Origin of the sequence: Guptibacillus hwajinpoensis (assembly GCF_001039475.1) — a bacterium.
Classification (GTDB): domain Bacteria; phylum Bacillota; class Bacilli; order Bacillales; family Guptibacillaceae; genus Guptibacillus; species Guptibacillus hwajinpoensis.
In genome coordinates this window covers 1,611,169-1,668,839 of the sequence record NZ_LELK01000001.1, presented here as the reverse complement: position 1 = coordinate 1,668,839, position 57,671 = coordinate 1,611,169, and the positions used below count along the sequence as shown (strand labels likewise).

52 protein-coding genes (1 of these 52 running past the window's edge) are annotated in these 57,671 nt (G+C 41.1%); 37 read left to right on the top strand and 15 right to left on the bottom strand.

What is annotated here, in order from left to right:
* The 5 genes from AB986_RS08345 to AB986_RS08330 all read left to right on the top strand — a co-directional run.
* On the top strand, positions 1–959 hold the 3' portion of the coding sequence (locus tag AB986_RS08345; RefSeq protein ID WP_048310393.1) for a Tle-like phospholipase domain-containing protein. The gene continues 445 nt to the left of window position 1, outside the view; the window shows 959 of its 1,404 coding nt (coding positions 446–1,404); its start codon lies off the left edge, out of view; it ends in the stop codon at positions 957–959.
* Positions 960–977: 18 nt separating this feature from the next.
* Positions 978–1,280 (top strand): hypothetical protein, encoded by a 303-nt coding sequence (locus AB986_RS08340; RefSeq protein WP_048310392.1) that lies wholly within the window; start codon positions 978–980, stop codon positions 1,278–1,280.
* Positions 1,281–1,753: 473 nt separating this feature from the next.
* Positions 1,754–1,996 (top strand): hypothetical protein, encoded by a 243-nt coding sequence (locus AB986_RS22690; protein WP_053216088.1) that lies wholly within the window; start codon positions 1,754–1,756, stop codon positions 1,994–1,996.
* A 126-nt stretch (positions 1,997–2,122) separates the two neighbouring features.
* Complete coding sequence (locus AB986_RS22685; RefSeq protein ID WP_236690325.1) at positions 2,123–2,269, top strand: hypothetical protein; 147 nt, start codon at positions 2,123–2,125, stop codon at positions 2,267–2,269.
* Between the two features lie 392 nt (positions 2,270–2,661).
* Positions 2,662–5,832 carry a DUF3427 domain-containing protein gene (locus tag AB986_RS08330; RefSeq protein ID WP_048310391.1) on the top strand — a complete coding sequence of 1,057 codons (3,171 nt, stop codon included), beginning with the start codon at positions 2,662–2,664 and terminating at the stop codon, positions 5,830–5,832.
* Here AB986_RS08330 and mutT read toward each other — a convergent pair.
* Positions 5,821–6,213 (bottom strand): 8-oxo-dGTP diphosphatase MutT, encoded by a 393-nt coding sequence (mutT, locus tag AB986_RS08325; protein WP_048310390.1) that lies wholly within the window; start codon positions 6,211–6,213, stop codon positions 5,821–5,823. The two genes, AB986_RS08330 and mutT, sit on opposite strands and share 12 nt — an antisense overlap.
* 78 nt (positions 6,214–6,291) lie before the next feature.
* On the opposite strand from mutT, the gene AB986_RS08320 reads away from it, so the two are divergent.
* Both AB986_RS08320 and AB986_RS08315 read left to right on the top strand, forming a co-directional pair.
* Positions 6,292–6,615, top strand: a complete 324-nt coding sequence (locus tag AB986_RS08320; RefSeq protein ID WP_048310389.1) for a nucleoside triphosphate pyrophosphohydrolase — start codon at positions 6,292–6,294, stop codon at positions 6,613–6,615.
* Positions 6,616–6,700: 85 nt separating this feature from the next.
* Positions 6,701–7,579, top strand: a complete 879-nt coding sequence (locus AB986_RS08315) for a phosphorothioated DNA-binding restriction endonuclease (protein WP_048310388.1) — start codon at positions 6,701–6,703, stop codon at positions 7,577–7,579.
* Positions 7,580–7,751: 172 nt separating this feature from the next.
* On the opposite strand, the gene AB986_RS08310 is transcribed toward AB986_RS08315, so the two are convergent.
* Positions 7,752–9,596, bottom strand: a complete 1,845-nt coding sequence (locus AB986_RS08310) for a PDDEXK-like family protein (protein ID WP_048310387.1) — start codon at positions 9,594–9,596, stop codon at positions 7,752–7,754.
* A gap of 218 nt (positions 9,597–9,814) precedes the next feature.
* On the opposite strand from AB986_RS08310, the gene AB986_RS08305 reads away from it, so the two are divergent.
* The 18 genes from AB986_RS08305 to AB986_RS08225 all read left to right on the top strand — a co-directional run bounded on the left by AB986_RS08305 (position 9,815) and on the right by AB986_RS08225 (position 31,112).
* Positions 9,815–10,432: a nuclease-related domain-containing protein gene (locus AB986_RS08305; RefSeq protein ID WP_053216087.1), complete on the top strand. Its 618-nt coding sequence runs from the start codon at positions 9,815–9,817 to the stop codon at positions 10,430–10,432.
* 31 nt (positions 10,433–10,463) lie between these two features.
* Complete coding sequence (locus tag AB986_RS21560) at positions 10,464–10,580, top strand: topoisomerase DNA-binding C4 zinc finger domain-containing protein (protein WP_084006460.1); 117 nt, start codon at positions 10,464–10,466, stop codon at positions 10,578–10,580.
* Positions 10,581–10,651: 71 nt separating this feature from the next.
* Entirely contained in the window at positions 10,652–11,197 is a 546-nt protein-coding gene (locus tag AB986_RS08300) for a hypothetical protein (RefSeq protein ID WP_048310386.1), read from the top strand.
* Between the two features lie 208 nt (positions 11,198–11,405).
* Positions 11,406–12,629, top strand: coding sequence for an ROK family protein (locus tag AB986_RS08295; RefSeq protein WP_048310385.1), 1,224 nt, complete (start codon positions 11,406–11,408; stop codon positions 12,627–12,629).
* Positions 12,630–12,648: 19 nt separating this feature from the next.
* A complete protein-coding gene (locus tag AB986_RS08290) occupies positions 12,649–13,533 on the top strand; it encodes a carbohydrate ABC transporter permease (RefSeq protein WP_048310384.1) in 885 nt (294 codons plus the stop codon).
* 106 nt (positions 13,534–13,639) lie between these two features.
* On the top strand, positions 13,640–14,401 hold the full coding sequence (locus AB986_RS08285) for a carbohydrate ABC transporter permease (protein ID WP_236690362.1): 762 nt from the start codon (positions 13,640–13,642) through the stop codon (positions 14,399–14,401).
* Positions 14,402–14,516: 115 nt separating this feature from the next.
* A complete protein-coding gene (locus tag AB986_RS08280) occupies positions 14,517–15,794 on the top strand; it encodes an ABC transporter substrate-binding protein (protein ID WP_048310382.1) in 1,278 nt (425 codons plus the stop codon).
* 70 nt (positions 15,795–15,864) lie between these two features.
* Positions 15,865–17,712, top strand: coding sequence for a glycoside hydrolase family 125 protein (locus AB986_RS08275; RefSeq protein ID WP_048310381.1), 1,848 nt, complete (start codon positions 15,865–15,867; stop codon positions 17,710–17,712).
* Between the two features lie 39 nt (positions 17,713–17,751).
* Positions 17,752–21,156, top strand: a complete 3,405-nt coding sequence (locus AB986_RS08270; RefSeq protein ID WP_048310380.1) for a TIM-barrel domain-containing protein — start codon at positions 17,752–17,754, stop codon at positions 21,154–21,156.
* 382 nt (positions 21,157–21,538) lie between these two features.
* On the top strand, positions 21,539–22,345 hold the full coding sequence (locus tag AB986_RS08265; protein WP_048310379.1) for a nicotianamine synthase family protein: 807 nt from the start codon (positions 21,539–21,541) through the stop codon (positions 22,343–22,345).
* Positions 22,342–23,586 (top strand): opine metallophore biosynthesis dehydrogenase, encoded by a 1,245-nt coding sequence (locus AB986_RS08260; protein ID WP_048310378.1) that lies wholly within the window; start codon positions 22,342–22,344, stop codon positions 23,584–23,586. Before AB986_RS08265 ends, AB986_RS08260 begins: the two co-directional genes overlap by 4 nt.
* Positions 23,583–24,461, top strand: coding sequence for a DMT family transporter (locus AB986_RS08255; protein WP_048310377.1), 879 nt, complete (start codon positions 23,583–23,585; stop codon positions 24,459–24,461). The genes AB986_RS08260 and AB986_RS08255 overlap by 4 nt, the downstream gene beginning before the upstream one ends.
* A 205-nt stretch (positions 24,462–24,666) precedes the next feature.
* Positions 24,667–26,208: a nickel ABC transporter substrate-binding protein gene (gene nikA, locus AB986_RS08250; protein ID WP_048310376.1), complete on the top strand. Its 1,542-nt coding sequence runs from the start codon at positions 24,667–24,669 to the stop codon at positions 26,206–26,208.
* Between the two features lie 76 nt (positions 26,209–26,284).
* A complete protein-coding gene (gene nikB, locus AB986_RS08245; RefSeq protein WP_048310375.1) occupies positions 26,285–27,235 on the top strand; it encodes a nickel ABC transporter permease in 951 nt (316 codons plus the stop codon).
* Positions 27,235–28,083: a nickel transporter permease gene (gene nikC / locus AB986_RS08240; RefSeq protein WP_048310374.1), complete on the top strand. Its 849-nt coding sequence runs from the start codon at positions 27,235–27,237 to the stop codon at positions 28,081–28,083. The genes nikB and nikC overlap by 1 nt, the downstream gene beginning before the upstream one ends.
* Positions 28,080–28,898, top strand: coding sequence for an ATP-binding cassette domain-containing protein (locus AB986_RS08235; protein ID WP_048310373.1), 819 nt, complete (start codon positions 28,080–28,082; stop codon positions 28,896–28,898). Before nikC ends, AB986_RS08235 begins: the two co-directional genes overlap by 4 nt.
* On the top strand, positions 28,895–29,668 hold the full coding sequence (locus tag AB986_RS08230) for an ABC transporter ATP-binding protein (RefSeq protein WP_048310372.1): 774 nt from the start codon (positions 28,895–28,897) through the stop codon (positions 29,666–29,668). The genes AB986_RS08235 and AB986_RS08230 overlap by 4 nt, the downstream gene beginning before the upstream one ends.
* Positions 29,669–29,732: 64 nt before the next feature.
* Positions 29,733–31,112 carry an MATE family efflux transporter gene (locus AB986_RS08225; protein WP_048310371.1) on the top strand — a complete coding sequence of 460 codons (1,380 nt, stop codon included), beginning with the start codon at positions 29,733–29,735 and terminating at the stop codon, positions 31,110–31,112.
* Between the two features lie 67 nt (positions 31,113–31,179).
* Here the strand turns inward: AB986_RS08225 and AB986_RS08220 are convergent, their stop codons facing one another.
* A complete protein-coding gene (locus AB986_RS08220) occupies positions 31,180–31,611 on the bottom strand; it encodes a MarR family winged helix-turn-helix transcriptional regulator (RefSeq protein WP_048310370.1) in 432 nt (143 codons plus the stop codon).
* A 117-nt stretch (positions 31,612–31,728) separates the two neighbouring features.
* Between AB986_RS08220 and AB986_RS08215 the strand changes: the two genes are divergently transcribed.
* The 3 genes from AB986_RS08215 (at position 31,729) to AB986_RS08205 (ending at position 34,259) form a co-directional block, all read left to right on the top strand.
* Complete coding sequence (locus tag AB986_RS08215) at positions 31,729–32,886, top strand: MFS transporter (RefSeq protein WP_048310369.1); 1,158 nt, start codon at positions 31,729–31,731, stop codon at positions 32,884–32,886.
* A gap of 367 nt (positions 32,887–33,253) precedes the next feature.
* Positions 33,254–33,682 carry a DUF4181 domain-containing protein gene (locus AB986_RS08210; protein WP_048310368.1) on the top strand — a complete coding sequence of 143 codons (429 nt, stop codon included), beginning with the start codon at positions 33,254–33,256 and terminating at the stop codon, positions 33,680–33,682.
* Between the two features lie 58 nt (positions 33,683–33,740).
* Positions 33,741–34,259, top strand: coding sequence for a hypothetical protein (locus AB986_RS08205; RefSeq protein ID WP_048310367.1), 519 nt, complete (start codon positions 33,741–33,743; stop codon positions 34,257–34,259).
* Between the two features lie 184 nt (positions 34,260–34,443).
* On the opposite strand, the gene AB986_RS08200 is transcribed toward AB986_RS08205, so the two are convergent.
* The 5 genes from AB986_RS08200 to AB986_RS08180 form a co-directional block, all read right to left on the bottom strand.
* Complete coding sequence (locus AB986_RS08200; protein ID WP_048310366.1) at positions 34,444–34,704, bottom strand: GlsB/YeaQ/YmgE family stress response membrane protein; 261 nt, start codon at positions 34,702–34,704, stop codon at positions 34,444–34,446.
* Positions 34,705–34,904: 200 nt separating this feature from the next.
* Positions 34,905–37,580: a pyruvate, phosphate dikinase gene (ppdK, locus tag AB986_RS08195; RefSeq protein ID WP_048310365.1), complete on the bottom strand. Its 2,676-nt coding sequence runs from the start codon at positions 37,578–37,580 to the stop codon at positions 34,905–34,907.
* Positions 37,580–38,398, bottom strand: coding sequence for a pyruvate, water dikinase regulatory protein (locus AB986_RS08190; RefSeq protein WP_048310364.1), 819 nt, complete (start codon positions 38,396–38,398; stop codon positions 37,580–37,582). The genes ppdK and AB986_RS08190 overlap by 1 nt, the downstream gene beginning before the upstream one ends.
* 383 nt (positions 38,399–38,781) lie before the next feature.
* Positions 38,782–39,153 carry a hypothetical protein gene (locus tag AB986_RS08185; protein WP_048310363.1) on the bottom strand — a complete coding sequence of 124 codons (372 nt, stop codon included), beginning with the start codon at positions 39,151–39,153 and terminating at the stop codon, positions 38,782–38,784.
* A 184-nt stretch (positions 39,154–39,337) separates the two neighbouring features.
* On the bottom strand, positions 39,338–40,117 hold the full coding sequence (locus AB986_RS08180; protein WP_084006458.1) for a potassium channel family protein: 780 nt from the start codon (positions 40,115–40,117) through the stop codon (positions 39,338–39,340).
* A gap of 209 nt (positions 40,118–40,326) precedes the next feature.
* Here AB986_RS08180 and AB986_RS08175 point away from each other — a divergent pair, with 209 nt between their 5' ends.
* Positions 40,327–40,581 (top strand): hypothetical protein, encoded by a 255-nt coding sequence (locus AB986_RS08175; protein WP_236690323.1) that lies wholly within the window; start codon positions 40,327–40,329, stop codon positions 40,579–40,581.
* Between the two features lie 282 nt (positions 40,582–40,863).
* On the top strand, positions 40,864–41,649 hold the full coding sequence (locus tag AB986_RS08170) for an SDR family oxidoreductase (protein WP_048310361.1): 786 nt from the start codon (positions 40,864–40,866) through the stop codon (positions 41,647–41,649).
* A 114-nt stretch (positions 41,650–41,763) separates the two neighbouring features.
* Here AB986_RS08170 and AB986_RS08165 read toward each other — a convergent pair whose 3' ends face one another.
* Entirely contained in the window at positions 41,764–42,114 is a 351-nt protein-coding gene (locus AB986_RS08165) for a winged helix-turn-helix transcriptional regulator (protein WP_048310360.1), read from the bottom strand.
* A 129-nt stretch (positions 42,115–42,243) separates the two neighbouring features.
* Between AB986_RS08165 and AB986_RS08160 the strand changes: the two genes are divergently transcribed.
* Positions 42,244–42,792: an NADPH-dependent FMN reductase gene (locus tag AB986_RS08160; protein ID WP_048310359.1), complete on the top strand. Its 549-nt coding sequence runs from the start codon at positions 42,244–42,246 to the stop codon at positions 42,790–42,792.
* Positions 42,793–42,819: 27 nt separating this feature from the next.
* The gene (locus AB986_RS08155) at positions 42,820–43,173 is read left to right on the top strand and encodes a DoxX family protein (RefSeq protein ID WP_048310358.1); all 354 of its coding nucleotides are present in this window, start codon (positions 42,820–42,822) and stop codon (positions 43,171–43,173) included.
* Between the two features lie 331 nt (positions 43,174–43,504).
* Here AB986_RS08155 and AB986_RS08150 read toward each other — a convergent pair whose 3' ends face one another.
* The 3 genes from AB986_RS08150 to AB986_RS08140 are packed head-to-tail and all read right to left on the bottom strand — an operon-like array spanning position 43,505 to position 46,971.
* Positions 43,505–43,912, bottom strand: a complete 408-nt coding sequence (locus AB986_RS08150; protein ID WP_048310357.1) for a GtrA family protein — start codon at positions 43,910–43,912, stop codon at positions 43,505–43,507.
* On the bottom strand, positions 43,890–44,873 hold the full coding sequence (locus tag AB986_RS08145; protein WP_048310356.1) for a glycosyltransferase family 2 protein: 984 nt from the start codon (positions 44,871–44,873) through the stop codon (positions 43,890–43,892). Before AB986_RS08145 ends, AB986_RS08150 begins: the two co-directional genes overlap by 23 nt.
* Positions 44,863–46,971: a glycosyltransferase family 39 protein gene (locus AB986_RS08140; protein WP_048310355.1), complete on the bottom strand. Its 2,109-nt coding sequence runs from the start codon at positions 46,969–46,971 to the stop codon at positions 44,863–44,865. The genes AB986_RS08145 and AB986_RS08140 overlap by 11 nt, the downstream gene beginning before the upstream one ends.
* 163 nt (positions 46,972–47,134) lie before the next feature.
* Between AB986_RS08140 and AB986_RS08135 the strand changes: the two genes are divergently transcribed.
* The 4 genes from AB986_RS08135 (at position 47,135) to AB986_RS08120 (ending at position 52,191) form a co-directional block, all read left to right on the top strand.
* The gene (locus tag AB986_RS08135; protein WP_048310354.1) at positions 47,135–47,818 is read left to right on the top strand and encodes a response regulator transcription factor; all 684 of its coding nucleotides are present in this window, start codon (positions 47,135–47,137) and stop codon (positions 47,816–47,818) included.
* On the top strand, positions 47,815–49,260 hold the full coding sequence (locus AB986_RS08130) for a sensor histidine kinase (protein WP_048310353.1): 1,446 nt from the start codon (positions 47,815–47,817) through the stop codon (positions 49,258–49,260). Before AB986_RS08135 ends, AB986_RS08130 begins: the two co-directional genes overlap by 4 nt.
* Before the next feature lie 769 nt (positions 49,261–50,029).
* Positions 50,030–51,118, top strand: coding sequence for an N-acetyltransferase DgcN family protein (locus AB986_RS08125; RefSeq protein WP_048310352.1), 1,089 nt, complete (start codon positions 50,030–50,032; stop codon positions 51,116–51,118).
* Positions 51,115–52,191, top strand: coding sequence for an alanine/ornithine racemase family PLP-dependent enzyme (locus AB986_RS08120; protein ID WP_084006456.1), 1,077 nt, complete (start codon positions 51,115–51,117; stop codon positions 52,189–52,191). The genes AB986_RS08125 and AB986_RS08120 overlap by 4 nt, the downstream gene beginning before the upstream one ends.
* Before the next feature lie 302 nt (positions 52,192–52,493).
* On the opposite strand, the gene mprF is transcribed toward AB986_RS08120, so the two are convergent.
* The 3 genes from mprF to AB986_RS08105 all read right to left on the bottom strand — a co-directional run bounded on the left by mprF (position 52,494) and on the right by AB986_RS08105 (position 57,197).
* The gene (mprF, locus tag AB986_RS08115; protein WP_048310351.1) at positions 52,494–55,040 is read right to left on the bottom strand and encodes a bifunctional lysylphosphatidylglycerol flippase/synthetase MprF; all 2,547 of its coding nucleotides are present in this window, start codon (positions 55,038–55,040) and stop codon (positions 52,494–52,496) included.
* Positions 55,041–55,232: 192 nt separating this feature from the next.
* On the bottom strand, positions 55,233–56,417 hold the full coding sequence (locus AB986_RS08110) for a DUF3179 domain-containing protein (protein ID WP_048310350.1): 1,185 nt from the start codon (positions 56,415–56,417) through the stop codon (positions 55,233–55,235).
* Between the two features lie 207 nt (positions 56,418–56,624).
* Entirely contained in the window at positions 56,625–57,197 is a 573-nt protein-coding gene (locus AB986_RS08105; RefSeq protein WP_053216085.1) for a CGNR zinc finger domain-containing protein, read from the bottom strand.
* Between the two features lie 114 nt (positions 57,198–57,311).
* On the opposite strand from AB986_RS08105, the gene trxA reads away from it, so the two are divergent.
* Complete coding sequence (trxA, locus tag AB986_RS08100) at positions 57,312–57,626, top strand: thioredoxin (RefSeq protein ID WP_048310348.1); 315 nt, start codon at positions 57,312–57,314, stop codon at positions 57,624–57,626.
* Positions 57,627–57,671 lie beyond the last annotated feature (45 nt).

Genomic DNA, 57,671 nt, shown 5'->3' with positions numbered 1-57,671 from the left:
TAGGAACTCCTTCCCAGGATGCAAGTCTAGCAAGTGGTCGAGCTGAACTTGATTCAAAAGCTGGCACCATATCGTATGTTCACAAAAATCAGTTTACCGAAGCGAAAGAAAAAGTAGATCATTATGTGGAGAAATTTGGCGCAAAAAACATTACGTTTGTCGGTCATTCACTTGGTGGTGGATTAGCGCAGTATTTTGCTGTAACCAACGATTCCAATGCCATAACGTTTGCATCTGCAGACATATATTCACTTTTAACGCCCGAGCAACAGCATAATGCTATTAATGGTGAGTACAAGGATAACGTAATCACCTATACATACCCAGATGATGTGGTAGGTACTTATTATGAGAAATCTGTTGGTTCCGTTTATTATATGAATGATCCTAGTCAAGCCGAAATGGTCGGGGTTTCCATGCACGGGATTAAAAATTACTTAGATTCAAGTTTATATGACGATGAAGGTTACTTTGTGCCACAAGTGCTTTTTGACGAAAAACTCCAAAGTCAACTATCCCTATCCCCACTTGCCCTTAAAAACAGTGGTGTCTCTGACTTCCATATCCAAATCCAAGAAAGCTTAATGGAAATGTATGTGCAAGAAATGAAGCAGAGCGAGGAGCAAATTGAAGCAACGAAACAGGCGTTGCTAGATTTCCTTAATGTGTACATGAACTCAATGCGCGATATGAAAAGCAAATACATGAATGCAGTAGGAAGCGGGCAATTCGATAAATTAAATGCGTCAGACGTAGAGGGTTACTTTCACGAGTTTACGAAAGCACCAGTAGACGGTGTGCCGATGTTATTTGATATCCAGATGTTCGATAGCTTAATGGCATCACTTGGTGATACGCATCAAGACACAGCGGATATTGCTTACAATATGGAGCGAATGAGTACTGACTTGATGCAAGCTGATCAATTTCTTGCGCAATGGCTACGGTACGGATCTTAAAGATAAGAAGGTGAAGAAATGGACTTTGATTTTGACTGGTGGAACGATTACTGGGAAAGGCAGCGACAAAAGGATGCCTTAAGGGCCCAGATCAAAAGTGATCTTGAATCGGAAGCAAATCTCTTAACCTACCATCTCGAACATTGTTACGCGGTCGGTTTGCTTAGTGAACGCCATAAAGCGATCCTTAACCAGATTGAGCATAACTTTGATGGTCAGGCGAATAAGGCGCTGGTGCAGCGGTTCAAAGAAAATGAATTGAAGTTAATTAAGATGAAGATGATGTATGAAATGTTGCATGACAGTATTAAGGTAAGGTGAGGGACGTCTCTGTGTAGGGGATGTCTTTTTATTTTTGTGTTTAATAGGGTGTATGTTAATTAGGCGAAAGTTTTTTCTAGATGAAAATGAGTCGACTTAGTTCGACTTAAACCGGGTGGTGACAGGCACTCATAACTATAACTTCTACTCAAATGAAGTAAAGCGATAGAAGGTGAAGTAATTAGGAGGAGTGAGATGCTTTATTATGAGACCATTTATAAAGTAAGGTTTTCCTCTTCGATAAATGAAACAATAGTACAATGAAAACAAGATCATACAATAAATGGAAGCGGTGATTTGATGAATCAAAATGTGTTAACCATCCCTGCAAGTGGAACCATTAAGATCATAATAGAAATAGTACATTTAGATATATTGGAGGGATTATAGTGGCCATCGTTACCTATTAAAAATTTACTAGTTTTAAAGAATCAATTCATTCCCTAACAAATCCTGTTGATCAGGAAGAGCTAATGAACAAAACTTTCTTACTTGAACGAGACGAGAAAAAGAACTTGGAAATGTATTATGCTCCGTTCGAACATGTGAATGAACATGCGAAAATCGTAATTGTCGGAATTACTCCTGGACTTCATCAGATGAAGAAATCATTTGAAATAGTTTGGAATAATGGCGATGAAGTAATTGGAGATGAAGAGGTTTTAGAAAAGGTAAAGAATCATTCCGGTTTCGAAGGTCCGATGAGGAAAACTTGATTACGATGTTAGATGAATTGAATCTACATACATTCTTAAACCTGCCGTCTACTAGTGAACTGTTTGGTCCCGCCAGTCATCTCGTCCAAACCACTTCTGGTGCCTTAAGGTGTCAATGTAACGAAAGTGCTGATGCATTTAGCTGAAAATAACTTGATTTCAGCTAACTCCATCGTAAACGGATTTCCACATCCTTCAGGCGAAAATGGTCATCGTCAATTTGAGGTAAATAAAGAAAGAATGAAAGAAACAATCGAACGGTACTTTAGCTAAAGATAGGGTTCTTTTTATGATTGGCAGTTTTAGCACAAATACCAGTGCATGAAACGGTGGTTACTTCTAGTGAAAAAGGAATGTACGCACCGTAACAGGATTTCTTACAGAGTAAGTCGTTAGAAATCGGTATAGTGAACTTAACATTTAAGAAGATATAAAGCATACTCGGTTTTCTATTACCGAAGTCAGCATCTACCCACTCAGCTTCGGGCAAAGTGTTCCTTAGACTTTATAAAAAGTAGTCTATTTTGAAAATGTAAATCTGTTAAACTATGGATGGAGAAAGAGTAATTAACATCTAATTTGTTTAGAAATCAATAATTTTGCACTCGTTATCATATTACTAAAATCAAAATATAGATTTGAAATTTGCTCTAAGGAAGGTAACTATGACCGAGAAACCAGGTACATATGAAGAACTCAAACAAACCAACAAACACTACCCAACCAACCAGAAACAATCCATATTACTACCAACCGAATATAGAGAGGCTTTAATCCATAAGAGTGCATTTGCAATCGGTCAGAAATACAAGGGATTGCTAGAGGAGGGAAACGTAGATGAGGCGATAGCCTTTACTCACAAAGTTCTTCAGCTTGTTGGGCAAGAAAATAAAAATCTTTTCTTACCTTTATCAAACGTACTCTATCGTTACGATGATCAAGAAATCCCTGAGCTAGAAAACCAACACTTATCTTCAATAGAACTGATCTCAAACGAAAAGCTGAAGATGAAAAACCTGTTTAAATCATTGAAATTTGAGATGCTATCAGCGGATTCGGTCTCCTTTATGGTGAGTTTCATTCGAATGTCTGGCTTACAGCTACTGATTCGGCCATTAACTGAATTGCATCAACGTGGGATAAAGGTGAGGATTTTAACCTCATTTTATATGAACGTGACGGAAGCAAAGGCACTACAAAAGCTGCTCGAGTTTTCAAATGTGGAAGTGCGTATATTCGATTCTGGAAGAGAGTCGTTTCATACGAAGGGTTACCTGTTTGAACGTGCGTCTGGATTGCATACAGGGATAATCGGTTCATCGAATTTGTCACATGCTGCCTTGATCAACGGGCATGAATGGAATGTGAAAGTTCCGGATTCTAGTTATCTACCAATCTACAAACAGGCTATGGAAAAGTTTCAGAAGGCTTGGAATGATGAACAATCACATGTTTTAACAGAGGAGTTGCTTAATCGATATCAACGCCATTTAAATGGTAAGGAAACGAAGCCTGTCATCCGCCCTTCTTTCCAAATTTCACAAGTGGCAGAAAGTAAAGTTTCATACTCACGGCACCCTGACATTGAACCTAATGATATGCAGAAGAAAGCCTTACAAGCACTGAAGCATATGCGTGAGAATGGCAATTGTAAAGGAGTAGTGATTGCAGCAACAGGAACGGGAAAAACCTATTTGTCAGCCTTTGATGTATTTAAAGTGAAGCCTAAGCGCATGCTTTTTCTCGCACATCGGGAGGAATTGCTGGACAACGCAAAGGGAACTTTTGAAAAGGTGTTTAACAACAGTCATTTATGTGGGAAGTTAACTGGAAAAGAAAAAGACATCCATCAACCGTTTTTATTTAGTACCGTTCAGTCGCTACACTCTGATCAGGCGCTTCATCAGTTTCATTCGAATGAATTTGATTACATTATTGTAGATGAATTTCATCATGCGGAGGCTCCTTCGTATACGAAGATCTTAAACTATTTTGAACCAACTTTTTTGCTAGGGTTAACGGCAACTCCTGAACGAATGGATGGACGTGATGTGCTTGCACTATGTGATTACAATGTAGTGTATGAGATACGACTACGTGATGCACTTGAAACGGAATTAATAGCGCCTTTTCATTACTTTGGATTAGCGGATGATACAGTTGATTACAATGAAATTGGTTTACGAAATGGCTTATTAAATGAACGTCAACTTGTAAAAGCGTTGAAGACAAATGAACGTGTTGACTATGTGCATCAAATGATTAATCGTTATGGATTTGATGGAGAGCAGCTTATTGGATTAGGTTTTTGTGCAACGATTGAGCATGCAACATTCATGAGCGAATCATTTAACCGTTTAGGGTATGTGACGACGGTGCTCACAGGAAATGATTCTCCTGAATATAGAAGACAGGTCATTCAGCAGCTTGAAGATAACGAAGATTCACTACAGATGATTTTCTCGGTTAATATTTTTAACGAGGGGATAGATATTCCTCGACTCAATCTTATCTTATTTCTAAGACCAACAGAATCTTCAACGGTATTCATCCAGCAGCTAGGACGAGGTTTACGAAAGGTCGAAGGGAAAGAGTTTGTTACCATTCTTGACTTTATCGGGAACTATCAAAAGTCGTTTATCGTGCCATTGGCACTTGCTGGAGAGACCAATTCACGTGCTTTTGATAAGGATACGCTTCGTATTGCTGTTCAGCATGAGTTTGCCGATCTACCAGGCGCTTCTTATGTTGATCTTGATCAAGTCTCTCAAAAGCGTATTTTAGAAAAGATCGATAGCATCCGTATGGATTTGCTTGCGATGCTAACAAGTCTCTATGCGCAGTTTAAGCGAGAGCTTGGAAGATCGCCAGAGGTGATTGACTTTCTTTATTCTGAAAGTGCCCCAAATCTGCATTTCTTTGTTAATCGCTTAGGGTCTTGGGTGAAAACGAAGAAAAAAATGAAGGATCTTTCTATTGTAGATGAAGTTATTTTAGAGAATGAACAGGTAAATGAGCTGTTTGAGCGAATGGAGAATATGTATCCGTTAAAGTGGCCATATGAGTTCGCTATTTTGGAAGCAGCTACAGAAGTTTCTGTAGTTCAACTTTCACATGTGCTTCAAGTTATTCAGCGTCGGTTTGGTATCCCGCCGGATGATGTAAAACATGGAAGCTTAATTCATGATGCGATGGTCAAATTAACTAAGGGGTATAAAAAGCACAAGCATGTTATCGGCACTATTGAAGAGAATGGATTCATGATAGATAGAAGCTTACATGAAGCTTTATCAAGTGAAAATATTCGTGAAAGATTCATGGAACGGATCGAGTATGGAATTGTGGAGTTTCGTCGAACCTTTAAAGCAGATCGTTTTCTAGGGGAAGGCGAGCGTGTAATTCGCTATCAAAACTATTCGCGTAATGATCTGATCTTCTTATTTCAAGCGGGTGTCCAGGAGGGGACTTGGCGTGAAGGTGTAAGTCGAGCCCGGAACCACTATCTTCTATTCATAAACTTAAATAAAGACGCAGCGGTCTCGGACCATCTTCACTATAAAGATTATTTTATAGATCAGCGTCATTTCCATTGGCAAAGTCAGAACCAAACGTCTCACAATTCATCTGTTGGACAAGCTTATGTTCATCATAAGGAAAATAACATTCACATTCATTTATTTGTTCGTAAGTTTGATAGTATGCACGGAATGACGCTTCCATTTACGTACTTAGGAGAAGTCGATTATGTTTCAAGTCATGGAGACAAACCGATGAACATTAAATGGAAAATTCATCATCCCGTGCCAGAGGATTTGTTTATTGATTTAATTCGATAAAAGCTTATCAATTGTTGGAATATCAGCAGGAGCCCATTCAAGTGAACGTAGGTCACGCTTCGGAACCCATTGTAACTTAGCATGTTCTTTTGCTTTCGGTTCTCCGCTAATAATAGTTGATTCATATGTAAGAAGATTAACAATAACATTCGGGTATTCATGAACGACTTCTTCAACCTTTTCATAAACCTGAATTTCACAGTCTAGCTCTTCTTCAATTTCGCGAACTAACGTTTGTTCAGGTGTTTCGCCTTCCTCAATCTTCCCGCCTGGAAACTCCCATAAGTTTGGTAGAGACATGGTCGGAGAGCGAAGGGCACAAAGGAATTCATCTTGTTCGTTACGGATGATGGCACCGACTACTTTTACTTTTTTCATGATTAATTTGCAACTCCTTTTCCAATTCAGCTAGTCTTATATTATCATTTAAATAACCTACAAGCGAAGGAGAGAAGGGAAATGCCTACCTACAATAAGCTAGTTAGAGACCGCATTCCAGAAATCATTCGTACAAACGGAAACAAGTTCAATACTAGGATTCTCGATGAATCTGAGTACAAAGAAGAGCTGCAGCTGAAGCTAAAAGAAGAACTTCAAGAGTACCTTGAGGCAAAGGAAGATAGTCATGCCGTTGAAGAGTTGGCAGATATGCTGGAGCTGATCTATTCATTAGTTGAGGTTCATCATTCTTCTTTTGATGAGTTGGAAGAAGTACGTAGGGATAAAAGGCAAGCACGCGGTGGATTTGATGATCGGGTTTATTTAATAGATGTGAAGGACTGAAATTGTAGATAGTCTCCTGTTTAAAAGAAAATTGAATTTAGAAAAATACAGCTACTAAGTGCACAAGTACAAGGAGCACGAATCAATGAAGGAAACCACTTTGAAAGAAAACATTAACTCACTAAGTATCTGGAAAAAAGGCAATCAGCGTGCCCCTCATAAACCACTTCTCCTCCTTTATACACTTGCCAGATTGCAAAGTGATCAGTCACAGTTCATTCCATATAAAGAAGTGAAAGAAAAATTAACCAGTCTATTAATCGAGTTTGGTCCTAAGCGAAAGTCCTATCATCCAGAAGAGCCGTTTGTAAGGTTAAAGCATGATGGGATATGGGAGTTAAGGTCAAGATTAGAGCTAGACACTCGTAATCCAAACAATCGATTACTATTAGATCATCATGTAAGTGGGGGATTTACTGATGAAGTCTACCATTTGCTAAAAGATAACCATCAGCTCTTATGCGAAGTGGCAGATATTCTACTCAGGAATCACTTTCCAGAAACGTTGCACGAGGATATTTTGGCTCATGTTGGACTGGATCTAGAATATAAAGGTAAGCGTTCAAGAAATCCTTACTTCCGAGAAAGAATACTAAAAGCCTATGAATATAGCTGTGAGGTTTGTGGGTTTAATGTTCGACTTGGAGACAAGCTTGTTGGCGTGGAAGCAGCACATATTAAATGGCATCAGGCTGGTGGACCTGATATTGAAAACAATGGGATTGCACTTTGTTCCATGCATCATAAACTGTTTGATCGAGGAGTCTTTACGTTGTCAGAGGAAAATACGTTTCTCGTAGCTGAGCAGGCACACGGGACGAGCGGTTTTCAGGAGTGGCTACTGCAATTTCATGGAAGGGATATTCGACGTCCGATTCATCCGGATTACTTGCCTGAGGATCGCTTTTTGAACTGGCATGTGAGAGAAGTGTTTAAGGGGCCAGAACGGTACTATACAATTTAATGTGTACTACTCCATGCAGGAATTATTGTTAATGCAGTTCTAGGAACCGGAGTGTTAGCGTTCTTTAGTCTTATTCAGCTATCGTTTAGTTGTTCTAATTAATTATTAGATTTGAAAAAGGGTAACTTCAAAGATTGAGGTTACCCTTTACAATAGTCATAGTTAAAACAAATTAGATGCTTATCTTTTCAAGTATCTCCAACACCCTTTGATTTCCCTCCTGATTATATAGATACTCCATCACCGTTAACACTTCATCAACGTTCTCCCAATCTTGCACAACCCTTGCCTTTGAAAACACTCTAGTGTATTTTGCAGTTGGTAACTTTGATCTTGGATGTATTGTCATTCCGTTCGCTTCAAGTTCTTCAATAACTGCTAATCGTAAATCAGGCTGGATCGGACCCAATTCCAAAACTAACTTTAAGCGGTCATCTTTTAAGCGTTCAAACCAAAAAATGAATACACTGTTTAACCACCAATTTTCCACTGGTAATCCGTAGGTTTTTTCCAACTCGCGGATTGTTTGGGTTACAAATGAACTATTCCGGTGTGTGAAACGATAATTTTCTGAATGGAGTTTGTGTATAGCTACAAACTGTTCAAATGCTTGTTCTGGAATGGAGACTGAGTTATTTCTTTGGGATACCTCTTTAACATCATTTGCTTTTATTTCTTGAGATTGAATGGCTTCAACTGCTAATGCAATCTTTTTAAAGGTATTCATTGTTTCGTTTGTTTGATAGAGGTATTCAATTCCATCTAGAACATCTTCTTTATTTGCCCAATCGGTTATATCTACTTTTTGTGTATGTATTCTTGTGAACTTACTACCTTCAATTTTGGCTTTTGGATTTATTCGTATTTCCTGTGCTTCAAGCGCATGTATGAAAGAAAGTCTTTTCTCAAAAGGAAGTGGACCAACTTCAATCGTGAGCTTTAACCGTTCATCCCACGTTCTTTCATACCACACAACTAATCCATGACCGAGCCAATAAGAGAAGGTGGGCTCTCCTATGATTTCTTTAAATTCAACCCAATCAGGAAGAATAAAGGAAGGGAGTCGTGAATCTGCTTGATAGGCTTCTTCAGGAAAGTCTTCATTTTTGGCAAAGGTTAAGAATGCCTGACGGAGGACATTGCTACCAATGCGGTATACATAATCGATTGTTTGTTTTTGCTTTACGTATATACGTTTCAGCGTAGTACGAGTCTCGTCTTCAATTGAGTCTATTTGTCTAAATAACTCATTGTATCTATGGTGCTTCCTTAATTCGTCATGATGTGTAGCATAAAGGAGGTCAATCGCGTGCTGATTCGTCTTGTAGACATCAAGAGCTAACCGGACGGCTTCACTATCTTCCACTAATTCTTCCTTTAATATCGATACATAATAAGTTAAGAAATCATAGACTCTGTCTGCGATAGACTCACGGTTAAGAGTAAGTTGAACTTGAATGATATCGAGTAGATCGCTGTAATCGAGCACCCAGTATTTTGCATGGGAGGGTGCTACATTATTTAGAGTTAGGAAGATCGGGATGATAGTGTATCCTTTTTCCTCGTAAAGCGTAGAAATATAGCTTAAGTAATCATCTAATTGGCCCTCTGATTCTCCAGCATGGAATTTGTTTTCAATAATAAAAACGGTTTTCTGATCATCTGATTTTGCGACAAGATCAATATAACGACCTGTTGTCGTGCGAACTTCACGAAACACTTCAAGATCGGAGTAAGAAGCGAAATGGTAATTAACATAGTCAATGGATTCATCTAGAATTCGTTCTTCATTCTCAGCACGAGTGAAAATGCGAGAAAGAACTTTTTTAACAAAAAAGTCACCAAGGTTATGATTTTCTGATGGATCTAATAACCAGGCGAGTACATTCGAATGTCTGATTTCAAACTGTTCAATACGTAGAACTTTTAGCGGATTAAAGCTATTAAACTTGCTGTTTAATTGGGCAAAGGCTTTAGAATGATCAAGGTGTGCGATTGAGTCTAAAGAATAGGTCATAGTTATCTCCTAAGCGATTATTAATACTTCATATTCTAGTATAGTTTATGTTTTGAGAGATAAATACAAGAAATCCCATATTAACAATTAATGATAATTAATAGTACACAGTAAACACCCCTTAACTTTCCTCCTATTCAAACCGATAGTAATATATGTAAATGATCAATCGGTGAGATAGGAGCAAGCATCATGGTATCATTATTTTCTCTTTAGTAATGGGTGGTTTTGCATATCTTTTCATCAAGTTACTCCTTAAGGAGAATTGGAATATCAGTACGTCTAAGGGGCAAGTTGGGGAAGAAATTGTTCGAAGGTCTATTGAGAAGTTGGCTCAGTACGAAGGGTATCAGATTTCTGCTCTACATGATTTGTACATACCGAAAAGTGATGGATCAAGGAGTCAGATTGATCATGTGATGGTTACGAATAAAGGGATCTTTGTGATTGAAACGAAAAATTATGGTGGATGGATCTATGGTAGTGAGAAAGCGCCGTACTGGACGCAAACTTTTCAGAACCATAAACAGAAATTCAAAAACCCCCTTCATCAAAATTATGGCCATATCGAATCGCTTAAATCGTTTCTTGGAGAGAAGTTCGCTGATATTCCTTATTATTCAGTCGTTGTTTTCACAAATCGTTCTGAGCTTAAATTTCGAGAACCATTTCGGAATAGTGATGTGATTCATCCAGAGGATTTGAAGCGGGTTGTCGATCAGTATCAGAGTGATGTTCTCCCGTTATTTTCACAACAGGAAATTCGCGTGAGGCTGAAGGTTCTCGAAAGACGTGATCAAGAGAACATAAAGGAAGTGCAGCAGGCTCACATTTGAGGGGATCCGGAGACAGAAAGAGATCAATCAGATGAACGTGAATGCGAATGTTTGCCCGAAGTGTGGCGAGCGCCTTGTGAAGCGAACGGGGAAAAGAGGAGAATTCAGGGGGTGCTCTAGTTTTCCGAAGTGCCGGTTTGTAGCGTGAGTTATGAAGCAATATTCACGAAACGCCATCCAAGAGAGGAGATAGCTGTTACGTAAAGGATGCGAAATACAATGAGAGAACAACAGAATCTAACGAAATTCTATCAAAACCTGGAGAATGACAGAAGGAAATCCAAACCATACCAATGGGTCATTCTAGGAATCTACTTTGCTTTAATGATGTTTAATAGTTACTTTTGGTGCTATGTTCTTTGGTGGGCAATGACGCTTGTTGGACTCGTGCTAGTAGGCATTGCAGCGATCTTTAAGAAGAAATTATATGTGAAGGATCCCTTTTACTATCTTAAGGCTTTTTTACTTAGGGTGTGTTTAATAGGCGTTTCTGTTGGGGGAATTGTATTATTTATGAATGTTGGTGTCCTTCATTATTTTCTTGATATCCCGAATTATTATAAGGAGAATCATGAAGTGGTTAAAGGCAGAGCAGGAATACATACGTCTGTTAATAGAGGTTACATTTCTCAGTACCTCACAATCCAAGGTGAGAGGTTAGAGAATAGACAAATTCTTGATGAAGATGAATATGAGGGGAAGGTACTTGAGGTTCACTATTTACCTCATTCGAAATATGTGATTGAAATTTGGTATTGGGATTAGTTTTGGGGGGTCTTATAAAGTGGTTTTTCAAAAAGAGATTCGTAAAACCTGCTGTATCCATCGCGTGTTCTTCTAACACTTAATGGATATAGCTTTTTTGGTTTTATTTTAATGAACGCAATAAGTTTTCTAAATATTATAAAAATAACTTGCTTCACTGAAGAAAGAAAGTTACAATGAACCTAGAATAAGACAAGGAGTTAGATAAATGACGAAACTTCGGATAGGAAATAAAGCGTTGATTAAGGATATGAATCGTTCCGTTGTCATTAATACCATCAGGAAAGTTGGCCCGCTTAGTCGAACTGATATTTCAACTCAGACTGGACTTGGTTTATCTACGATTACCAAAATCGTTGAGGAACTAAAGAATAGTAGACTCGTTTTTGAAACTGGCGCTGCGAATTCGACAGGGGGAAGGAGACCGATCTTATTAGAATTTAACAAGCAATACGCTTATGCTGTTGGCGTCAAAATTATGAAAGACCACCTCGTGTTAGCACTTACAGATTTAGATGCAACTATTATTCACTCACTAGAAGTTCCCTTTCATCCTACAGATTCTCCCACCGAGATTATACAACTCATCATTCACACCATTGAGCAATTACTTTCGAAACAACAAGTAAAGATCGATCAAGTTGAAGGAATAGGCGTCGCTGTGTCAGGTCTTGTTGATAGCAAGAAAGGTCTCGTTGTTCGTTCACCTTTATTAGGCTGGGAAGACGTTGCGTTATCTAAACCAATACAAGATGTGTTCCAAAAACCTGTTTTTATTGATAATGATGTAAACGCTTACACGTATGCAGAAGTCGAAAAAGGACATGGACTCCATCAAAACAATTTCATCTGTGTCTCTATTGGGGACGGAATTGGGATGAGCATCGTGATTGACCGAAAGCTTTACTCTGGTGAATTTGGCGGTGCTGGTGAGTTTGGTCATACGATTATTCAAGTAGATGGTAGATCTTGTCACTGTGGGCAGGAAGGTTGTCTTGAGATGTACGCTTCAACGATCGCTCTTGAACAGGAATCTACCGTGTTATTTCGTTCCTATCCAAATTCAATACTGCTTAACAAGAAATTGACCTTCGACAGTGTTTATGATGCTGCGTTAGCAGGCGATGAGATGGCTATCGTGTTGTTTGATAAGCTTGGTTATTATTTAGGAATTGGATTAATCAACGCGATTAATAGCTTTAATCCTGGAACAATCGTCCTTATTGGAGAAGGGATGATCGCTCAGGAGTATTTTTTGCCAACGGCTATTACGAAGGCGAAGAAGAATTTCTTCTATCATGACCGCTATGAAACGAAGGTTTTGATTTCTAGGCTAGGTAATGATGCATGGGTGAAGGGTGCAGCGATTCTCGCTATTAATCAACTTTTTCAACCACCTATCTATGAATCAACACCATCATTATTAAGTTAATCTGCAAAGGAGGGATATTGTGGTTGGTGATAAAGGTGTTAAAAAATTTCTAGTGATCTGTTTATTTCTACTTCCAAACTTTGCAGGATTCATCTTTTTCATTGGGATCCCGATCTTTGCCTCATTTGGTCTAAGCTTCACCGAATGGGATTTAATTTCAGATCCTTCATGGATCGGTTTGGAGAACTATAAAGCGCTGCTGCATGATGAGGAGTTTAAGTCGGCGCTCGTTCACACGCTGTATTTCATAGTTGGTTACTTGCCGTTAGTGATGACGGGAGCACTCGCGATCGCGTTAATTCTAAACAAGAAAATCAAAGGACGAGTCTTTTTCAGAGCAGCTTATTTCGTACCGGTGATTACGTCATGGGTAGCAGTTTCACTCATTTGGAAATGGTTGTTTAATCCTACATACGGACTTATCAATTACGGATTGTCTTTAATTGGAGTAGCAGGACCTGCTTGGCTACAGGATCCAACATGGGCAATGCCTGCTATTATTCTAACAAGCGTTTGGAAAGATCTTGGTTTTGTAATGGTTATTTACTTAGCAGGGTTACAAGGCATATCCCCTACATTCTACGAGGCAGCTGATATGGACGGAGCCTCACCTACACAGAAATTCCGTCACATCACACTTCCACTCCTTAGTTCAACTACATTCTTTGTTTTAATTATTTCACTCATTAATTCATTTCAAGTATTCGATCAGGTCATGATCATGACAGGTGGAGGACCTGCTGGCTCTACATCTGTTCTTGTTGAGAGGATCTACAAGCATGCGTTTGAATACTACGAGATGGGCTATGCATCTGCCGTTTCCTGGGTTCTTTTCTTCATTATCTTTATCGTGACCGTTGTTCAAATGAAATTCCAGAAAAGGTGGGTGGATTATGGAAATTAGTACAAAACAACAGCAAGTCAAGACCGCGCAATCTACTAAACGATCCTTTGGCACGATCCTCAAAAAGGGATTATTCTATCTCATTCTTATTTTAGGTGCGCTTGTGATGATCGTTCCATTTGTGTGGATGATCTCAACCTCTCTTAAAACACAGGGTGCGACGATGGTACTGCCACCTGAGATTATTCCAAGTGACATTAATTGGGGCAACTACATGAAAGTGACGCAGGCCTTTCCTGTTCTACGATTTTTAGGAAATAGTTTATTAGTAGCCTCTGTGTCAACAGTTGGTCAGCTTATTCTCTGTTCGATGGCTGCTTATGCATTTGCGCGATTGAAATTCAGAGGACGAGATTTTCTCTTCTTATTGTATTTGGCAACGCTGATGGTACCCGCACAGGTGACGATGACGCCACAGTTTATTCTCATGAAATATCTAGGCTGGATTAATACGTATGAAGGACTGATTCTACCAGGAATGTTTAACGCATTTGGAACTTTTCTACTCCGACAATTTTTCATAAGCATTCCACGGGAGCTAGAGGAAGCGGCATTCATCGATGGGGCGAGTCACTTTCGAGTGTACTGGCAGATTATCCTTCCACTTGCGAAGCCTGCCCTCGCTACGCTAACCGTGTTTGCTTTTATGCAGTCATGGAACAACTTCTTATGGCCGCTCATTATTGTAAGTGATTCTGATATGATGACCCTTCCACTTGGGCTATCGATGTTACAAGGTAGGTGGGAAACGGATTGGAACTTAATGATGGCGGGTGTTGTGATTAGTGTTCTACCTGTATTAGCCGTGTATTTATTCGCACAAAATTACTTCATTCAGGGATTAACAATGGGTGGTTTAAAGGAGTAGGCCTTCGTTTCTTTTAACAAAATTGAGAACGCATTCAAGGTGGTGGTGCAAAGAACTATTTCTTAAATGAGTTCAGTAACAGGGGAGTCTATTAAAGAAAAAGGGGAGCTTACACATGAAAAAGTTGTTTTCAAAAATAACAATTCTAACATTGCTATTACTAGCTGTAGCTGGATGTTCTGCTGAATCAGATGCGACACAGGATTCAGGAACAGAAGACGGTCAGATTACACTCGATTATTTCACTTTCACGCCAGGGGAAGCACATGAGGAAGATTTAAAGAAGATGATTGAAGAATTCGAAAGCCAAAATCCGACGATTAAGATCAATTACGAGATGGCAGCATTTGATGATTACTTTACAAAGCTTCAAACGCGTCTAGCAGGTGGGGACGCGCCTGATACGTTTGAGCTTAACTATGAGAATTTCGTTAACTACGCTTCTAAAGGCGCTTTGAAAGAATTGGATTCACTGATCAAAGAAGATAGCGACTTCAGTCCTGACCAGTTGAATCAGCAGGCTTATGAAGCATTTCAGCACGATGGTAAGCAATACGGTATGGTAGAGAGCTTTTCGAATGTAGTGATGTTCTACAACAAAGATCTTTTCGATGAAGCAGGAGTTGACTACCCTGCAGCAGATTGGACATGGGATGAGGAACTTGCAGCAGCAGAAAAGCTAACAGATCAGAAGGAAGGTATCTGGGGCACGTATGCACCGTTTCAGTTCTGGGAGTTCTATAAGACGATCGCACAAAATGGTGGTGCTGTTTTAAATGAAGATAAGACGGAAGCGACTGTTAATAGCCCTGAGAATATTGAAGCCCTACAATGGATGGCAGATAAGGTGAACAAGTATGAAGTGACTCCTTCAGATGAATCTATGTCGGGTCAGTCAGATAGCGATCTTTTTCTAAATGGAAAAGTAGCTATGCTACGTACTGGTATCTGGATGATGGACTCGTTTAAAGAAGCGGACTTTAACTGGGATATCGCCCTCGAGCCAGGAAATACGCAAAAAGCGCATCACTTCTTCGCAAATGGACTCGCTGTATCGAAAGATAGTGAGCATCCTGAAGCAGCATGGAAATGGTTAAAGTTCATGAGTGCTAGTGAAGAAGCAGCACAAATACGCATTGATAGTTCATGGGAGCTTCCGGCTGTAAGCAATGATGCATTAGTGCAAGATTACATTGACCAGACACCTCCTGAAAGTAGAGAAGTCGTCTTTGAAGCACTCGACACATTGGTCGTCCCACCAGTTATTGAAGATTGGAATAAGCTAACTGACGCATTCACTCAGGAACTGGATCAGGTTAAGCTTGGTGACAAATCTCCAGAGGAAGCATTGAACGATTTGCAGCCAACGATTCAAAAGTTGATTTCTGAATAAATCCATTCGTGCGAACTGAAACAAGTAGTCACCTTCAGTTCGCACTCTATTAAAAGGAGGAACATGCCAAATGAAAAAAACTAGCTACCTGCCGACTGGGAACGAACAAGTGTCTATTCCAACTCTAGCTACTGACGGAAGTATTGAGAATATCAACGTCTTGAGTATGAAATATCGAGGGATACTGGAGCTTTGTGGCTCGAAAGAAAAACCGTTCTTAAAGCCAGTTGTAACGATCGATAATGGAACGATCGAGTGGGACTTCGAATGGGGGCGAGAAGATTACTGGATTCCAACTTTTAACGGAAGGTCGAATCAGCTTCTGTTTGAAGGAGAAATTGTAAGCCCGGTTGAAGAAAGAGGGTTTTATTATCATCTCTCTCTGACGAATGAAAGTGATGTAGTAAAAGTGGCCGAATGGGGAATGGAAGGAAATTGGTTAGAAACGTTACATACGATTAATGAAAGCAAGAAAGTGAACGCGACAAAGAGTGTGTATGAAAGTGATTGGAATGGATCTTTCTTATTTGAGCTCTCCAATGAAGCCCCTTTTCTTTCTTTTGCTCCGATGACGAGCACTCCTTTAGATATTGCTACGTATTCTCACGAAGATGACAATATCACGTTCAACTTAAAGCAAAACCTAACGTTAGCTCCAGGTGAGAAAAGAAAATTATGTTTCTACTGGGGAGTAGGTCTTGAGGAAGTTGGAGCAGCAACATCAGCAAAAGAGATGTTGAGAAGGGGAACAGATTATTTAAAGGTTAATATGAAGAACTGGCTTCAGAAAAGAGTTCAAACAACAGGCGATCAGGCGCTTGATGAGGTCATGAATCTCAATTTGTTTTTCAATTACTTCTTTGCAACTGGGAAAACCTTAGATACGGAAGAAGATGTTCTCGTTACATCAAGAAGCCCTCGTTATTATGTTAGCGCTGCTTATTGGGACCGGGATAGTTTGCTATGGAGTTTTCCATCCATTCTAATGACAGATCCGAAGCGCGCGAAGAGCATGCTTGATTATGTTTTCACCATACAGCGACGGAATATCGGTGTTCATAGTCGGTATATTGATGGAGTGGTTCTTGAGCCTGGATTCGAGTTGGATGAATTATGTGCCCCTCTTATTGCGCTCGATAGCTATATTCAGCATACGGGAGACTGGGCATACCTTAACCGTGAGTATGTCAGTGGAAGTATCATGGAGATTCTTGAAAAGATCCATGAGCATAAGCATGAAGCAATTGACTTATATGATACGTTCCTACAGCCAACGGATGACCCGATTGTGTATCCTTACCTAACTTACAATAATGTACTTGTTTGGAGAGTGATGCAGATTGTTGCTCGCTATGCTGACAAATCGATTGTGCATTTAGAATCAAGTAATCTTCTACGTCAGGCTGAATCGATAAAGCAAGCGATATATAAACATACCGTTATCGAGGAAGAGACTGGACCTAGTTTTGCGTGGTCAGTTGATTTGAATGGCAACTACAATGTTTACGATGAGCCACCTGGGAGTCTGCAGCTCCTCGTGTATTACGGATTCTGCAAATCTAATGATGCGATTTATCAAAACACCTTACGCCTTATTCGATCTGACCGCTTTTCATACGCGTTTGTTGGAAAACCGTTTGAAGAACTTGGATGTGCGCATGCTAACCACCCTTGGGTGTTAAGTATTGCAAACAGTTTCTTATCAGGTAGAGAAGAGAAAGCACGTGATCTGATCCTGCGCACAGAAATGGATGGTGGGATCGCGTGTGAGAGTATCGATGAATACACGGGTGAGCCACGTACTGGTCATCATTTCGCAACTTGTGCAGGTTTTCTAGCCTTTTCGATATACCATGCGTTTGGCAAAGGACCAAAGCTGGATTGGACTCAAGCAGTGGAGGCTGAACAACACGGTTGAATCTAGGTTTTGAACAGTATATAGAAGGAGGGGAGAATCATGACAACCAAAACATCACTGGCTTCTTTGTTTAAAATTCATTTGAAGCAACTTCAAGGTAAAGAAAAGGAAGCTGATCGAATACTTCAAGACTTTTCGCCTAATGAAGAATCATCTTATTGTGAAATGGTTTTGTGGTTATGGGCACTAACAGAGCAGGTTGGGCGATTTGAGGAGAAGTCGCTTTTAAAAACCTATGAAGCTACCATAAAACGAGGAATAACTAGAGTTGATTCTGAATGGAATAAGTCTCATAGTTCCCTGTGGGAAGAGGAGCGGCTGGGAATTCATACGTCTGTTGTTAGTTTATCTTATGCTGCTCTTATGGGACTCAAAAATCAAGGTTCACTAACGGAGCTTCAGCCTCTGTTAACAACGATTCGTGATTCTATTTTTGAGCATCATCTAGCAGGGGGCATGCTGCTGCGTTCCCGAGAAATAAAGGACGTGGCAATCGAACAGTTATTTGCAGTTATGCCGTTTGGTCTTTTTTCGCCAGAGGACCTTGTTATGGTGGAAGCGGTTAAAGAGATAGAAGAACGACTTGTTACTGATGAAGGTGTTTTTCCATACCGAGGTGCTCATAAGCCATCTGCTAGCAGTGCAATGCTATTATCATGGTATTTCTATGAAAAAGGTACGGTGCATAAGGCTCGTCATTACTATAAAGTAGCAAAGCTGACAGACAACCAAAACGATTCATTTTATAACGTGTTAGAAGCGATTGTTTCGGAGTATATGACAGAACAGCTACAGGAAGGTGAAGCAATCATCCATCATCAGCCTTACGGTCACGATAATCCGTACAAACAGATTGCAATAGAACGTGCACCAAGGGATCCTGAAGTCGGAGAAACGGTCACGGTACGGAGTCAACTTATTGGAATTGATCATAATGAAGTCATTGAACTGTTGTTGTTTAGTGATAATGGCACCGAAACAACTTCAGTTCCATGCGCATGGATTAAAGAAGAGAACGATATTATCTGGCAGGGATCTCTTACTAGCAATGCTAGCACTGTAACATATTGGTTTGAAGCTACTACAGAAAACAGTTGTGTAAAAAGTGAGCGCTATGTACTGAACTATTACCAGCGTGTTGCATTAAAAAGGTTTGAAAAAGTCGCAAAGGATGCTGACTTTCTATGGTTATGTGGAGCAACCGAAACGCGGAATGCTTACGTTTTTTTCGGTAAGTCTGGAGAATTTGGAATAACACATGAAGATCCAAATCTATCTTTTCAAGAAATAACTGGGGAGAAGCGCTATGAATTCGGAGAGACTCAAATTCAGGTCCAGCAAGATTCCTTTTCAATTAGTAGTGGATCGGAGGTTTTGTTAAGTAGTTACCCTGAATCCACATTTCCAATTGTCGAATGGCTAGAAAATGCTGATGGCTATATTCAACGAGTGGAGTGGAACTTCCATACGCCATTAGAAGAACGGTTCTTTGGAATGGGTGAGAGATACCATAAGCTTGAGTACCGTGGTGACGAGATTGATTGTTATGTGTATAACCAATATAGAGATCAAGGCAGTCGAACGTATTTCCCGGTTCCTTTTTTCATTAGTTCAAAGGGATACGGATTATATCTCTCAACGGACCACTATTCAGTCTTTGACTTTGCTCACCATTATAGTAATCGACTTAAGATTTGCTGTGATGTTCATAGCCAATTGTTACATTCATCGTTCAATCTCTTTACGGGTACACCAAAGGAAATTGTTTCACAGTTTACTTTCCATACAGGGAAACCACAATTACCACCTGTCTGGGCGTTTGGTCCCTGGATGTCTAGCAATAATTGGGACCGTGATGCTGTAGTCAGGGAGCAAGTGAGACAAACAAATAAGCACGAAATTCCATCGACCGTTCTTGTTATCGAGCAATGGAGTGATGAAGCGACATACTACATTTTTAATGATGCAGAATATGATCTGAAGCCAGGTGGGGAAGCTCATAATTATGAAGACTATCGTTATCCTGCCTCAGGTCGTTGGCCAGATCCTAAGGAATTGTTCGATGATCTTCATAACAATGGGTTAAAGGTTATTTTATGGCAAATTCCAATTCAGAAGTATTTAAACCGTCAAAAGCATCCACAAAAGGATCTTGACGAGAAGCACATGACTGAAGAGGGCTACTGTGTAAAGGATGGGCAAGGAGCACCTTACCGTATAAGAGAAGATTGGTTTAAAGAAAGTCTGCTGATGGATTTCACTCATCCAGAGGGAAAGAAGTGGTGGTTTCAAAAACGTAAATATCTTATGGATATTGGAGTAGATGGGTTTAAGACAGACGGTGGCGAATTTGTTTTTGGACGCGATTTGCAATTCCATGATGGTTCTTCAGGTAGCGAGATGAGGAATCGCTATCCAAATGATTATATTGAAGCTTATTATGATTTTGCGACAAAACACCATAATGGCGACGCACTTACGTTTAGTCGTGCGGGCTATACTGGAGCACAGAAGTTTCCTGCTCACTGGGCGGGGGATGAACGCTCGACATTTGATGCATTCCGCCACTCGCTTATAGCGGGGTTGTCCTCAGGTAGTTCCGGTATTCCGATTTGGGGCTGGGATCTAGCAGGGTTTAATGGCGACATCCCCACGGCAGAACTGTTTATTCGTTCCGCTCAAATGGCTGCCTTTAGTCCGATCATGCAATATCACGCAGAGAGTAAAGCGGAGTTTAATCAAGATCGAACTCCTTGGAATATCGCTGATCGAACTGGCGATCAACGAGCGATTTCTGGCTATCGAAAGTTTGCGAACTTGCGTATGAATTTATTGCCATACATTTATGACCAAGCAAAGGAAGCAACCGAAAAAGGCTATCCACTCATGAGGTCGATGGTGATGGAATATCCGAGTGATGAGAAGGTTTGCGATAATTACGATCAATATTTCTTCGGAAACTCGCTTATGGTCGCGCCAGTTATTGAGGAAGGTTCAGTCGAACGTGACGTTTACTTCCCAGAAGGAACCTGGATCGACTTTTTCACCGGCGAAGTTATAACCGGACCAATGGTGAAACGTGTTCAAGCCTCCCTTATGGAAATGCCAGTCTATGCTAAAGCAGGGAGTGCTGTTGTAACGAATAGTGACGATAACTACGCATTGTGTAGCTGGGTGGGAAATGAGGTTAATCATTATACGAATGTAGCCTTAAGGCTATATCCGATTGAAAAGATGAAGATATCGGTTGGAGATCATTTAGGCAATGAGTGGCTAGTGGAAGTTGAAGATTCAAAGGATAGGGAACTAGAGATTACGGTTAAAAGTAGTGTCGCGACAACCGTTTTGATTCCAGAGAAGTTACTGGAGGGACGTAGCGTTAGGGTGAATGGGAAACAGGCGCACAGTAGAATGAATGGTAGTCTTGTTTTTCATATATCTTAGTTGAATATCGTTTTATCATTATGAAATAGAAGAACTCCTGGAGAGAGGAGTTCTTTTTTCGCTTTTGATGCATCATTTAGAGAGAAACTGAAAAGAAGTGCTGATGAATTGAATCATCAGCACTTCTTTTTAGGTAATTAGTCCAGGTCATAACATTTTGCAATAGGGATAAAAATCTTAGAAAGCGTTACTAGATAAAGCATTTTATCGGTTTGAGTGCTCTTTACATAGTTGAAATGGATTCCGGCATCATAAAAGGGTCTATTGAATCATTTGTATGAAATGAAGCAAAAACTGATTTACAGAGCGAAAAGACTTACTTATACTTTACTTTATAAATCGAAATCATTTCGGTTTAAAACTGAGAAGTGAGGTGACTTTTTTGAAAGAAAAATATGAACTCCTTTGCTCGTTAAAAGTGATCGAAGTGGAGATTGCGGAACTCGCTCGATATGCGAAGGAATTCGATGGGTGCTACGATCTTTTGAAGAGCAAATTGGATGATTTATGTGCGTTCATCAATCATGAGGAGAACATTTTGAAATGGGACCAGTGGAGCGCGTTAGAGGAAGTTCAGGAACTTTCAGAGCAGCTTCGTGAAACATCCGTTAACGCTCTATGTGACGTAGAGAAATACCAGTCCATTCGAGCTCAGCAGGCAGGACTCCCAGTTGGACAATACGTGTCGGCTTTGGCGCAGTCTGTCAGAGATGAATACCACAATTTTGGCATACATAGTGAATCAAACGTTCTGTTTATAGGATCAGGAGCCTTTCCGACAACGGCCTTAACGATTGCGAAAGAGACAGGGGCGAATGTGATTTGCTTAGACATCGATCAGGAAGCCATTGAGTTGTCGAAGGTAGTGGCGCGTCAATCTGGTCTCGAAAATCAGATTGCGTTTCTGCATGGGGATATTAACGCTCAACATGATTTTCAAACGATTACTCATGTTTTTATTGCTTCTCTTGTGAAAGATAAACATGAAGTCATCGAGGTTCTTAAGGAGAAGGTGTGGGAAGGGACGAAGGTGATCGTTCGATTTGGAAACGGTTTGAAATCGATTTTTAATTATCCGTTCGATGACATCATCACAGGTAACTGGCTCAAGCGTTCTGTCCCTCATCTGAACAGTGACAGCATTTACGAAACACTCGTACTTGAGAAAGAGAGCAAGGTGTTGATATGAGGGTACAGCATACGTTGATTGTCGGGGCAGGTCCCGCTGCGATACAAACAGCCGTTGCTGTAGCGAAGAGCTGGCAGGGAGAAGTGTCGATTGTAAATCGTAATGGATCTCATTCGAGTGAAGTACAAAATCAGCTTAAGAAATCTGGAAATGTGATTACTGCGATCGCACCTAATCGGCCTTTTCTTTCTGGCGAGGTCAAGATTGCGCATTTTTATGATGAGTTAGCAAGCGTAGACGATCGATTTGACGCGATGGTCGTATGCGTTCCAAGCTACAGCTACCATGACGTTCTTCAGAGTCTTTGTATTGAAAAATTAACACAGCTTCAGACGATTATTTTATTATCACCCGTAGTTGGATCGAACGATCTGGTTAGTCAGTTGGTTCGCGAATCAGGTCGTAGCATTGAGGTGATTAGCTCTTCTACTTATTTTGCTGCTACTAAATTCTTACCTGACAGTGAAATCGTTTCGTTTACGAAGGCGGTGAAAAAGCGGATTTACCTTGCTACAAATAAAGAAAGGGGTCTTCATCTTCACCATGTTGAGAGGTTACTAGAAGAAGCTGGTATTGAGACGGTGGTAAAGGAAAATCCGATTGATGTGGAATGTCGGAACATTACGACGTACGTTCATCCTGCGTTTTTTATCAATCGATTCTCATTGAATGAAATCTTTTCTGAGACTAAATCTCTGAAATCCCTGTACAAACTCTATCCGGAAGGACCCATTACGCAAGATACCATTAGAATTATGGTGAAACTGTGGAAGGAGATTTCCGCTCTCGTCGTGGAGCTAGGGGGAAACCCAATTAATTTACTTCAATTTCTTAATGACGATAACTACCCTGTACACGATGAGTCGCTGTCACGGTCTGATCTAGAGGGGTTCAATGAATTCGAACCTGTTAAGCAAGAGTACTTATTATATATTCGCTATGCTTCCATCTTGATTGATCCCTTTTCAAAACCTGATTCGAATGGAGCATATTTTGATTTCTCAAAAGTACCTTATCCACAAATTTCGAGAACGGCGTCTGGGGAATGGAGCGTACCTAGGATCCCGTTTGAAGACTATATGAATCTAGTGCAGATGCACCGGATGGGCGTCGAAAGAGGGATCAGCATGCCAGAAATCTTCCGATTGATTCAATTGTTCGAGCAGAAAGTTCACGAATGGCAATGCTTGAAAGGTGAGCCGATCAGAGGGATGAGAAGTAAGGAAAGAGAGATATTATGAAAAATGGAGTTATCCTAGCTATTCTATCATCATTGATTTTCAGTATTATGAACGTGCTCGTCAAAAGCATAAGTGACACCGTGCCAACTTCAGAGATCGTGTTTTTTAGAAGTTTCATAGGAACGGTTCTCATCTATTTCTTCATGAAGCGAAGCAAGGTTCAATTCTCGAGGAAAGGGATTCCATTTTTGATGTTGCGCGGCCTGTTTGGAGCGCTGTATTTACTAGCGTACTTCTATACCATTTCAAAGATTCCACTCGCTGATGCAAGCATTCTCGCGCATTTGTCACCATTCTTTGCGGTGTTCTTTTCCTATCTGTTCTTAAAAGAACGGGTTTCTAAGCGAGTCATACTGATTTTGCCTCTTGTTCTTGTTGGAGTTGTGTTGTTAACGAAGCCTGGAGCGTACTCAGCATACTCCCTTTTTGCCCTCGTTGGTGTGGCAAGTGCTCTTTTTGCAGGAGCTGCCGCAACGAGCATTCGCTTTCTAAGTAAAGCGCATCATTCATTTGAGATCGTGTTTTATTTTTTGGCGACGGGTACTCTTGTTACCATTCCCTTGATGTGGAACAATTTTGTGCTTCCTTCGCCTACAGAGCTGTCTATTCTAGTCGGAATTGGCGTAGTATCCCTGCTCGGGCAGGTATTCTTAACGAAGGCCTTTACACATGAAAGTGTGGTAGTCGTTGAAATCGCTCGTTATATAGGGATCGTGTTTAACATCCTGTGGGGCTTTCTTTTCTGGGCAGAGGTGCCTAGTCTACTCACTGTAACGGGAGGAGTTCTCATCGTGACCTCATGTATCTTACTATCTCGCAAAAAACAGCCGGTAGGAAGAGCGAAAGTGTCATTTATACCAGTATGGAAAAAGTAGAGGATAATTAGTTATTGACGGGAGGACATCCTCTAAGTATAGTAGTTAATTGTAAATAGTAAAGGTTACGATTTGCAGGCGAGGCTTGTTCATTTAGCATTTCGGGACTTCTCTTGGTTTTAAATCGTAATGATTTTGTTTTAATCGGTTCACTGCATGGTGATGGGAGCTACATAACAATCTAATACTAAAGGAGAAAAGAGTAATGAAAAACAAAAAAACGATAGCGGGGCTGCTACTAGTTCTGCTATTGATCATCACAGGTTGCGCGAATGAGTCAGGGACAGAGGGAGAAGAGAAGGGTGAATCAACCTCAGAAGATAAGTCATTAACAATGTTATACAGCTTTGCCTCAGAAACGATCGATCCGCATCAAGATTTTATGGGCGTGCGTGCTGGAATAGCGGAAACGCTCGTAAAGATCGATGAGAATCTTGAGATTCAGCCATGGCTTGCTGAATCGTGGGAGCAGAAGGACGAAACAACATGGGTCTTTACATTAAGAGATGATGTGACGTTTCATGATGGCTCCACAATGGACGGAGAAGCGGTCAAAGCTTCGTTTGAGCGTGCCATTGAAGTGAATGAAGCTCTAGCTTCCGCTTTGAAGATTGACGAAATAAAAGTAGACGGACAGCAAGTCACCTTTAAGACAACAGAAGAGTACCCTGCTTTCTTATCAGAACTCGTTCACACGAATGCATCGATCATTAAAGCAGATGCTGAGAATATTGGTGAACAGCCGATTGCTACGGGTGCTTTCCAAGTCGAGAATTTCTCCTCTGAAGAAAAAATCCAACTAAAGAAATATCCCGAGTATTGGGATGGAGAGGCCAACTTGGATGATGTAACCATCACATTCAACTCCGATGGAAATGTTCGTGCCCTAGCGCTTCAATCGGGGGAAGCGGATATCGCGTATCACCTGCCTCCAGAATCATTGGAACCGATCGAGAGTAACAATGAACTGCGTGTTGAGTCGGTTGCTAGTTTACGAGTCCATTTCTTCCTCTATAATTCAGCCAAGCCTGAACTTCAGGATGTGAAAGTCCGACAAGCGCTGGATCTGTTAGTGAACAGGGAGGTTGGTGTTGAGGAAATCATGACTGGTCATGCTACAGCTGCGAGCGGACCATTTAATCCGGATTTCAAGTTTGCAAGCGAGGAAGAGCCTGTAGCCTATGATCCTGCGAAGGCGGAGATGCTCTTAAAAGAAGCAGGCTATGAGAAAAATGCGGATGGAAACCTGGAGAAAGACGGAAAGCAACTTGAATTGACTTTAGCAACGTATGAAGGTAGGCCAGAACTTCCAATGATGGCTCAATACTTTCAGTCGGAGGCTGCTAATCTAGGAATCAAGGTGAACGTTGTGACAGTTGAGAACATTGACAGTTACCTGTGGGAGAAGCAAGAAGAATGGGATCTTGTTACCTATTCCAATTTAACGGCACCTCGCGGAGATGGTGGCTATTTCTTTAATGTAGCTTATTTGCCTGACGGTTCTTTAAATCCAGGGCAGATCAACATCCCTGAAGTGAATAACCTAACTCAGGAGCTTAACAAAGAAGCTGATCTTGAAAAACGGAATGAATTGCAGAAACGAGCAGTTGAAATCATTCAAGAAGAGGTTTCGCAATCCTTCATTCTTCATCCTCATATTATTGTAGGGGTGAACCAACGAGTGAAGAATTGGAAGCCGGGATCAGAAGAGTATTATTTGATTACTAATGAAATGGATGTTGAATAGACGAAGAGTGAAAGTATCTTTTGATGCTTTCACTTTTCTCGTGGAACGATCATTTATAGGTTAGAAGGTGAACAATATGAAACAATTTCTACTCATTATCGGATCGAGAATGCTTCAATTGGTTATCATGGTTCTGGTTCTCTCTCTAATCACTTTTCTATTAATGAAGATTACTCCGGGAGATCCGATCAGAACCATGTTGAAGGTAGACGATATGGCTGCAACGAAAGCAGATGAGGAACAGTTAATGCAGGAATACAAATTTGACCGGCCCATTCTTGAACAGTATGGCGAGTGGGTCATTGGTGTTCTTCAACTGGATCTAGGTGAATCTTTGATTTCCAAAAGACCGGTTTTGGACCTGATTCTAGAAAAGCTGCCGGCGACTCTTTCTTTATCCATCGGCGGTTTGGTTGTGCTTTTTATCATAGCCGTGCCGATGGGGATGCTGGGAGCGATTTATGAAGGGCGATGGCCGGATTATCTAAGCAGGTGGACCGCTTTGACGGGGGCTTCGATCCCCAGTTTTTGGCTTGGTCTCATGTTGATTTATGTTTTCTCTTTGCAATTGAATCTTCTGCCTGTGATGGGAAAGGCGACACTCGCTCACTTTATTCTGCCTTCCGTCACACTTGGGGTCGCCATGGCTCCCCTTTATATTAGGCTATTGCGTGAGCGTTTAATCGCTACACTGCAAAGCTCGTACATCGAAGCCGCTAAAGCACGGGGATTAAGGAAGAATCGAATCATTTTCTCTCATGCTTTAAGGGGAAGTCTAATCCCGCTCGTTACGATGTTCGGATTAAGCATTGGTAGCCTTCTCGGCGGTGTAACCGTTATTGAGATCCTCTTCTCGTGGCCTGGAATGGGGGAGTTGATCGTGAACGCAGTGATGGAGCGTGATTACCCTGTGATCCAGGGCTATATTCTGATCATTGGCTTTCTTGTTGTTCTATCCAACCTAGTGGTGGATTTCATGTACATCATCATCAATCCTCAACTAAACAATGGAAAGGAGTCCATGTGATGAAAACAGCCGTTATCCGAACATCGTTGTCACTAGGAAACGTCAATCTAGTCCTCGGCCTTCTGCTCGCCGTCTTCATCATGGTTGTGACGCTGATTGGTGGGGCGCTTGTTCCTCATGATCCTTTTCTAGTCGATATGGGGAATAGACTGCAAGATTCCTCTGCAACCCATTGGCTGGGTACCGATCAGCTTGGTCGGGATATACTTGCTAGAATCGTATATGGCGCCAAACTCACCATTGGACTAGGTACCTTTGCGATCGTTGTCGCCATTCTGATTGGCGTGCCAGTTGGTCTCATCTCCGGGTATATTGGAGGTAAAGTGGATGCCATTCTCATGAGAATCGTAGATGGTATCTTATCGTTTCCTGATTTCATCCTGGCGATTGCGATTGCTGGTATCCTTGGACCAAATCTAACGAACCTACTTATTGCGATCGTTCTTGTTAGATGGATTGTGTACGCGCGCGTCGTCCGCGGACTTGTTCTCACGGAAAAACAGAAGGAATATGTTCTCGTCTCGCAAACAGCGAATTCAAGTTCTTTGAAGACGATTCGCATGCACATCTTGCCCCAAGTGATACCAGATATTATTGTTATGGCAGCCATTGATGTTGGAAAAGTGATTCTTCTCGTGTCTTCCTTTTCCTATATCGGTCTAGGCGCACAACCGCCGATCCCAGAATGGGGAGCTATGCTTAATGACGGCAGAAGTTACTTTCAGGTGAAACCTTTGTTAATGGTTTACCCTGGGATAGCGATCATGCTAACCGTGCTTTGTTTTAACCTTTTAGGAGATGGTCTGAAAAGTCAGTTTGATATTCGAAGAGGGAGGGGCCGGATTTGAGTAACAGTTTACTGACGGTTAACAACTTAACCATTGAAAGCAGGAGCGGCGAACTCTTACTTAAAGGCATCGATATGGAAATTGAGAAAGGGGAAATGGCTGCTTTGATCGGGGAAAGTGGAAGCGGAAAAAGTTTGACCGCGAGAGCGATCCTCGGAATTCTACCTGAAGAGATGACGGTGGAAGGGCAGATTTTGTATAAAGGGCAGGACTTAGTGAAGCTGAGTAGAAACGAGCATTATCAATTACTTGGTAAAGAAATCGGCATCATCTTTCAGGACTACCGTGGAAGCTTTACACCTTATATCAAGATTGGAAAACAACTAATCGAAACGATCCGTACTCATCAATCCATCTCCAAAAAGGCAGCGAAAGAAGCGGCTCTTCTTGCACTGGCAGAAACGGGTTTGGATCCCAAGCGGGTCTATCATAGCTATCCCTTTCAATTGAGCGGAGGCCAAGTGCAGCGTGCAGCCATCTCAATGACCCTAGCGCTAAAACCGAACATTCTCATTTGTGATGAAGTGACGACAGCATTAGATTTGATGAATGGTGAAAAGGTGCTGAAGTATATTGATAAAGCCCGTAAAGAAACGGACTGTGCCGTTTTGATGATTACGCATGATCTTGCACAAGCGTATAAGTGGTCTGACCGAATTCATGTGATGTATGAGGGAGTGATCGTGGAAGATGGGCCCACAGAGCAAATCCGATTCCACCATCAACACCCCTACACGAAAAAGCTTTGTTCCTCGTTATTGTCACTTCCCGAGGAACGACAAGCATCGACGACTGAAGGCGTGTATTCTCTATGAGCATTCTCGTAGTAGACAACCTATCAAAACAGTATTCGAAAAACGTGCACGCTTTGAAACAGTTATCTTTTTCGCTAGAACAAGGTGAGTCTCTTGGAATCGTTGGAGAGAGTGGGAGCGGAAAAAGTACATTAGCCAAAATCTTGATTGGTCTAGAAACCTATCAGGATGGAGGGATCACCTTTCAAGGAAGTCCGATTGCGCCTAAGAAACGTGCTCCCTTAAGAGCGTACCGTAAGAATGTCCAGATGATTTTCCAAGACGCCGCCAGTGCCTTAAACCCTAAGCTTCCCATTTGGAAAAGCCTGCTAGAACAACTTAAGAATTACAAAGAATTCACACCTTCTTTTATTGATGTGGAGGGACTTTCAGATAAAGATATTGCAAGAGAACTTCTAGGCCTAGTTGGTCTTGATAGTAGTCTAGCCGATCGTTACCCAGGCGAACTTAGCGGAGGTCAAAAGCAACGAGTAAGTATCGCAAGAGCAATCAGTCTTGAACCATCACTCCTCATTTGCGATGAACCAACTGCGAGTCTGGATGTGACGGTTCAAGTTCAAATTCTTACTCTCTTAAAAAAACTACAGCAACAATTAAACATAACGATCCTATTTATCTCGCATGACATGAGGGCGGTCACCTTTCTATGTGAGAGGATTATCGTCCTGAAGGAAGGGTCGATGGTTGACCAGTTTGAACTAGGTAAGCTTTATGAGCATGAAAGGAATCCTTATACAAAGGCTTTGCTAAACGCTGCATCTCTGGATTGACGTTGTGATTTTCTACTCGTTTGCCGTGAGTTGCTGAGTTTGAAGAATAGTGAAGGAGAATACTATGAAGATAGGATCACCATCGTTAGAAATAAAGAAAGCCTGCAGCCATAAAGAATACCTTCTATTAGCCCTCCCGCTCGTCATTTCAGGGATCTCAACTCCGCTGCTCGGCGCAGTTGACACGGCAGTTGTCGGACGTATGCCCGATCCGGTCTCCATTGGGGGAGTGGCGATTGGTGCAGTTATCTTTAACACGATGTACTGGCTGCTAGGATTCTTAAGGGTTAGCACTAGCGGCTTTACATCGCAGGCAGAAGGGCTTAAGGATCAGAAGGAGATGCTGTTAACTTTTTTCAGACCGATGATCGTTGCCTTTCTGTTCGGTTTGCTTTTTCTCGTTTTGCAGGCGCCAATCTTGCATCTCTCATTAATGATGATGGGAGGAAGTGAAGCCGTTTCAGAAATTGCTGCATCTTACTTTTCCATTCGGATTTATGGAGCACCCTTCATTCTGGCAAGCTATGTGATGATCGGCTGGCTCATCGGAATGGGGAAAGTCCGGCTGGCACTCGCCACCCAGGTGCTAATGAATGTTCTCAATATTATTCTGGACGTTGTCTTTGTGCTCGGATTTGGAATGGGCGTCACTGGTGTAGCTACCGCAACACTGATCTCTGAAGTAACCGCCGTCATGTTTGGCGCAATCGTCATCTATCGCTCAATCAAACCAGGACTTAAGGAAATTCGGTGGAGAATGCTGTCTGAGCTTGAACCGCTTCAAAAGATGTTCAAAGTGAACAGAGACTTGTTTCTCCGCACAATATGCCTCCTGACCATGACAATCATCTTCACTTCCAAAGGAGCGAGTTTGGGCGAAGTGATCCTCGCGGGCAATGCCATCCTTTTGCAAATTCATTATATAATGGCTTATTTGCTCGGAGGGTTTGCGAATGCTTCAAGTATCCTCGTCGGAAGGTCGATCGGAAGTAAGAATCGTCCACTCTACACCCGTGCGTTTCACTTATCAGCACTATGGGGAGTGGGATCTGCTGTCTTTCTCTCCCTCCTGATGGTGTTATGGGGCGAGGAAATCGTGAGTCTCTTTACGACAATCGGCGAAGTGCAGACGGCCGCATATGACCAGCTCATTTGGATCGTCATCTTCCCCATACTCGGTTTTTGGGGGCTACAGCTTGAAGGACTATTCTCAGGGGCCACCCAAGCGGCACCAGTTCGAGACTCAATTCTTCTTGCCCTGCTTCTGTTTCTGCCGACAATCTGGCTGACGGTTCCGATCTTAGGGAATAGGGGAATTTGGTTAAGCTTTGTTCTGTTCAGTTTCGGTCGGTCATTATTTTTATCGCTGTATATACCAAAGTTAGGGAGAATGAGTTTTGAGGACAAAGTAGAAGAATTCTCACCCCGGAAGCTATCATCCTGAATCGATCATGAGGTAGAAGGATTCAATCACAAAAAACCACCGTCCTGGTGGTTTTTTGTGTGTGGTGCTATTCCTTCACAATATTGCTCTTCACTTGTGAGAGCATTCTAGCAAGCTGCTTAGTTTCTGCTTCACTTAAATGTTCGGTTAGCTGCTTTTCTAATTCATCTCTTACGTTATAGAGCTGGGACTGTTTTTCTTTGCCGAGATCGGTAAGACAGATGATTTTAGAGCGAGCGTCTCCAGCTGGTGATTCTCGTGTGACTAATCCTTTTTGTATTAAAATATCAATCAGCTTAGAAAGAGAGGAAGCTTTAATGCCGAGGTTATTTTGAATGTGTGATTGATTGACTCGGTCTTCTTCATACAATACAAACATGACATTCATATGAGAGATGCTAAGATCTTCTTTTACTAATCGTTCATTTTGAAGCTGTTTTACTAAATGGGATATTTGCTGAACTTGAAATCCGATGTCGTCATTATGAGATTTATGCATAAGCGTACTACCTCCTGAACTAACTGTATTTTAGCATAAATAGAGAGTGTATTTTAATTAGTTTCCTAACTAATTATATTGTGATAAGATGTTTTTTGTAATGAAGGAGGTAAGAGAATGAATAACTTATCGAAAGTTGGTATCTTTTCTTTAATGCTTGCTGCAAGTTTAACGATCATGGTAGGGAGTGCTATTACACCGGCTCTCATAGAAATATCACAGCATTATGGAGTAGAAGATATGGCCACATGGCTGACAACACTACCAGCACTTGGCGTTGTTCTTTTCGCTCCACTTGCTGGTCGGCTCATTGACCGACTCGGATCATATGTTTCTTTATGCATAGGGTTAGTATTGTATGGGGCGCTAGGGGTCTCTGCTATTTGGTTGTCCGGAACGATACCCGTATTTGCTGATCGGATACTACTAGGTGGAGCAACAGCGATCGTCATGGCTTCTTCTACAGGACTTCTTGCTGAGTTCTTTGTTGGGGAAGAACGTTTGAAGATGATTGCTCTTCAAGGCATGTCGATTGAAGCAGGCGGAATTATCTTTCTAAGTATCGGAGGAGTACTAGGTGGAATAGGGTGGCAGTGGCCATTTATGATTTATTTAATCGCATGGATTGCTCTGTTGTTCATCTTGATTTTTGTGCCGTTCAAGAAATCAATGCATTTGGAAGAGAGCCAAGAAACGAAAGCGAGCACTTCGAAGACTATTTTTCCAGTGTTGCTATCAGCTTTATTAGCGATGACAATGTTTTTTATCGCATTTATCACACTACCATTCTATCTAGCTAATAACTTTGGATTAGGATCCGAAACAACAGGCTATTTCCTAGCGATGATTTCGCTAATAGCCGTCATATCAGCTAGCATTATGCCTAAAATGGTTAAAAGGTTTTCTGATTATCAAACGCTACTCACCGGATTTTCTCTGTTTACACTTGGTTTCATTCTATTAACCTTAGGTCAGAGTTTCTTGATCGTCGCTATAATTGCGGGAATTGTTATAGGATTTGGATTTGGTTTCACGATTCCGTTAGCCAATCATATGGTCGTCGAGAAAAGTAATGTTAGCAATCGAGGAAGGAATCTAGCGTATTTCTCTTCGTTTACGTTTCTAGGACAGTTTCTTTCGTCACTCGTTGAAGGAATTTCAACAAACGTTGTTATTATTTATATCATTGCCATTTCAATTGGGATTTTGATTATCTTATTCTATTCAATGTGGCTTAGAAAAGGTAACAAACGTCAAACAGTGCAGGCTCACTAAAAATTTTTGAGGGACAAAGGGACAGGTTTCTTGTCCACCTATAAAACAGAAATTAAGAAGCTGGCAGTTGAGTAACACCTACATGCCTCATTACTTTTAGAGCAAAAGAAATTACTATAATTCATTTTCCCTTGGGATATGAATTGATTTGTTCTCATCAGACTGTAAAGGAAGGAGGGGGGTCAGGTTCGGACCTGCCCCCCTATCTCTATGAGAGTTTATCATCAATGTGATAGGCTCTTTTTTATGTGGAAAAATGATTGAGTTGTTTTTAATAGTTTGAAATAATTGGAAACGGGGAAGGTGTTAGTACGATTCTATTGATCATCTTCCTTTGAAATCGTATGAAGGAGGGGAGGATCGGCTTTTGTATGGCATAGGTCCTGATTTTTGGCTAAAGCTAGTCTTATTAATTATCATCCTTATTGTTTTAAACTTTACTTTCAGTGCTGTTATGAGAAGATGGCTCAAGGTTGAGAAGAGGAAATTTTTCTCTTATAACCATTTAAATAAATTACATAGTAAGGTTGATTGGAGTATTAGAATTACGTTTATGGCATTTATTATTATTGGTGCGTTCTACAACGTAACGAGACTCCCGGCAGAATCACTTTGGTATTTGGAAGCATGGTTTGTACTGTTTATATTTCTGATCGATTCAGAAAGTGTTCAAGCTCTTTTTGAATGGAAATACGCGATAAATCGAAGGAATTACATTTATACGCTTAGTCAATTGAGCTTCTATGTAATTGTAGTAATTGCATTATTTTCTACTGGTTTTCTGTGGTTGGGGTGAAATTGATTATGGTAAGGTGAAAGCGAAATAGAGATGTTCAATGGGAAGGTGAGCTCCAATGGAGGAAGGAAATTGGGATTTACAAGAAGTTAAGCGATTAAAAAAGAAGCTTTTAATTCAAAATAATCTAGGGATGCTATTGGTATTCGCTTTGTTGTGGTTCTTTGTAGAAGTTACAGCAGTTTCAACTACAATCATTTTGGGTGTGTTGTGTGCCATCTTATGGCTCCTTGTAGCGAATATGTTGTTTACACTACTGACAGGAAAGGTCATAGGTACAAGAGCTATGCAGCGAGTGCAGACCTTCGAGATCGAGCGTCACGGGAAGAAGCAGTGGAAGATAAAAGCGAGTATAGGGTTACTCATCATTCTGGCTATAACGATTGGTTTGACAGTGATGGTAGTCGTATCAGATATAGGCTCTGTTCCCCTGAACTTTCCTAATGATAGTTTCGCATTTATTGGAGCATGGCTCGGCATGAATTTAGGACAAATTCACCGAATAAGAAAGCTTGGGAGAGAAATTTCACGAGAATCAAGTGAAAAACAAGAACGTGGTTCTAGTGAATCAGTTTGATGACATTACTAAAAGACCAAGTGATCTGTTGATCACCGTCTTTTAATTTGTGCACTATACGCATCGCGGGGACGGCACTCCCGATGGATAATAACGAAAGAAGAAGTGAAAAGGAGCACTAATTATTGTAAATTAGTGCTCCTTTTATTTATGAGATGGAATTACAGAATCGTTGCTGCGATTCTTATTCAGACGAACTTTTACGAACTTTACCAAGAATAAAACTCACAATTAACACTAGTATAATTGACCCTATAATAGCTGGGATAATCGCAAACCCACCAATATCTGGTCCCCAATCGCCTAATATAAGAGTCCCTAACCATGCTCCAATAAATCCTGCAATAATATTTCCGATAATTCCTCCTGGAACATCACGTCCCGTTATTACGCCAGCAAGCCAGCCAATGATACCGCCTATGATTAAACTCCAGATAAATCCCATAGAATAAAACCTCCATATACATTATTTATTCTTGCTATTTGTTGTTTTATCCAAATAGAAGTAATAATATTCATAACTTCACCTCAACTTCTATTCAGGAGATAGTTAAAGATTCTTAGGTATTCTAAGGGTATTAAACAAAACAAAGGGAGCTCTAAATGCTAGAGCTCCCTTCGTAGATTCTAAGTCAATCCTTCGTTTTAGTGATACTGATGTTCTTTCCGCCGATTGCTTTCCTCATAACGAATGGCAGCCTGAGCGGTTGCGAGTCTTGCAGAAGGAACGCGGAAAGGTGAGCAGCTTACGTAATCCAGTCCGAGTTGGAAGCAGAAAGAGATCGATTCTTTCTCACCGCCGTGCTCTCCACATATCCCTGTTTTCAAGGTAGGTTTTGTTTTCCTGCCTAGTTTGACGCCGCTTTCGACTAGTTTACCAACACCATCTTGATCCAATGAAACAAACGGATTTTTCGGTAGGATATCATTATCCACATAATGTTGGAGAAACTTGCCTTCAGCGTCATCTCGACTAAAACCATACGTTGTTTGCGTGAGATCGTTCGTTCCAAAAGAGAAGAAGTCTGCTTCTTCGGCAACTCCATCAGCTGTAAGTGCAGCGCGAGGAGTTTCGATCATCGTTCCAATCAAGTAGTCGAAATCTTGACCTGTTTCTTTTTGAAGCCTATTCCCTACGTTGAGTACCAGCTGACGCATCTCTTTCAGTTCGTTCACGTGACTGACTAGTGGAATCATGATCTCAGGCTTCACACTGATTCCTTTTTCCTTCACGTTAGACATCGCATTAAAGATAGCGATGATTTGCATTTCATAGATTTCAGGGTGAATCATTCCTAATCGACAACCGCGATGTCCTAACATAGGATTTGATTCCTCTAATACCTTTACTTTTCGTAGAAGATTTTGCTTCTCTTGTAATTCGGTTGAGTCTGGATCTGTCAGCTGAAGCTTTGTCACCGCAACAAGAAGTTCTTCTTTGTCTGGTAAAAACTCATGTAGTGGTGGATCTAGTAACCGTACGGTAATGGGATGACCCTGCATTGTTTCAAAAATCCCCTCGAAATCCTCTTGCTGCATAGGCAGGAGTTTCTCAAGAGCATCTTTTCGTTCTTCGGTCGTTTCAGACAGAATCATATTTCTTACTGTAGGAATGCGCGAGGCATCCATAAACATATGCTCTGTGCGACAAAGTCCAATGCCTTTTGCGCCGAAATCCAGTGCTTTCTTTGCATCGATTGGGTTATCCGCATTGGCTCGCACTTCCATCGTTGCTTCTTTGTCGGCCCAGCGAAGCAATAATAGGAAATCATCGGATAGCTCAGGTTCGATCATTGGAATTTCGCCGAGGAAGATGTGACCAGTTGAACCATCGATCGTAATGGTGTCCCCTTCATGAACAGTTGTTGACCCTACACTAAATTGTTTGGAATCCAAGTTAATTTTCAAAGAATCACACCCGCAAATACATGCTTTTCCCATCCCTCTAGCTACAACCGCTGCATGACTCGTCATGCCTCCGCGGCTCGTAACAGTCGCCTCTGAAGCTACGATGCCATGAATATCATCAGGTGTTGTTTCAGGACGAACAAGAATGACTTTTTCTTTATTCTTTGATCGTACTTCTGCTACATCCGCATCAAAGACGACAATCCCTGTGGCGGCACCTGGGGAAGCGGGCAAGCCAGTCGTTAACTGCTTACTCTTATGGTCAGGGTCGAGTCGGTGATGCAGTAGCTGACTGAGCTGATCAGGGTCGACACGTAGTAGAGCCGTTCGCTCGTCCATAATCTCTTCTTTTACCATCTCAACTGCGATTCGAATCGCTGCCTCGGCCGTTCGTTTTCCTGTGCGTGTTTGAAGGATAAACAGTTTCCCGCCTTCTACCGTAAACTCGATGTCCTGCATATCTTTGTAGTGATTTTCTAATAGCTTGCATGTTTCTACAAATTGTTGAAACACATCAGGCATTTCATCTTGAAGGGTGGAGATCGGTTGTGGCGTACGGATTCCTGCAACAACGTCCTCGCCTTGCGCGTTGATTAAGTATTCTCCATAAAGCTTTGATTCTCCGGTCGATGGATTGCGTGTGAAAGCGACTCCTGTACCCGAATCTTCTCCCATATTTCCAAATACCATGCTTTGAATATTAACAGCCGTGCCAAGATGACCAGGTATATCGTGAAGGCGACGATAGAGGATGGCGCGCTGATTGTTCCATGAATCAAACACGGCATCGATCGTTAGGAAAAGCTGTTCCTTTGGATCCTGTGGGAAGGGTTGTTTCGCTTGTTTACTCACGATGGATTTGTATTCTTCTATTATTGCTTTCCAATCTTCGGCTGATAGTTCGGTATCGGATTGGTAGCCCTTGCTTTCCCTGTAATCTTCTAGATGGTGTTCAAAGTGGTAATGGTCAACATCTAGCACAACACTGCTGAACATTTGAATAAATCGACGGTAGGAATCATATGCGAAACGAGGGTTATTCGTTAGCTCAGCCATGCCTTTAACGGTATCATCATTCATTCCAAGGTTAAGAACGGTGTCCATCATGCCTGGCATGGAATGAACGGCTCCTGAACGTACAGATACAAGAAGCGGGTTGATTGGGTTTCCAAATTGTTTGTCCGTTTTGTTTTCAAGTTTCGTTAGGGCTTCTACTACTTGAGATTTGACTTCAGTTGAGAGGGACTTTCCTGCATCGTAATACGCTTTACAAGCATCGGTCGTAATTGTAAAACCGTACGGAACGGGCAACCCAATGCGAGTCATTTCCGCTAAGTTCGCTCCTTTACCACCGAGTAGTTCCTTGCCGCTGTTTTTCGAATGATCAAATAGGAATACAAATTTGTTGTCCATTATAGTAAGCTCTCCCTTTTTTGAATGATGGATAAGATAATATCAGCTGTCTCTTCAATCGCTTTATTTGAAACATCGATGACAGGACATCCGATTCGTTTCATAATGTTTTCAGCGCTTGTCATTTCATCAAAAATTCGTTCAAGTGAGGCATAATTGGCTGAGTTTGTTAGTCCCAGACTTTTCAATCGTTCTTTTCGAATTTCATATAGTTTGTCAGGTGAAATCATCAATCCAATGCATTTTTTCCTTGGAACGTTAAAAAGTTCCGCGGGAGGAGGGACTTCTGGAATAAGCGGGATATTCGCTACCTTGTATTGCTTGTTGGCCAAGTACATCGAGAGAGGCGTCTTCGATGTCCGAGACACCCCAACGAGGACGATGTCTGCATTCTTTAGTCCCCAGACTTCCTGTCCGTCATCGTATTTCACCGCAAACTCAATCGCTTCTACCCGTTTAAAATAGTCTTCATCTAGCTTTCGCATTTGACCTGGTTGACGATGAGGCTGCCGATCAAATTTCTTAGTGAAGGCGTCCAACAGAGGCTGCATTAAATCAACAGCAATCACGTTTTCCGCGTGAGCTCTTTGATCTAGCTCGAGTTTTAATTCCTCTAAGACGATGGTGTAAGCAATGATAGAGTGATTGTACTTCGCCGCAGTAATCACATTGTTAATATCCTGTGAGCTCTTTACAAAAGAAAAGTGCTTAATATCGACTTCTTGTCCGAAAAATTGCGTTGCCACAGCCTTCACTAGTAGTTCAGCTGTTTCTCCGACCGAATCTGATACAACATAAACCGTTTCTTTTTTCGTCACGATCAAACTCCTTCTCTATTAAAATTAAGGGCCATGGGGTGATATGTAGTGACAAAATACCTTAAAATTCAACAATATAACACATTATTCGTTTTTTTGCTTAATATGATGCATTAATTACTTTATAGTATAACATTATTGACGGTTTTGTGTACCTAAAAAGTTGGGAGTTTTTGCGGTTAGCTATAGGAATCAAGGAATAGCGGGGAGGAAGAAAATTCGACAAGTGCCTGTCACTCGCGAACTTGCGATTTCTCCTAATGAGAAGAAGAAGCTAGTTAGCTAGCTTCTTCTCATTTCGTATTAAGGGGGAGGTGTAGGCTGGATAAGATTAGGCAAGAGTTAACTTGTTCTATTAGTTGCTGTTTAATGCTTTTGTTCCGCTAGCAAGTGACGTCTGCAATTAAGTCAGAGTACTTAAGGAGCTCGTTCGTTTGCAAGTTTCCTCCAACGTATTGCTCGTCGTAGGAAGTTAAATAAAAGGAAAGAGTGATATTATTCTTTAGGGTTACTTGTACCCATTGATTTAAACAACCCTGAGCTTGAGCTATTGATTTGATTTCACTTCCCCGACAAGTTAATGCGTTATACACCGTGTGCGGTACATATCCGCTTACTGATGTGAAGCCGATTGAAGTAGGATACACTTGAAATTTTTGTCCGTTTTTAAACGTAATCGTTATCCATTGATTAACGCAGTTCATGAATTGAAAAAGGCTTCGGTCGTTTCCATGATGAAAAGTGTGTATGGTCACTCACCATCCTTCTGGTTTTTCAATATTACTGTATTCCTACTTTTTCGTTTTGTGAGTTTGGGTTGGATTTCCTAAGATTAAGAACCTAAGGAATAACGAAAAAGAGCATCAAATTGAAAGACAATTTGATGCTCGATTCGTTAGGCATTCTCACGTTTTGTACTCCAAAACTGAACTCGTTAGGCTATCCTTTCTTCATCTTCCTAATCTGCCGCACAATCTCCTCGTAATCTTCATCGGTAAGCTCTGGATACTCGTCAATTTTGTTATGAACAAAGGTAAGTTCCGGTGGGAGGACCTTTTTCCGCTTCGTAATCATTGACGCTACAGTACCAGTCACGATACCAATCAATGATATCCCGACAAGCATATAGAAGATCGCTATGATTCGACCAATTCCAGTTACAGGGTACAGGTCACCGTAGCCAACAGTCGTCGTTGTAACGATCACCCACCAGAGCGCGTCGCCATAGTGCTCGAATTCTGGTTCTAACCAGACCATCGGCAAGGAGGCGATGAACATCGATGCGATAAGGAGGATAATGTATCTGTCTACGTTTAATCGACTAAACACTTCATTCAACGATGATTTTCGTTTCTTGATGATCGCTAGTAATCGGAGAACGCGAAAGAGCCGGATCAATCGTGCGGACTGGAAGATTTCCCCGAGTGGGATGATGGCGATTAATTCTAGTACATTGGTTTTAACGAATTCCACTTTATTGTCACTCACAGCAAAACGTGTAACATAATCGATCACTAAGATTCCCCAGATGAACCAGTCTAAGGAGTAGTTGGTGTCGACGATGATGGAATAGACCACTAGCGAAGCAAGTGTGACCTCATAGAGGATATGTAATCTTCCGGCAGTGTTTGAAGTGATGTAGCGTTTGAAATAATCAATCAGAGAGATCACCTCATAAGTCGCATAATATTTGATAGAGAAGTCTGCCCCGTCTACCATAACTAGTATTTAAGTATTTCTATGGATACTGTAGGAAAATCGATATTCTAGCATTAGTTTAACATGAAGTGGTGATCATCTACTTGATTATGAAAGATGATTTTACTTCGTGCGAACAACCGCAGCATCACGAGACTAGTCACATGCCCAAACGCTTGACTCTACAACCACATAGTCTATCGTGTAGGAATGAAAGAGGGGGGCTTTTGTTGTATAACGCATATGGAAGACCCGTGTATCATACCGGTCATGGTGGCTATTATCCTGGGGGTGGGTACCATCATGGGCATGGGACCTATATTCCAGGTTACGGCTATCACCATGGACACGGCACGTATGTACCAGGCTATGGCTACCACCACGGGCAAGGTGGATCTGCTCCTGGATACGGATATCATCACGGTCACAGTGGTTACTATCCGGGGTATGGTTACCATCACGGACACGGAACGGTTTATAGATAGGAATTCAGGAATCATGGGGGAGTACTCATGGTTCTTTTTTTTGTTGAGGGTTAATGAAGGAAGGGGGAATTAATACGCAGATGTATTGAAACTATCGCTGAGCAGGCGATGTTTGAAATAATTGGAAATGGAAAGTGGTAGAAAGCTAAATGAGCATTACTAGTGATTCGATTCAACAATAAGGGACTCCTATCTTTTTTTCTCTCATTTCAGTTTGTTTTGAACAAGGAATGAGCGGGAAGACATGTAACAGGTTATAACGAATGAATTGGAGGAATGACGATGAGTAAAACAATCTTTATGACAGGTGCAGGGAGTGGCCTCGCGCGGGGTGCTTCACTAGGTCTTGCGAAGAAGGGACATAAGATTATTGCAACGACTGAATTAACATCACAGAAAACGGACTTATTGCGTGAAGCACGTGAACAGGATCTTGATATCGAAGTATTCAAGCTGGATATTACAAACGAGCGGGACCGCAAGCAGATCGAGGAGTACGATTTTGATATCTTCGTAGCGAACGCAGCGATTAACGAAGGAGGTCCTCTCGGAGAGGTGCCGATGGATCGGTTCCGTGCTTTGTTTGAGGTGAACGTGTTCGCAACGCTTGAGTCAGCACAGATTGCTGCGCAAAAGTTTGTGAAAAAAGGTAGTGGAAAAATCGTGTTCATGAGCTCGATGGCTGGTATTTCAGCTACTCCGTTCGTAGGTCCATACACGGCTTCTAAGCACGCACTCGAAGGTATTGCTCAAACAATGCATAATGAATTGAAAGAGTTCGGTGTACAGGTCGCGACAATTAATCCAGGTGCGTACGATACAGGTTTCAACAAACGAAGCGCAGAAGAAATGTGGAAGTGGTACGATGAGGTTAAGAACTTTACACCAAGAGAAGAGATCGAGAAGCAGCAGGCTGCGTTAAATGATCTGTTCGATCCGAAAGATATGATCGACAAGATGATTGAAATCATTCCTGCAGACAACCATAAATTCCGCACGGTGTATCCTCAGGAAACAGAAGATCAGTTGAAGAAAACGGAAAAAGCGCGTTGGGAAATGGAGATTTAAGTACATCTTATATAATACAGAAAGACCAGGTAGCTTCGAGTCGAGCTTCTGGTCTTTTTTAGTGATGTGATTTAAATGAATCATATTAGAAAGGTACGTGACACATAGCTCTTTTTAGTTATTTTTCTCCAATTTACTTTCCCCGTATATCTGATCTAAGTGCTCTAAATGTGACAATCCCCAATTATGCATTGAATCCAAAAGTGGCGTTAAGCCTTTTCCATAATCAGTTATTGAATATTCAACCTTTGGTGGTACTTGGGCATAGACTTTACGGTTAATAATATCGTGATACTCTAATTCCCTTAATTGAGTTGTAAGCATTTTCTTTGTGATATCAGGAATTAAACGTTGTAGTTCACTAAAACGTAAAACTTCTTCTTGAAATATGTGAAAAAGGATAACTGGCTTCCACTTTCCAACGAGTATATCTAATGCTGTTTCCACTTTACATTCATGAGGCATTTCGTTTCCTCCTGTAGGTATCTTTTTGTATACTATGGCACATTATTGTGCCTACTTCCTTAAAATAGTCTTTGGTTCTATTATTACTATATAGTTAAATCAAAAACAATTCTAGGAGGTAGACGAAAAATGACAAAAGGAAAATTAAATATAGGTATTATTTTAGGTAGTACTCGTGTAGGGCGAGTTAGCCCTCAAGTAGGAGATTGGGTGAAACAAATTGCTGATAAACGGGCAGATGCCAATTATGAAGTTGTAGATATTGCTGATTACAACCTTCCTTTTTTAGGAACAACAGATGGAACTGATTCTGGAATTGTTGCATGGAATAAAAAAATTTCCCACCTGGACGGATTCGTATTCATCGTTCAAGAATACAATCACAGCATAACAGGTGCCTTGAAAAATGCACTCGATTTAGCTCGTGAACCTTGGAATAACAAAGCAGCCGGTATTGTAAGTTATGGTTCAACAGGAGGTGCTCGTGCAGCTGAACACCTTCGAGGAATATTAGGTGAATTACTTATTGCTGATGTTCGTGTACACCCTACATTATCTTTATTTACTGATTTTGAGAATTACACTACATTTAAACCAGCTGAATTACATTTTACTAACGTAGATGCAATGCTTGACCAAGTTATATCTTGGAGTAGTGCATTAAAAACCTTGAGATAAATTAATAAAGGAGAAGTGTAAGCCATTATGAATATTACATTATGGATTGTACAAATATTACTAGCATTATTATTTTTAATGGTGGGCAGCCAAAAAGTCATGCCTTCAAAGAAAGGAAATGAAGAGATAGATCGTACGGGAAATGCCTCCAATTTGTTTGCTTTTATTGGAATTGTTGAAATCTTAGGAGCAGTAGGTTTAATCTTACCTTGGTTACTTAATATTGTTCCTGTTTTAACACCGCTTGCTGCAGTCGGCTTTTCGATTATCATGGTATTAGCAGCTATTCATCATGCAAAACGAAAAGAAATGAAATCTGTTGTTACCAATATCATTATATTAGCACTAGCAATATTTGTAGTAATTGGACGATTAATTTAATTTAATCTAATCTAACCCCCTCTCGTGGCACTAGCGATGAGGGGATTTTCATGTACAAGTAAGCTTAATAAAAAGATGAAGAACAACCGAGACATTTACTGATACAATGTTCTTAAAGTTTAGGGAATAATGTTCTTCAATGCTTCTGCTGCAAGATCTGCGTTCATATCTTGATTGATTAAGGAAGAATAGGCAACAACTCGATTTCGAGTCTTTAACTAGTGGGAGATTTGATTGAACACACCTACATAGAAAAGAAAGGCTCAGAGACTACTGCCTCTGGCCGTTCTTTGTATGGTTTTCTTGTTACGTGCCCCGGTGGTTTTTTGAGTTATTTCAATTCCTCTCCCTTCGCAAACACCCAGGCACTCACCATTCCATAATTAATGCCCATCCCAAACAGTGTAGCGATCACCTTTCCAAATAAAAGTGGTAGGTTACCCTGCTGCAAACTTAGTTTTAAGACGAGAGTTGAAAGCAGCAGAGTTATGAGATTCACGGTTACAAAGCGGATAAATTCTTTCTTATTGATTCGATCTTTTTGCTCAAATGTCCACGTGCGGTTGAAGAAATAGCTATTCATAACGCCAGCACTATATGACATGATTTGGGCGATATAGTACGTCGCTCCTAGGCTTGAGAGGATAAAGAAGATGATGAAGTCGACCGCTGTATTCATCACACCTGTGACACCAAACTTGATGAACTTTGGTGGGTTACTTAGTGTTAATCGCAACATGGTTGTCACTTCTAATTTGTTCCTTTTTATCTAGCGTTTCGCGAACGATGTATACGGGGCGGTCTTTTGCTTCTTCATAAATACGTCCGATATATTCGCCCATCACTCCTAGGATCATGAGTACAAATCCGAAGAAGAGGAGTTGAATGACGATGAGGGACGCCCATCCTGTAACAGTAGAATCAGTGAATAGTTTCTGGAAGATCACGATCAGCATGTAGATGAATCCTGAAAGTGATAGGAGGACACCTGCATAGGTCGCGGCTTTTAGTGGCTTGTAGGAAAAGGATGTGATGCCGTCTAAAGAGAGCTTCAGCATCTTTTTTAACGGATATTTCGATTCACCATATAGGCGCTCGTCACGTTCGTACTCAACAGCCGTTTGCTTAAAGCCAACCCAGCTAACGAGTCCTCTCACAAAGCGGTTCTTCTCGTTAAGGAGATTCATTTGGTCGCATACTTTTCGATCGATTAGTCGGAAATCTCCTGTATCGAGTGGAATGTCTACGTCTGTTAATCGTCTTAATGTTCGATAGAAAAGTGATGCGGATACTCGCTTGAAAAGCGATTCACCTTTTCGTTTCGTTCGCTTCGCATAGACGACTTCAAAACCTTCTTTCCATTTTTCGATCATGTTGGGAATCAGTTCGGGTGGATCTTGTAAGTCTGCATCGATTACGATGACCGCGTCACCACTGGCATAATCCATGCCGGCGGTAATCGCAATCTGGTGACCAAAGTTTCGGGATAGGTCGATTACTTTAACGCGATTGTCCCAGTCACTATATTCTTTAACAATCTCAAGGCTGCGATCAGAGCTACCATCGTTCACGAATAGAAGCTCATACGGTTCAGCTACTTCATTCATCACTTTCTTCAGTCTTCGGTACGTTTCGACGATCACAGCTTCTTCGTTATACATTGGAATAATAATCGAGTACCTTATGTTTTTATAATTCATTCGAATTTCCTCCTTGTGATGGTGTTAGTTCATAAAGTGTTGCTGATCCACCGCGTTGGTTGAGCCCTTTTTGATCGTTTGATGATGTTGAAAGCCATTCCTCTTCAGGAACTTCCTCTCCGTTCGCAACAATCCATTCGGCGATCTCAGAGTTTCCGCCTCTCATACCTTGCTCGGAAAGTAAGAAGTAGCGAACGTCACCACTTGAGACTAATTCTTGAAATTCTTCCACTGAATACACAGGATCATTGCCAGAGAAGCCTCCCGTTGTAATGACTGACTCATTCTCATCGATCACGTAAGGTGCTGCAACTTGGTAGCTAGAAGTTGCGAATAAATACGTTTCGCCTGTATTTTGTTCTTTTAAGAAAGCTAGTGTTTTATCATCGATCTCGGTATCCACCTCACCAGGGGTTCCCCCGGTATTTTGAGCCTGTGTTGGGGCTCCGATTGACGTGCTCGTCATAGCAGCTACTCCGTCTCTCGTTGTTTGCACTGCAGGACCTGCTTCTGGGAGGGCGCTGTTTCCGCCGTATACAATCGGTGTTGTTGCCCAGTACATTGGTCCGATGAGTAAGGTTAGTAACATGACTACAGTCATGCTTGATGAAAGAAGTAAATTTCTCTGTTTAATAAGAACTAATAAGAGCACTGATGCCATTCCTAGTACAAGGACCGCGATTGACCATCCTGCTCCAATTACATCATCGTAAGGCGAGATAATGTACCACTGGAAAAGTGCGGTTAGTCCAATGGAGAGAGGGAGAAGCCATGATTTCCAGCTGCTTTCATCATTTCGAAAAAGCTCAAAGAGTTGTACTGCACCTGCTCCAAAGATTGCAGCGATTGGTGGTGCTAGCATGATGAGATAGTACTGGTGAAAGAAGCCTGCGATGCTAAAGAAGATTGCGACTGGAATGAGCCATGCTAGCCAGAACATCGTTTCCATCTGCTTCATTGTTAAGTTTCTCAACCTGGAGCCGATCAGTAACCCGATGCTCGAGATGATGACAAACGGTAGAAGCCAGCTTGCTTGCCCGGATAGTTCAGATTGAAAGAGTCGAAGTGGTCCTTCTTCACCTGTTCCGAATCGATTACCTTGAGCCTGCGCCAGATTTCCTTGCTGACCCTGACCTCCAGCTTGCGCTTGATCTCCAGGTGGTCCTTGACCGTTAGGCTGTCCTTGAGCTCCATCTGTGTCTGTTGGCGGAGCTACGCCAGTCCCGTCCTGTCCAGTCTGAGGCGGTCCTTGCTGGGCGGTTCCTTGATCAGGCGCATTTGTTAAGCCTTGTGTAGCGCCACCGCCACCGTTCTCTTCACCTGTTAGTCTCGAAAGACCGTTATAGCCAAATGCTAGTTCCATCACTGAGTTTGTGTCGCTACTGCCGACGTATGGTCTTTGATCTTCTGGAGTTAAATCAACCACCAGTGCCCAGGAAAGTGAGATGGCAAGGAGGACAGCTGTTGCACTTCCTAGGAAACCAATTTTCTTCTTCCAGTTCACATTAGAAGCTAGAAGATAGAAGAGATAGAAAGCCGGGAGAATCATATAGGCTTGAAGCATTTTCATGTTGAAGGCAACCCCAACGATCGCAAATGCACCAATTAAGCTCCAGACACTTTGCTTTTTAATGCTTCTGAATAAAAAATAGGTTGCTAGTAATAGTGTGAAAACAAGCATGCTATCGATGTTGTTCGTTCTACTAACAGCGACTGCGATCGGTGTTGTTGCCATCGCTAATGCGGATAATCGTGCTGCTGTTGTTCCGAAAGATGGTTTGATTAGAAAATAGAGTAGTAGAACCGATCCGACACCTGCGAGTGCCTGTGGTAGAATCACGCTCCACCCATGTAGTCCGAATAGTTCTGCGCTTAGTGTTTGAATCCAAAATGTGACGGGTGGTTTGTCTACGGTTACGGATCCTGCTGAATCTAGGGAAGCAAAAAAGAAATTATGAAAGCTCTGCATCATACTGCCAACGGTCATCGTGTAATACGTGTTCACATATTCATCTTTCCAAATATTAAAGGCATTCAGAAATGCTGATAATAGAACGATCAACATAAGGGGCAAGTCTAGTTTTAATTTTTTCATCATTTTTCACTCCAGTTCGTTTTGCTTAAGTTCGCTTATTTGTATTGTGCACGACCAAGCTGATGTGGACATTAAAACAAGCTGAAAGTTAGCTGAAAGCTGTATTTCTTTTTGTGAGAAATCTTTATAATGAGAAGCAACAACCGAGCGAAAGGTAGGAAGAGGAATGAGTACAACTGGAATGAGGATATTATTAGTCGATGATGAAAAGCATATCGTGCAATTTTTAGAAATGGGACTTGAGAATGAAGGGTATGAAGTAAAGACAGCACATGATGGAATGAGTGCGATTACGTTAGTGAAGGAATTCAAACCACATGTTACGATCCTCGATGTGATGATGCCTGGCATCGATGGATTCGAAGTGTGTCGGATGATTCGAAAGAGCGGGGTTCAAACATCAGTGATCATGCTAACGGCGAAAGATGAAGTGGATGATCGTGTGAAAGGGCTCAGTCTCGGCGCAGATGATTACGTTGTGAAGCCGTTTAGTTTCGAAGAATTGCTTGCAAGAATTGGTGCGCGACTTCGAAATCAGTTTCCGGATCTATTCGGGGAAGTGGTATATGGTTCGTTCAAAATCGATGATCGTCGGAAAGAATTTTCTTATGATGGGTCGCTACTAACGCTTTCTCCGACGGAATATGAACTTCTGAAATACCTGATCTTGAATCACGGAATGGTTCTAAGCAAAATGATGATCCTTGATAAAGTGTGGGGCTATACGTTTCAAGGCGAGGATAATATCGTCGAAGTGTACATTAGGTCTTTACGGGATAAGCTTCGGGATAAGGAACATACGCTGATCCGAACGATAAGAGGCTCAGGCTACAGATTGGATATCTCATGAATAGCGTGAAAAGAATCATTGCCCCCCAATCGTTACGTTACCAACTCTTAACGAGAATGCTGTTTATTCTGTCGTTTATTTTAATGGTTATCGGAATTCTTCAATATGTGATAATGAAGGATTTTCTTTATGAAAATGAAGCGGAGAGTTTGCGGTCGAAGCTAATGTCGATTCCGGTTGAAGCGTTTCTAACAGAAGAACTCCTTCAAGAGCCACCTAACGCATCCAATCCTGGTTTCCTTTCGAGAGAAGAATTCTCGTTAGCATTTATAGACGGTGAGTATACGAATTTGTTAGGTGAAGAAGGACTCTCGGTTCCAGAAATTTCAGAGCGCGAACGAGAAGAGATACAGGATGATTTATCTAATCGAATGCCTAGAACACTTCTCGTTGTGGAAGATCCTGACGGAGGCCGGCAGTTGCTTGTATTCAGGCCAATTCCGCCAACTGATGGAGAGCGGGGAATGCTTCAGATGGGTGTTAGTACTGAGAAGCTGCAACAAATTCTTTGGAGACAACTGTTTACTTTCGTTGTGTTATCGCTCATTGCGCTTTTAGGTGGACTTATTATCTATTTATCCGTTATTCGGAAAACGTTAAATCCTCTTTCAACCATCGTTGATCAAGTTAAAACGATCGGTGCATCGAACTTAACGGAGCGAGTTCCAGTTGATCACGGACAGGAAGAAATCGATCGCCTTAGCGAGTCCTTTAACGACATGCTAGAACGATTAGACATTTCGTTTGAACAAGAAAAAGAATTGAAGAATCAGATGAGGCGATTTATCGCGGACGCTTCTCATGAATTACGAACGCCGCTCACATCAATTTATGGATATATAGAAGTTCTTTTACGAGGAGCATCCCAGAAGCCTGAGCAATTAGCGATTATTCTATCAAGCATGCATGGCGAGACAAAACGAGTCATCGCGCTCGTTGAGGAGCTGTTATTATTAGCGAAGCTTGACCGAGCACCAGAAATCAAGGTGGAAGAAACAGATCTATCAACACTCGTTCGAAACATGATACCTAATCTGAACTTACTAGTAGATGAGCGAACGGTTCACTATGACTTGACGGAAGGCTTAATCGCGAGGGTGGATGCAGATAAAATGAAGCAGGTTATCCTAAACGTGTTTCATAACGCCGTACAACATACGGACCCGGTAGCAGGAACGATTAACGTTTCGCTAGTAGTGGAAAATGAAAGAGCCCTCTTAAGTGTGAGAGATAACGGATCAGGAATTAGTAAAGAAAAGGTGGCGCACGTGTTTGAACGCTTCTATCGAGCGGATGATTCGAGAACGCGTCAGCAAGGAGGGGCTGGACTAGGACTTGCGATCACGAAATCGATTGTTGATTCGCATGGCGGAACGATTGAAGTGGAAAGTGAAGTTGGGGTTGGGTCTACGTTTAGGGTCTATTTAAAGTTAGATCGGTAAGAATTAGGTGAGGTGGCACGCTGCATGCGGCTACCTTTTTTGTTGGAGAATGGTGATGGTGTAATTAATTTAATCAATTAAACTTATATATCTATCGTGGAATGGCTCTATGTCGCATTGGTTTGCATCATGGAGCCTTTTTGGTAGGAATTCATAGTAATAGGTAGGTACGTTACTCATGATGCATTATTTTGGGGGAAGTTAAAAGCAGTGCTAATGATTCGAGTGATTAGTACTTCTTTTATTTATTATATGGAATCACTAGAACTCCGACGATTTTCGGCGATTCGGAAACCTATTTTTTTAAACCATAAAATAAATATTCCTGAAATTTTATCTTACTTAGTTATTGCGAAATGGTAGGGAATAACAATCCTCGAATAAGGATTTGTGCTAGTTCTACAATTAGAAAACTGAAACGTAAAGCATAGGAATTCATAAGGATATAGGTGAAGATGTGATTGGATGTCCAACTAAGTAAAGGGAAATAAGAATTTTTTATGCGTAAAAATTATATTAATATAATTTTATTACGTTATCATATATCGATTATTGCAACTTTTTTCTTATATTACTACCGTGAGAAAACTACATTAAAAAAATAATGTAAATTTCTGTGCTATACTTGATCCGTGTGAAAGTTTTCTAATTTTGAAAAATTTTTACTTATAGGCTTTTTCTATATGGACAAGGTTTTTACTTGTCAAACTATGAGATCTCTTTTATGCGGATTTACTGCAGTGAAAATAGATTTAGGAGGAATTGCCTTATGAAAGAAACAGCAATCGTATATTGTGAAAATAAATTCGGAACAATGGACGGGAAGACAGCAAATGGGCTGGTTAGAAGCTCAAGGAAATTCGAGATCGTAGGCGTTATTGATAGTACAAAAGTTTATTTGGATGCCGGTGAATTTCTTTTTGGAGAGCACAATGACATTCCCATCTTTAAAAATCTTGATCATGCGTTAGAAACAGTACAGAGTGTACCTAACCAATTCATATATGGAATAGCTCCTTCTGAAGCTTTTTTAAAACAGGATGAACGGAATCTTCTTTTTAAAGCGATGGAACTGGGGATGAATATCGTTAACCCTCTTCATGAATTTTTCACAAATGATGAAGAATTTGTTCAGCATGCGAAAAAATGTGGTGTGACAATTCATGATGTGAGGAAGCCACCGGAGAAGAAAGACATGCACTTGTTCTCGGGTAGAATATTAAATATAGATACGCCCATCATCGCAGTACTAGGCACAGACAGTGCAATAGGAAAGCGAACAACATCTGTTTTGCTTGAAGATGCCTTACTGAAACAGGGATTAAATGTTGCATTTATTGCAACAGGACAGACGGGGTTAATTCAAGGAGCCAAATATGGTGTAGCGATTGATGCTATTCCATCGCAGTTTATGACAGGTGAAATTGAGAACCAGATCATGAAAGCGGTAGAAAATGAGAAACCCGATATTATTATTGTTGAAGGACAGGGAGCATTAAGCCATCCTGCGTATATTAGTTCGTGTGGAATCATTAGAGGATCAAGACCTGATGCGGTTATTGTGCAACATGCGCCTAAACGTGAACATTTGGGTGATTTCAGTTACATGAAGATGCCTACGATCCAAAGTGAGATTGATCTCATCGAAAACTTTGTGAAGTCTAAAGTTATTGCAGTGACGATTAATCATGAGAATATGTCTGATCACGAGCTTGAGCAAACAATTGCTCAGTATGAACATGATCTAGCTCTACCAACAACTGACGCGCTTAAATTTGGATGTGATAAATTGGTGGCAAGTATTTTTGAGGCTTATCCTAATTTGAAAAGAAAACAGAAACCAGTCATCATACATTGACCATTGCTTGTGCTCCTCGCATTGAAATCAACCTGGCGAAAATCGCCCATAACGCAGCAGCGTTAGTCGCGCTTTATGGGATTAAAAATATTGGGTTGATGGGAGTGACGAAAGCCGTTTGCGGAGCACCGGAAGTAGCAAAAGTATTGTTAGACGAAGGCTTTAGTATGCTTGCAGATTCCAAAGTAGTGAACCTGAAAAAGATGAAAGAAGCTGGATTAAAGGCGGATCTTGTATTGTTACGAGCACCAGCTTTAAGTGAAATCGATACTGTCATTAAATATGCTGATATTAGCCTTAATACAGAGCTGTCCGTTATTGAAAAATTATCTGAAGAAGCTTTGAAAAACCACCTTGTCCATAAGATTATCGTTATGATTGAGATGGGTGATTTAAGAGAAGGAATTATGCCAGCTACTCTTGAGACTTTTATTGAGAAAGTTGTGAAGCTTGAGGGTATCAAAATTGTGGGTATTGGTGTTAATTTCGCTTGTTTTGGAGGAGTTAAACCGAACAATGCAAAAATGAACGAGCTCTCTCTGTTAGCGACCATGATTCAGACAAAGTTTGCATTACCTCTTTCAATTGTATCTGGTGGAAATTCAGCCAATTACAATTGGTTTATAAATGCTACTGATGTTACCAAAGTAAACAACCTGCGTCTGGGAGAATCAATCTATTTAGGACGGGAAACATTGAATCGCCAGGTGATACCTGGACTGTATACGGATGCTTTTACGTTAATTACGGAAGTGATTGAAGCGAAAATAAAGCCTTCCATGCCATATGGAGAAATAGGACAGAATGCTTTCGGGGAAGTTCCAGAATTCCGTGATCGAGGCATTATGAACCGAATCATCCTGGGGATAGGGAAACAGGACGTCCTTGTGTCAGGATTGACACCCCTGTTGGATATTGAAATTCTTGGTTCGAGTAGCGATCATATGGTCCTTAATGCGAAAGAGAGCAAACTACAAGTAGGAGACGAAGTCACTTTCAACCTTAATTATGGGGCGCTTCTTTCGATCATGACGTCGCCGTATGTTTATAAAAAGTACAGCCATGCTTTATAAGTTGCTTATTAATGTTGAATCAGTGGGGACGGTTCTCATGATTCATCATCTAGATGATAGAAATAAAAGAGAGTGATTGTAATTGATTTGATTACTCTTCTTTTATTAATGAGATAGAATTAGCAGAACCGTCCCCGCGATTCCTTGGAAGTAGATGTGGGCTTAAGGGATAGGTGGAGTGAGGGTTATTGGCCAAAACGAAAAGCTGCCGGAAATCCAGCAGCTTTTTTTTAGTTTCATCTCACGCTTAAGCGAAATAAATCTGATGTCCGTGGTAGAGGGACAGTTGTTTGTAAGGGGGGTCAGGTACGTACCTGACCCCCCTTACTCCCTTTCTTACTTATCAATCGCGAGACCTGAGTCATTGTAAAGGGGAGGGAGGATTTTTTGCGATAGGCGAGGTATTTGCGTTCCCAGTTGTGAGCGTATTTTCCTTTGAACTTCCGTAGGCCCTGGAAGTGGTAGAAGATATGGCCATGAAGGAAGATTTGAGCCGCGATTCGTTCACTTAGGAAAGAATATTTTGATTGACCCACATTAGAAAGTGGAGCCATGCCAAGGTTAAAAGACTGATAGCCTTCTGCTTTGGCCCATTCAAATAATGAAAGAAACATAACGTCCATTGTGCCAGAGGGGGCGCTGTGTATGAAGCGCATTAAATCGACAGAAATGGTTTTGTTTCCATCGTAGACTGGCATAAGACTCGTAAAGGCGATAATCGTATCATTTTCTTTCATGATGGCGATCTCCGACTTATTCAAATAATCAACGTCAAAGAACCCTAACGAAAATCCCTTTTCATTCCTTCCTTGTAGCCATTCATCAGATACATTTTTCAGTTTATTCAATAGCGCTTCACTATGAGGAGGCGTTGCGATTTCAAACAGATAATTTTCACGTTCAAATTTGTTTTTAACTGCACGTAGCGCCTTCATTTTCTTACCTGATAAGGTGAATTGCTCTAAGTCAACGAATGCTTCTTCACCAAGTTTAAAAAAGCCAAACCCTTTTTCGTGTAAAAGTGGAAGCAAGTCATTGCTCACTTCATAGAAGACTGGCGTAAAGCCTTGAATATCTGCAAGCTGTTGAAACTCATCAATTGCATTTGAAAAGTCGTTTTCCTCACCGACCGGATCACCAAGTACGACAAGTTTATCGGACGATTGTTGAAAGCTTAGGAATACCGTACGCTTGTCATTCCAGAACAGCGATTTATCATGTAAGAATACTAAATGCGTTAATGTATTGCCGCCATAGTTTTTCAAGTGCTCTAGTATGTCAGGATCTTGCTTAGGCTCGGAATTCTGGATTGGATTTTTCGGTTTAATCACGGCGTTTCCAATAAGAAAGACGAGTAGCGCAATCAACAATCCGATTAAGGCACTGTAAAACAACGTGTGGTAATCCGTAATCAGATAGGGCAACACTTGCGACGGAATCGCGTTCGTTGAAGACGGCAAGCTCATGTACCCTATTAAGACATACATCGACGTAATGAAAAGAATAACGAGTCCATCAATAATCGTTTTGCTCCATGTTAACACATAGCTTTCACGATAAAACCGCGTTCTTGATAGATAAAGAATGAATGCAACAACTAATAGGAAAATGGCTTCTTCATAATCAATCCCTTTTGAAAATGTAAATGCAGCCGCGCAGAAAAGGACAACGATCGTCAAGTAATAGGCTCGTTTGACTTTGTATTCAATGCCTCTCGATAATCCAAGTAAAGCAAAACCGGCTCCGACAGAAAGCTGGTGTGAGAGGTTAATAAGAAACGGAATCGAGTGCATTTCTTCGAGAATTTTTAATCTGTCTATGATTCCGGGTAAAGCGGCAGATAAAAGTAGGATTAATCCCGAGGCAAAGACTAACAAAGTAATGAATCCGTGGCTCAGTCTTTGCACAAGTGCGATCGGGAGATTATCCCAGTTTGCATTCCACTTTTCCCAATAGTCTCTGACGAACAGAATCATCGCTAGTAAGAAAGGGAAGAAAAAGTAACCAACGCGAAATAAAATGAGCAGGAAAAGCACTTTTTCACTTTGTAAACCAATGAGCTGACTGCCCCAGATGAAAGTGAGATCAAATGAACCGAGACCTCCAGGAATCATACTAACAATGCCAACACATGCAGCGATCACAAAAAGTGGGAAAAGTTCATGAAATGAAATGCTTAAGTCAAGAATCGTTGCTAATAGCCAGATCGCAAGAAACGCAAAAGTCCACTCCAGGAATGATACGGCAATGAGCTGGAGCCTTGTTTTCGTGCCAAAAGAGCGCGCCCGGTAATTGTTCCACAAGAACGAAAAAATGAGAACGGGTAAATAAAGTCCAACGACAATCACAGCCAAATAAAGCCAAGGAATTTCCTTTAGTAAGGGACTATCTCTGTAAGTGATCAATGTGATCAGCGCAAGCAGAGATAGACCAGTTAAATAAAAGTAAGTCAAGTTACCAATGCTCTTTGATAGTTCACTGTGATCGTCCTGCTCCGTTTGATAAAAATAGTTTCGAAGCATGCTGCTAACGATACCACCTGATCCAATCGAATTTGAAACCGCGTTAACGATAAATGATTGCTTCAGAAGTTGTTTCATTGGAAATGTTTTTTGCAATGATTTCAAAATCAAAGAATCATATAAAAACATTGGGCTAACTGCTCCCATTGTTATGAGTAACACGAGGAAAAGTTTTCCTATACTAAATTGACTTACTTCATTTAATAAAAGGCTGACATGAACGTCTGATAGAAATGACGTAATTTGAATGGCAGAGAGCACAAAAAGAAAAGCTGGTAAGAGTAATTTTAAATAGTGAAATAAAATGGTGTGTAAAATTGGTTTCATAGTTCACTCCTTTATCCTACCCCTATTGTACAGTTAGAGAGGTGTCTGTAAACTCCCTTTTTTAGAGAAAAGAGAACCAATTAGAGATCTTTAGTCATTGGGTGGGGGGAATCAGTAGAACTGTCTACCGCTATTCTATTCAAAAGCACTTCTTTTATTTTAGGTTAGTTACAACAAAACCTTTCCTACCCCTTATTGATAAACGTCTGTAGAAGGTTTAAAAGCAACCCAAGAGAACCAGAAATGATTACCATGAACGATTGGTTCCAGCTGAGATCCTTCGAGCGGTCCTGACGTTGCTTTACCAAAGATATCCCAGGTGCTACCGGTCTCATTGTCTACAATGTCATTCCCATCTTGTTTGAAAGTTAATTTTTCTCCATCGACGGTCGGGTAAAAGACTCCAGAAGCACCAACGTCTTTTCCATCAGCGATAACCTTTGAATCGAGTGCTGAAGCTGTCCCTTTTTTGAAAAAAATAACAACGTTCTCTCCAGCAATTTGATCATGAATGACAGGATGGTCCAGCAAAACAGAATAAGGATAAGCCTTATCTTCATTGTCTAGTGAAACAGCAACAACTCTTTCCATCGCAGGTAATTGTCCGTGATCTTCTTCTTTACTAAATAACGTAGAGCTGCGGCTATCGTATCCCTGGTAAGGATTTTGGCCGTATTTACGGTCATGTCCTGTTTCTCTAGACATTACAATTCCATCTGGAAACGATGACATGAAATTCTCAAAGCTAACGAGACTAGATGGTAGCATTGTCAATTGATTCCCGACTATATCACCAACAATCGCTTCTCCGGTGAGTTGTTGCCATAACGTTTCTGTTGTCCGGTCGTACATGACGAGATCTGAGTTAACGAGTAATCCAGACGTTCCGAACTCGTAAGTTTCTCCGTTCACTTCCCGATCGAACACAATGGCTGAGTTACATAGAGGACAGAAACTGATTAAGACAGGTTTGTCCCCAACAACGTCATTCACAATCTCATGCCAAATCAGAATTTGGAGCGGATAGGCGCGAGCGTCCCCGTTAATGTTGACGACCATGACTGGTTCCTCAGGGGAGAGCCAGTCTTTTGCTTCACGTAAAGAAATGAATTCAGGGTTTTCAATAGAAGGAATGCCATCTCTTGGTGGACCACCTGACACGAATTCATCATAAGGAATCGTATGTTTCTCCCAATTCGTTTCCCAGTTTGCTGAAAGGGCTTCGAGCCTTGGCGGTAGCGGGTTGTTAAGTACTTCTACAGTGCTTGTCTTCGGTTGTTCTGGCGGATTGTTGTCAGGTGCTGATTGACCAGATGAACAGGCGGAGAGAAAGAGGCTGACACTGATACTAATGAGTGTAAGGTATCGTCTTCTCATCAAAAACCTCCTATCAAGTATGGTGTTTGTTTCTATTTTACGCTGTTAGGAGAGAAAGCAAAGTAGTCTAGCTTACACTTATAGTGCGAATGACGCAGATCTGTGGAATTGGTTATTGTCATTAGTACCAGTGATGAGATGGGGAAAGTCCATATATGCAAAAGAAAGAAGGATGATGTCTAAGGTGACATCATCCTTCTTTCGGTATTACGTATGTTGGGAAGCTTTTGATTTCGAATAATGTTTCTTCGCTTTGGTACGGTTGCCGCATACTTCCATTGAACACCATTTCCGCTTCCCTTTCTGGTTCACAAAGAAGGCGAGGCATTCTTCGTTTTCGCATGCTTTTACTTTACCTAATACACCGTTCGTTTCATGGAGGAGCATTTGAAAGGAAATGAGTGATAGGAGTCCTTTCGTTCCACCTTCTGAAGGGATTGGTATAAGATTGTTATCTTCTATTTTAAACGAGAGCGGTGTCGATTTGGTTGTGTTGGTGAGCACATCGATCAGATTCGCCTCTGAATCATTTGAAGCAAAATGCTCACGGCAATGATCACGAAAGTGCTGCACGTCGCTTAGGTGAGTTGAGTCATTTCCCAGTACTTCTACCTGTGTCGGCGTTAGTAAATTATTTTCTTCCATCAACGCAATCCACTGAACAACGTCAGCTTCTGTTGATAGAAGATCGATTGGGTTGTGATTATGCATTTTCAATGTGTTCATTAAATTAATAAATAGGTATTCCGAGAAATGTGGAAAGTTTGTTTTTTGAATCATTGTGAAACACACCTTTTTAGCTTTATCTTTGACATTTATTATAACATAATGTAGCATTCTAACCACTAAATAGATTTTTAGTGGTTATATAAATAATGAAAGAGGAGAGATAAAATGGCAGTACAAAACTTAACAGACCAAACTTTTGAACAAGAAACGAAAGAGGGGCTCGTTCTAGCAGATCTTGGAGCACCATGGTGCGGACCTTGTAAGATGATTGCGCCCGTTCTTGATGAACTTGATGAAGAAACAGGAGAAGAGCTGAAAATTGTTCAGCTTGATGTAGACTCGAATCCTGAAACAGCAAGAAAATATGATGTGATGAGTATCCCAACATTGCTTTTCTTCAAAGACGGTGAGCTTGTAGAAAATGCAGTTGGATTCCGTACAAAAGAAGAATTAGCAGGTATTGCGAAAAAACACGGTTAAGAAATTCGTAGTTCATCATATAGAGAAAAAGGAGTGTTACTTATT

Bases quoted from the DNA above. Each gene is read 5' to 3' on its own strand.
- AB986_RS08180 (WP_084006458.1), bottom strand. From the start codon at position 40,117: ATGGTAGACGGGGCAGACTTCTCTATCAAATATTATGCGACTTATGAG.
- AB986_RS08130 (WP_048310353.1), top strand. From the start codon at position 47,815: ATGAATAGCGTGAAAAGAATCATTGCCCCCCAATCGTTACGTTACCAA.
- nikC (WP_048310374.1), top strand. From the start codon at position 27,235: ATGAAAACAGCCGTTATCCGAACATCGTTGTCACTAGGAAACGTCAAT.
- AB986_RS08200 (WP_048310366.1), bottom strand. From the start codon at position 34,704: ATGGGATTTATCTGGAGTTTAATCATAGGCGGTATCATTGGCTGGCTT.
- AB986_RS08160 (WP_048310359.1), top strand. From the start codon at position 42,244: ATGACAAAAGGAAAATTAAATATAGGTATTATTTTAGGTAGTACTCGT.
- mprF (WP_048310351.1), bottom strand. From the start codon at position 55,040: ATGAAACCAATTTTACACACCATTTTATTTCACTATTTAAAATTACTC.
- AB986_RS08280 (WP_048310382.1), top strand. From the start codon at position 14,517: ATGAAAAAGTTGTTTTCAAAAATAACAATTCTAACATTGCTATTACTA.
- AB986_RS08275 (WP_048310381.1), top strand. From the start codon at position 15,865: ATGAAAAAAACTAGCTACCTGCCGACTGGGAACGAACAAGTGTCTATT.
- AB986_RS08110 (WP_048310350.1), bottom strand. From the start codon at position 56,417: ATGAGAAGACGATACCTTACACTCATTAGTATCAGTGTCAGCCTCTTT.
- AB986_RS08170 (WP_048310361.1), top strand. From the start codon at position 40,864: ATGAGTAAAACAATCTTTATGACAGGTGCAGGGAGTGGCCTCGCGCGG.
- AB986_RS08300 (WP_048310386.1), top strand. From the start codon at position 10,652: ATGAGAGAACAACAGAATCTAACGAAATTCTATCAAAACCTGGAGAAT.
- AB986_RS08340 (WP_048310392.1), top strand. From the start codon at position 978: ATGGACTTTGATTTTGACTGGTGGAACGATTACTGGGAAAGGCAGCGA.
- AB986_RS08305 (WP_053216087.1), top strand. From the start codon at position 9,815: ATGGGTGGTTTTGCATATCTTTTCATCAAGTTACTCCTTAAGGAGAAT.
- trxA (WP_048310348.1), top strand. From the start codon at position 57,312: ATGGCAGTACAAAACTTAACAGACCAAACTTTTGAACAAGAAACGAAA.
- AB986_RS08165 (WP_048310360.1), bottom strand. From the start codon at position 42,114: ATGCCTCATGAATGTAAAGTGGAAACAGCATTAGATATACTCGTTGGA.
- AB986_RS08285 (WP_236690362.1), top strand. From the start codon at position 13,640: ATGATCGTTCCATTTGTGTGGATGATCTCAACCTCTCTTAAAACACAG.
- AB986_RS08215 (WP_048310369.1), top strand. From the start codon at position 31,729: ATGAATAACTTATCGAAAGTTGGTATCTTTTCTTTAATGCTTGCTGCA.
- AB986_RS08320 (WP_048310389.1), top strand. From the start codon at position 6,292: ATGCCTACCTACAATAAGCTAGTTAGAGACCGCATTCCAGAAATCATT.
- nikA (WP_048310376.1), top strand. From the start codon at position 24,667: ATGAAAAACAAAAAAACGATAGCGGGGCTGCTACTAGTTCTGCTATTG.
- AB986_RS08205 (WP_048310367.1), top strand. From the start codon at position 33,741: ATGGAGGAAGGAAATTGGGATTTACAAGAAGTTAAGCGATTAAAAAAG.
- AB986_RS08105 (WP_053216085.1), bottom strand. From the start codon at position 57,197: ATGATTCAAAAAACAAACTTTCCACATTTCTCGGAATACCTATTTATT.
- AB986_RS21560 (WP_084006460.1), top strand. From the start codon at position 10,464: ATGAACGTGAATGCGAATGTTTGCCCGAAGTGTGGCGAGCGCCTTGTG.
- AB986_RS08310 (WP_048310387.1), bottom strand. From the start codon at position 9,596: ATGACCTATTCTTTAGACTCAATCGCACACCTTGATCATTCTAAAGCC.
- AB986_RS22690 (WP_053216088.1), top strand. From the start codon at position 1,754: ATGAACAAAACTTTCTTACTTGAACGAGACGAGAAAAAGAACTTGGAA.
- AB986_RS08225 (WP_048310371.1), top strand. From the start codon at position 29,733: ATGAAGATAGGATCACCATCGTTAGAAATAAAGAAAGCCTGCAGCCAT.
- AB986_RS08255 (WP_048310377.1), top strand. From the start codon at position 23,583: ATGAAAAATGGAGTTATCCTAGCTATTCTATCATCATTGATTTTCAGT.
- AB986_RS08295 (WP_048310385.1), top strand. From the start codon at position 11,406: ATGACGAAACTTCGGATAGGAAATAAAGCGTTGATTAAGGATATGAAT.
- ppdK (WP_048310365.1), bottom strand. From the start codon at position 37,580: ATGGACAACAAATTTGTATTCCTATTTGATCATTCGAAAAACAGCGGC.
- AB986_RS08125 (WP_048310352.1), top strand. From the start codon at position 50,030: ATGAAAGAAACAGCAATCGTATATTGTGAAAATAAATTCGGAACAATG.
- AB986_RS08230 (WP_048310372.1), top strand. From the start codon at position 28,895: ATGAGCATTCTCGTAGTAGACAACCTATCAAAACAGTATTCGAAAAAC.
- AB986_RS08135 (WP_048310354.1), top strand. From the start codon at position 47,135: ATGAGTACAACTGGAATGAGGATATTATTAGTCGATGATGAAAAGCAT.
- AB986_RS08260 (WP_048310378.1), top strand. From the start codon at position 22,342: ATGAGGGTACAGCATACGTTGATTGTCGGGGCAGGTCCCGCTGCGATA.
- nikB (WP_048310375.1), top strand. From the start codon at position 26,285: ATGAAACAATTTCTACTCATTATCGGATCGAGAATGCTTCAATTGGTT.
- AB986_RS08150 (WP_048310357.1), bottom strand. From the start codon at position 43,912: ATGTTGCGATTAACACTAAGTAACCCACCAAAGTTCATCAAGTTTGGT.
- AB986_RS08140 (WP_048310355.1), bottom strand. From the start codon at position 46,971: ATGATGAAAAAATTAAAACTAGACTTGCCCCTTATGTTGATCGTTCTA.
- AB986_RS08315 (WP_048310388.1), top strand. From the start codon at position 6,701: ATGAAGGAAACCACTTTGAAAGAAAACATTAACTCACTAAGTATCTGG.
- AB986_RS08155 (WP_048310358.1), top strand. From the start codon at position 42,820: ATGAATATTACATTATGGATTGTACAAATATTACTAGCATTATTATTT.
- AB986_RS08330 (WP_048310391.1), top strand. From the start codon at position 2,662: ATGACCGAGAAACCAGGTACATATGAAGAACTCAAACAAACCAACAAA.
- AB986_RS08145 (WP_048310356.1), bottom strand. From the start codon at position 44,873: ATGAATTATAAAAACATAAGGTACTCGATTATTATTCCAATGTATAAC.
- AB986_RS08270 (WP_048310380.1), top strand. From the start codon at position 17,752: ATGACAACCAAAACATCACTGGCTTCTTTGTTTAAAATTCATTTGAAG.
- AB986_RS08220 (WP_048310370.1), bottom strand. From the start codon at position 31,611: ATGCATAAATCTCATAATGACGACATCGGATTTCAAGTTCAGCAAATA.